Source organism: Sphingopyxis sp. 22461 (genome assembly GCF_052044915.1).
Lineage (GTDB): Bacteria > Pseudomonadota > Alphaproteobacteria > Sphingomonadales > Sphingomonadaceae > Sphingopyxis.
Genome location: NZ_JBQENY010000003.1, coordinates 395,326 through 451,189, shown reverse-complemented (window position 1 = coordinate 451,189; position 55,864 = coordinate 395,326). Strand labels below are relative to the sequence as shown.

General features: G+C 66.0%; 55 protein-coding genes and 1 tRNA gene (1 of these 56 cut by a window edge). 22 read left to right on the top strand and 34 right to left on the bottom strand.

Going from position 1 to position 55,864, the window contains the following annotated elements:
- The 3 genes in view from ACTJI5_RS07145 to ACTJI5_RS07135 are tightly spaced (each overlapping or abutting the next) and all read right to left on the bottom strand, a layout consistent with a single transcriptional unit that may run on beyond the window.
- Positions 1-147: the start of a hypothetical protein gene (locus ACTJI5_RS07145; RefSeq protein WP_440859809.1), read on the bottom strand. It extends 321 nt beyond the left edge of the window; 147 of the gene's 468 nt are visible here — the first part of the coding sequence; its start codon is at positions 145-147; the stop codon falls past the left edge of the window.
- A complete protein-coding gene (locus ACTJI5_RS07140; protein ID WP_440859808.1) occupies positions 144-1,751 on the bottom strand; it encodes a cytochrome C in 1,608 nt (535 codons plus the stop codon). The genes ACTJI5_RS07145 and ACTJI5_RS07140 overlap by 4 nt, the downstream gene beginning before the upstream one ends.
- Entirely contained in the window at positions 1,751-2,494 is a 744-nt protein-coding gene (locus ACTJI5_RS07135) for a hypothetical protein (RefSeq protein ID WP_310255970.1), read from the bottom strand. The genes ACTJI5_RS07140 and ACTJI5_RS07135 overlap by 1 nt, the downstream gene beginning before the upstream one ends.
- Positions 2,495-3,126: 632 nt before the next feature.
- On the opposite strand from ACTJI5_RS07135, the gene ACTJI5_RS07130 reads away from it, so the two are divergent.
- Positions 3,127-4,389, top strand: a complete 1,263-nt coding sequence (locus tag ACTJI5_RS07130) for an NAD(P)-binding domain-containing protein (protein WP_231732756.1) — start codon at positions 3,127-3,129, stop codon at positions 4,387-4,389.
- Positions 4,390-4,627: 238 nt separating this feature from the next.
- Here ACTJI5_RS07130 and ACTJI5_RS07125 read toward each other — a convergent pair.
- A tRNA-Arg gene (locus ACTJI5_RS07125) sits at positions 4,628-4,704 on the bottom strand.
- A 130-nt stretch (positions 4,705-4,834) separates the two neighbouring features.
- On the opposite strand from ACTJI5_RS07125, the gene ACTJI5_RS07120 reads away from it, so the two are divergent.
- A complete protein-coding gene (locus ACTJI5_RS07120) occupies positions 4,835-5,869 on the top strand; it encodes a YeiH family protein (RefSeq protein WP_405053438.1) in 1,035 nt (344 codons plus the stop codon).
- A gap of 31 nt (positions 5,870-5,900) precedes the next feature.
- On the opposite strand, the gene ACTJI5_RS07115 is transcribed toward ACTJI5_RS07120, so the two are convergent.
- Entirely contained in the window at positions 5,901-6,668 is a 768-nt protein-coding gene (locus ACTJI5_RS07115; RefSeq protein ID WP_058539319.1) for a zinc-ribbon domain-containing protein, read from the bottom strand.
- A gap of 159 nt (positions 6,669-6,827) precedes the next feature.
- Here ACTJI5_RS07115 and ftsE point away from each other — a divergent pair, with 159 nt between their 5' ends.
- Genes ftsE through ACTJI5_RS07095 form a run of 4 tightly spaced genes read left to right on the top strand, consistent with a single transcriptional unit; the run spans position 6,828 to position 9,718 of the window.
- Positions 6,828-7,559 (top strand): cell division ATP-binding protein FtsE, encoded by a 732-nt coding sequence (gene ftsE, locus ACTJI5_RS07110; RefSeq protein ID WP_058539318.1) that lies wholly within the window; start codon positions 6,828-6,830, stop codon positions 7,557-7,559.
- A gap of 10 nt (positions 7,560-7,569) precedes the next feature.
- The gene (locus ACTJI5_RS07105; protein ID WP_058539317.1) at positions 7,570-8,475 is read left to right on the top strand and encodes a cell division protein FtsX; all 906 of its coding nucleotides are present in this window, start codon (positions 7,570-7,572) and stop codon (positions 8,473-8,475) included.
- Positions 8,472-9,002, top strand: a complete 531-nt coding sequence (locus ACTJI5_RS07100) for a YdcF family protein (RefSeq protein ID WP_058539316.1) — start codon at positions 8,472-8,474, stop codon at positions 9,000-9,002. Before ACTJI5_RS07105 ends, ACTJI5_RS07100 begins: the two co-directional genes overlap by 4 nt.
- Positions 8,999-9,718: a lysophospholipid acyltransferase family protein gene (locus tag ACTJI5_RS07095; protein ID WP_058539315.1), complete on the top strand. Its 720-nt coding sequence runs from the start codon at positions 8,999-9,001 to the stop codon at positions 9,716-9,718. Before ACTJI5_RS07100 ends, ACTJI5_RS07095 begins: the two co-directional genes overlap by 4 nt.
- 87 nt (positions 9,719-9,805) lie before the next feature.
- On the opposite strand, the gene ACTJI5_RS07090 is transcribed toward ACTJI5_RS07095, so the two are convergent.
- Together ACTJI5_RS07090 and hisC are read right to left on the bottom strand one after the other, a co-directional pair.
- Complete coding sequence (locus ACTJI5_RS07090) at positions 9,806-10,711, bottom strand: prephenate/arogenate dehydrogenase family protein (RefSeq protein ID WP_440859839.1); 906 nt, start codon at positions 10,709-10,711, stop codon at positions 9,806-9,808.
- On the bottom strand, positions 10,708-11,823 hold the full coding sequence (gene hisC, locus ACTJI5_RS07085; protein ID WP_440859807.1) for a histidinol-phosphate transaminase: 1,116 nt from the start codon (positions 11,821-11,823) through the stop codon (positions 10,708-10,710). The genes ACTJI5_RS07090 and hisC overlap by 4 nt, the downstream gene beginning before the upstream one ends.
- Before the next feature lie 79 nt (positions 11,824-11,902).
- Between hisC and metX the strand changes: the two genes are divergently transcribed.
- The 3 genes from metX to metW are packed head-to-tail and all read left to right on the top strand — an operon-like array spanning position 11,903 to position 14,042.
- Positions 11,903-13,027, top strand: a complete 1,125-nt coding sequence (metX, locus tag ACTJI5_RS07080) for a homoserine O-acetyltransferase MetX (protein WP_440859806.1) — start codon at positions 11,903-11,905, stop codon at positions 13,025-13,027.
- The gene (locus ACTJI5_RS07075) at positions 13,024-13,461 is read left to right on the top strand and encodes a GNAT family N-acetyltransferase (protein ID WP_440859805.1); all 438 of its coding nucleotides are present in this window, start codon (positions 13,024-13,026) and stop codon (positions 13,459-13,461) included. Before metX ends, ACTJI5_RS07075 begins: the two co-directional genes overlap by 4 nt.
- A complete protein-coding gene (gene metW, locus ACTJI5_RS07070) occupies positions 13,458-14,042 on the top strand; it encodes a methionine biosynthesis protein MetW (protein ID WP_058539310.1) in 585 nt (194 codons plus the stop codon). The genes ACTJI5_RS07075 and metW overlap by 4 nt, the downstream gene beginning before the upstream one ends.
- A 1-nt stretch (position 14,043) precedes the next feature.
- On the opposite strand, the gene ACTJI5_RS07065 is transcribed toward metW, so the two are convergent.
- On the bottom strand, positions 14,044-14,709 hold the full coding sequence (locus tag ACTJI5_RS07065; RefSeq protein ID WP_137891631.1) for a TetR/AcrR family transcriptional regulator: 666 nt from the start codon (positions 14,707-14,709) through the stop codon (positions 14,044-14,046).
- A gap of 259 nt (positions 14,710-14,968) precedes the next feature.
- Between ACTJI5_RS07065 and ACTJI5_RS07060 the strand changes: the two genes are divergently transcribed.
- A complete protein-coding gene (locus ACTJI5_RS07060) occupies positions 14,969-17,266 on the top strand; it encodes a TonB-dependent receptor (protein ID WP_440859838.1) in 2,298 nt (765 codons plus the stop codon).
- A gap of 48 nt (positions 17,267-17,314) precedes the next feature.
- Here the strand turns inward: ACTJI5_RS07060 and ACTJI5_RS07055 are convergent, their stop codons facing one another.
- The 5 genes from ACTJI5_RS07055 to hemC are packed head-to-tail and all read right to left on the bottom strand — an operon-like array spanning position 17,315 to position 22,241.
- On the bottom strand, positions 17,315-18,448 hold the full coding sequence (locus tag ACTJI5_RS07055) for a CaiB/BaiF CoA transferase family protein (protein ID WP_440859804.1): 1,134 nt from the start codon (positions 18,446-18,448) through the stop codon (positions 17,315-17,317).
- Complete coding sequence (locus ACTJI5_RS07050) at positions 18,441-19,643, bottom strand: acyl-CoA dehydrogenase (RefSeq protein ID WP_058539307.1); 1,203 nt, start codon at positions 19,641-19,643, stop codon at positions 18,441-18,443. Before ACTJI5_RS07050 ends, ACTJI5_RS07055 begins: the two co-directional genes overlap by 8 nt.
- Positions 19,644-19,691: 48 nt before the next feature.
- Complete coding sequence (locus ACTJI5_RS07045; protein ID WP_058539306.1) at positions 19,692-20,588, bottom strand: hypothetical protein; 897 nt, start codon at positions 20,586-20,588, stop codon at positions 19,692-19,694.
- Between the two features lie 19 nt (positions 20,589-20,607).
- Complete coding sequence (locus ACTJI5_RS07040) at positions 20,608-21,297, bottom strand: uroporphyrinogen-III synthase (RefSeq protein ID WP_440859803.1); 690 nt, start codon at positions 21,295-21,297, stop codon at positions 20,608-20,610.
- Positions 21,294-22,241 (bottom strand): hydroxymethylbilane synthase, encoded by a 948-nt coding sequence (gene hemC, locus ACTJI5_RS07035; RefSeq protein ID WP_440859802.1) that lies wholly within the window; start codon positions 22,239-22,241, stop codon positions 21,294-21,296. Before hemC ends, ACTJI5_RS07040 begins: the two co-directional genes overlap by 4 nt.
- Positions 22,242-22,385: 144 nt before the next feature.
- On the opposite strand from hemC, the gene tsaD reads away from it, so the two are divergent.
- The 3 genes from tsaD (at position 22,386) to ACTJI5_RS07020 (ending at position 26,033) form a co-directional block, all read left to right on the top strand.
- Entirely contained in the window at positions 22,386-23,420 is a 1,035-nt protein-coding gene (tsaD, locus tag ACTJI5_RS07030; protein ID WP_440859801.1) for a tRNA (adenosine(37)-N6)-threonylcarbamoyltransferase complex transferase subunit TsaD, read from the top strand.
- 11 nt (positions 23,421-23,431) lie between these two features.
- Entirely contained in the window at positions 23,432-24,424 is a 993-nt protein-coding gene (locus ACTJI5_RS07025) for an NAD(P)H-dependent glycerol-3-phosphate dehydrogenase (protein WP_440859800.1), read from the top strand.
- Positions 24,425-24,500: 76 nt separating this feature from the next.
- On the top strand, positions 24,501-26,033 hold the full coding sequence (locus tag ACTJI5_RS07020) for a lipopolysaccharide biosynthesis protein (RefSeq protein WP_310249904.1): 1,533 nt from the start codon (positions 24,501-24,503) through the stop codon (positions 26,031-26,033).
- Between the two features lie 3 nt (positions 26,034-26,036).
- On the opposite strand, the gene ACTJI5_RS07015 is transcribed toward ACTJI5_RS07020, so the two are convergent.
- Complete coding sequence (locus ACTJI5_RS07015) at positions 26,037-26,294, bottom strand: hypothetical protein (RefSeq protein ID WP_440859799.1); 258 nt, start codon at positions 26,292-26,294, stop codon at positions 26,037-26,039.
- A gap of 56 nt (positions 26,295-26,350) precedes the next feature.
- On the bottom strand, positions 26,351-27,349 hold the full coding sequence (locus ACTJI5_RS07010) for an adenosine kinase (protein WP_058539299.1): 999 nt from the start codon (positions 27,347-27,349) through the stop codon (positions 26,351-26,353).
- A 109-nt stretch (positions 27,350-27,458) separates the two neighbouring features.
- Here ACTJI5_RS07010 and ACTJI5_RS07005 point away from each other — a divergent pair, with 109 nt between their 5' ends.
- Positions 27,459-28,142 carry an EI24 domain-containing protein gene (locus ACTJI5_RS07005; protein ID WP_440859798.1) on the top strand — a complete coding sequence of 228 codons (684 nt, stop codon included), beginning with the start codon at positions 27,459-27,461 and terminating at the stop codon, positions 28,140-28,142.
- On the top strand, positions 28,139-28,516 hold the full coding sequence (locus ACTJI5_RS07000) for a hypothetical protein (protein WP_058539297.1): 378 nt from the start codon (positions 28,139-28,141) through the stop codon (positions 28,514-28,516). Before ACTJI5_RS07005 ends, ACTJI5_RS07000 begins: the two co-directional genes overlap by 4 nt.
- Positions 28,517-28,536: 20 nt before the next feature.
- Here the strand turns inward: ACTJI5_RS07000 and queG are convergent, their stop codons facing one another.
- Positions 28,537-29,601, bottom strand: coding sequence for a tRNA epoxyqueuosine(34) reductase QueG (gene queG, locus ACTJI5_RS06995; protein WP_440859797.1), 1,065 nt, complete (start codon positions 29,599-29,601; stop codon positions 28,537-28,539).
- Positions 29,602-29,667: 66 nt separating this feature from the next.
- Here queG and ACTJI5_RS06990 point away from each other — a divergent pair, with 66 nt between their 5' ends.
- From ACTJI5_RS06990 to msrB, 4 genes are all read left to right on the top strand, one after another.
- Positions 29,668-30,624, top strand: a complete 957-nt coding sequence (locus tag ACTJI5_RS06990; RefSeq protein WP_440859796.1) for an ABC transporter ATP-binding protein — start codon at positions 29,668-29,670, stop codon at positions 30,622-30,624.
- Positions 30,621-31,913 carry an ABC transporter permease gene (locus ACTJI5_RS06985; RefSeq protein WP_440859795.1) on the top strand — a complete coding sequence of 431 codons (1,293 nt, stop codon included), beginning with the start codon at positions 30,621-30,623 and terminating at the stop codon, positions 31,911-31,913. The genes ACTJI5_RS06990 and ACTJI5_RS06985 overlap by 4 nt, the downstream gene beginning before the upstream one ends.
- A 90-nt stretch (positions 31,914-32,003) precedes the next feature.
- Positions 32,004-33,254, top strand: a complete 1,251-nt coding sequence (locus tag ACTJI5_RS06980) for a cytochrome P450 (RefSeq protein WP_440859794.1) — start codon at positions 32,004-32,006, stop codon at positions 33,252-33,254.
- Between the two features lie 43 nt (positions 33,255-33,297).
- Positions 33,298-33,783 carry a peptide-methionine (R)-S-oxide reductase MsrB gene (gene msrB, locus ACTJI5_RS06975; protein ID WP_058539292.1) on the top strand — a complete coding sequence of 162 codons (486 nt, stop codon included), beginning with the start codon at positions 33,298-33,300 and terminating at the stop codon, positions 33,781-33,783.
- A gap of 4 nt (positions 33,784-33,787) precedes the next feature.
- Here the strand turns inward: msrB and ACTJI5_RS06970 are convergent, their stop codons facing one another.
- The 4 genes from ACTJI5_RS06970 to ACTJI5_RS06955 form a co-directional block, all read right to left on the bottom strand.
- Positions 33,788-35,659 (bottom strand): hypothetical protein, encoded by a 1,872-nt coding sequence (locus tag ACTJI5_RS06970; protein WP_440859793.1) that lies wholly within the window; start codon positions 35,657-35,659, stop codon positions 33,788-33,790.
- Positions 35,656-36,087: a GtrA family protein gene (locus ACTJI5_RS06965; RefSeq protein WP_440859792.1), complete on the bottom strand. Its 432-nt coding sequence runs from the start codon at positions 36,085-36,087 to the stop codon at positions 35,656-35,658. The genes ACTJI5_RS06970 and ACTJI5_RS06965 overlap by 4 nt, the downstream gene beginning before the upstream one ends.
- 25 nt (positions 36,088-36,112) lie before the next feature.
- On the bottom strand, positions 36,113-37,648 hold the full coding sequence (locus tag ACTJI5_RS06960) for an NAD(P)/FAD-dependent oxidoreductase (RefSeq protein WP_197411518.1): 1,536 nt from the start codon (positions 37,646-37,648) through the stop codon (positions 36,113-36,115).
- 66 nt (positions 37,649-37,714) lie between these two features.
- Complete coding sequence (locus ACTJI5_RS06955; protein WP_440859791.1) at positions 37,715-39,559, bottom strand: hypothetical protein; 1,845 nt, start codon at positions 39,557-39,559, stop codon at positions 37,715-37,717.
- Positions 39,560-39,785: 226 nt separating this feature from the next.
- Between ACTJI5_RS06955 and ACTJI5_RS06950 the strand changes: the two genes are divergently transcribed.
- A complete protein-coding gene (locus ACTJI5_RS06950) occupies positions 39,786-40,748 on the top strand; it encodes a patatin-like phospholipase family protein (RefSeq protein WP_439512705.1) in 963 nt (320 codons plus the stop codon).
- Positions 40,749-40,766: 18 nt separating this feature from the next.
- Here ACTJI5_RS06950 and ACTJI5_RS06945 read toward each other — a convergent pair whose 3' ends face one another.
- From ACTJI5_RS06945 to ACTJI5_RS06900, 10 genes are all read right to left on the bottom strand, one after another.
- Positions 40,767-41,042, bottom strand: a complete 276-nt coding sequence (locus ACTJI5_RS06945) for a hypothetical protein (protein WP_439512706.1) — start codon at positions 41,040-41,042, stop codon at positions 40,767-40,769.
- Between the two features lie 114 nt (positions 41,043-41,156).
- The gene (locus tag ACTJI5_RS06940) at positions 41,157-41,531 is read right to left on the bottom strand and encodes a carboxypeptidase-like regulatory domain-containing protein (RefSeq protein WP_440859837.1); all 375 of its coding nucleotides are present in this window, start codon (positions 41,529-41,531) and stop codon (positions 41,157-41,159) included.
- A 2,419-nt stretch (positions 41,532-43,950) separates the two neighbouring features.
- On the bottom strand, positions 43,951-44,775 hold the full coding sequence (locus ACTJI5_RS06935) for a fimbrial biogenesis chaperone (protein WP_440859790.1): 825 nt from the start codon (positions 44,773-44,775) through the stop codon (positions 43,951-43,953).
- A gap of 189 nt (positions 44,776-44,964) precedes the next feature.
- Entirely contained in the window at positions 44,965-45,462 is a 498-nt protein-coding gene (locus tag ACTJI5_RS06930) for a DUF4402 domain-containing protein (protein WP_058539286.1), read from the bottom strand.
- Between the two features lie 274 nt (positions 45,463-45,736).
- Positions 45,737-46,702: a ParB/RepB/Spo0J family partition protein gene (locus ACTJI5_RS06925; RefSeq protein ID WP_440859789.1), complete on the bottom strand. Its 966-nt coding sequence runs from the start codon at positions 46,700-46,702 to the stop codon at positions 45,737-45,739.
- A complete protein-coding gene (locus ACTJI5_RS06920; protein ID WP_062186227.1) occupies positions 46,703-47,485 on the bottom strand; it encodes a ParA family protein in 783 nt (260 codons plus the stop codon). It abuts the gene before it with no gap.
- On the bottom strand, positions 47,482-48,168 hold the full coding sequence (gene rsmG, locus ACTJI5_RS06915) for a 16S rRNA (guanine(527)-N(7))-methyltransferase RsmG (RefSeq protein WP_440859788.1): 687 nt from the start codon (positions 48,166-48,168) through the stop codon (positions 47,482-47,484). Before rsmG ends, ACTJI5_RS06920 begins: the two co-directional genes overlap by 4 nt.
- Before the next feature lie 129 nt (positions 48,169-48,297).
- Positions 48,298-50,166 (bottom strand): tRNA uridine-5-carboxymethylaminomethyl(34) synthesis enzyme MnmG, encoded by a 1,869-nt coding sequence (gene mnmG, locus ACTJI5_RS06910; protein ID WP_440859787.1) that lies wholly within the window; start codon positions 50,164-50,166, stop codon positions 48,298-48,300.
- A gap of 76 nt (positions 50,167-50,242) precedes the next feature.
- Positions 50,243-51,562 (bottom strand): tRNA uridine-5-carboxymethylaminomethyl(34) synthesis GTPase MnmE, encoded by a 1,320-nt coding sequence (gene mnmE / locus ACTJI5_RS06905; protein WP_440859836.1) that lies wholly within the window; start codon positions 51,560-51,562, stop codon positions 50,243-50,245.
- 8 nt (positions 51,563-51,570) lie between these two features.
- Entirely contained in the window at positions 51,571-51,867 is a 297-nt protein-coding gene (locus ACTJI5_RS06900) for a DUF6489 family protein (RefSeq protein WP_440859786.1), read from the bottom strand.
- A 107-nt stretch (positions 51,868-51,974) separates the two neighbouring features.
- Between ACTJI5_RS06900 and ACTJI5_RS06895 the strand changes: the two genes are divergently transcribed.
- Together ACTJI5_RS06895 and ACTJI5_RS06890 are read left to right on the top strand one after the other, a co-directional pair.
- Positions 51,975-52,673, top strand: coding sequence for a dienelactone hydrolase family protein (locus ACTJI5_RS06895; RefSeq protein ID WP_058539280.1), 699 nt, complete (start codon positions 51,975-51,977; stop codon positions 52,671-52,673).
- Positions 52,670-53,074, top strand: coding sequence for a nuclear transport factor 2 family protein (locus ACTJI5_RS06890; protein WP_440859785.1), 405 nt, complete (start codon positions 52,670-52,672; stop codon positions 53,072-53,074). The genes ACTJI5_RS06895 and ACTJI5_RS06890 overlap by 4 nt, the downstream gene beginning before the upstream one ends.
- On the opposite strand, the gene ACTJI5_RS06885 is transcribed toward ACTJI5_RS06890, so the two are convergent.
- Genes ACTJI5_RS06885 through rho form a run of 4 tightly spaced genes read right to left on the bottom strand, consistent with a single transcriptional unit; the run spans position 53,071 to position 55,793 of the window.
- Positions 53,071-53,472 carry a DUF1489 family protein gene (locus tag ACTJI5_RS06885; protein WP_440859784.1) on the bottom strand — a complete coding sequence of 134 codons (402 nt, stop codon included), beginning with the start codon at positions 53,470-53,472 and terminating at the stop codon, positions 53,071-53,073. The two genes, ACTJI5_RS06890 and ACTJI5_RS06885, sit on opposite strands and share 4 nt — an antisense overlap.
- 39 nt (positions 53,473-53,511) lie before the next feature.
- Positions 53,512-54,174, bottom strand: coding sequence for a TerC family protein (locus ACTJI5_RS06880; RefSeq protein WP_156419827.1), 663 nt, complete (start codon positions 54,172-54,174; stop codon positions 53,512-53,514).
- Between the two features lie 59 nt (positions 54,175-54,233).
- Positions 54,234-54,527, bottom strand: a complete 294-nt coding sequence (locus ACTJI5_RS06875; RefSeq protein ID WP_440859783.1) for an antibiotic biosynthesis monooxygenase family protein — start codon at positions 54,525-54,527, stop codon at positions 54,234-54,236.
- A 9-nt stretch (positions 54,528-54,536) separates the two neighbouring features.
- Positions 54,537-55,793 (bottom strand): transcription termination factor Rho, encoded by a 1,257-nt coding sequence (rho, locus tag ACTJI5_RS06870; RefSeq protein ID WP_058539276.1) that lies wholly within the window; start codon positions 55,791-55,793, stop codon positions 54,537-54,539.
- Positions 55,794-55,864: the final 71 nt, after the last annotated feature.

The following is a 55,864-nucleotide window of genomic DNA, read 5'->3' as shown; positions in this document are numbered from 1 at the left end:
TTCGGCATGCCGCCCGTCGAGCACGAACCCCGTCGAGATATGATCATAGCGGTCGATGACCTTGATCGGCGGCGGATCGGACGTCGCCGCCGCGGCCAGCGCGGCGACAAGGAAGCAGCCCAGCAGGGCGATCCAGGCTTTGATCATCGCAGGTGCCTCCCGTCGAAATCCGGATGGCGGCGCGCGTTCGCGGGGACGCGCACCGTCTTGAAGCTGTCGCCCCCGACATGGCAGGTTTCGCATTTCGTGCCGAAGCGGCCTTCGTGATGATCGTCAGCCTTGTGGCAGCCGTAACAGCCCACCGGCAGCCGCGCGGTCGTCGCGGGCCTGGTGTGGCAGCTGTTGCAGGCGAGCCGGGCATGGCGGCCGGTCAGCGAAAAACCCGTGCGATCATGGTTGAACCGCGCGCCGGTCCAGCGCGCGGTCGTGTGGCATGTCTCGCACCTCGCTGGCGTGCCGAACCGGCCCTTGTGCGCAATGTCGGCGTGGCAACTGGCGCATGTGACACCTGCGGCGCGGAATTGCGTATTCCGGTGACAATCGGCGCACGCGACGCGGCTGTGGGCGCCGGTCAGCGGAAAGCGCGTTGCGGCATGATGAAAGCCCGGCGCCGGCCGCCAGCGGTCCTGCGTGTGGCACGCCGCGCAATTTCGGCCGAGCTTGCCCTGATGGGGATCCTGGCGGACATGGCACCCGGCGCATTCGCGCGATGGTTTGAAGCTGTGCACAGGTTTGACGTGGCAGGTGGCGCAGCGCACCCGCTTGTGCGCCCCGAGCAGCGGAAAACGCGTCGCCTTGTTGTGATCGAAAAACGCGCCTTTCCAGCTGGCGGGCGAATGGCAGGTCGCGCAGTTGCTGCCATTGACGCCCTTATGGACATCGTCCTTGCGGTGACAGGCGGCGCACTGCATCGGTGGACGCAGCCGATCGTTCTGGGCGCCGTGACAGGCGGTGCAGGTAACCGTGCGATGCTGGCCGACGAGCGGAAAACGCGTCCGTTCATGGTCGAACAGGGCGCCCTTCCAGCTCAGCTGCGAATGGCAGCTTGCACAGTCGGTTCCGTTGCGCCCCTTGTGGACATCGTCCGCCAGGTGGCAGGCGACGCACTGTTTCGGCGTCCCGGCGAAGCGATTGCCGACATGGCAATCGGCGCATGCGGCCGTCTGATGCGCGCCGACCAATTGAAAGCCGGTCGCCGCGTGATCGAACTTATGGATGATCTTCCAGCCGCTTTCGCTGTGGCAGCGGGCGCAATTCTTGCCGAAGCGGCCGCTATGAACATCCTCTTTGACATGGCAGGCAACGCAGGCAGCGGGCGCGGCGCGAAACTTCATTCCGGACTTGTGGCAGTTCGCGCAGGCGACGCCGCGATGCTTGCCGTGGATCGGAAAATCGGTTTTGCCATGGTCGAAGCCGGTGCCCTTGAGGTTCGCGGCGAATTGGACCGCGCCCTGATGCTCGAGATGGCAGGCACGGCATTGCTGTTTCGCGGCCGATGGCGTGCGACCGTGAAAGCCGGTGCGCAGGCGGACGTCGTTGGCGACGTCGGCATGGCATGCCTTGCACTTGCCATTCTCGGCCGACGGGGTGAAGGAATAATGGCAGGCTCCGCAGCGCGCCTCGATCTTCGCATGCGCGGGGCGCAGCGGGCCGGGGCTGACCAGTCGCTCCAGCGTCGGGCGCAACGCGAACAGTCCCCCGATCATCGCCAGCAGCACGAGCGCGCCGACAAGGACCGAGGTCCGCGACATCAGTACATATGGACGGCGAGGACGTGCAGCGCCACGGTCATCGCGAGGAACAGGAACAGCGGCACGTGCAGATAATGCCAGGCCCGGAACAGGCGGTCGTAGAAGGCGAACCCGCCGACGTCGCGGATCGACTGCAGATAGCGCGTCAGATGGTCGATCAACGCCTCGCTGTCGGTTGCCCGCCGGCCCGGAAGCGAAGCCTCCCGTGCCAGTTCGGCACGCACGACACCTCGGAGCCGCCAGGCGAACAGCCATGTCCGGGCCGTGATCGAAAAGACCGCGAACGCGCCATGAAACAGATTGGACCGCTTTTCGAGGGCGTGCCGCTCAAGCTCGCGAAGATAGCCGACGATGAGGTGACCGGCGTCGCCATCGGCGTCGAGCAGGAGCCGCGATTCGCCAAGTTCGTCGAGAAAATCCCGAACCTCCAGCTTTCGCTGCGAATATCCGCGATGGATATGGACATATAGAAAGCGCCCGAAAAGCCCGCTCGCGACGACCACCAGCAAGGCAAGCAGGGCGACACCGCTGTTCGTCGCCGCCCAGGTAAAGCGCGCATGGTAAAGAATGACCAGCGGCCCGAGCAGGCCAAGCAGCATGTGGATGCGAAACCAGGTGCCGACCGACCCCATCCATGTTGCTCCGGTCAGCCTTTTGCGGAGCGGATAGATCATGAGAATGGCCATCATCGTCACGCCGATGATCCCGAGCGCATAACCAAGGCCATCCTCGGGCGTTGGCAATTCCGCGCGATGCCACCAGCCCCACAGGATGGCGGCAGGTATGAACAATAAAATAAGGAAGGAAAAAACTGTTTCAAAAGAAACAATTGCTTTCCTTTGGGGTGCCGACGCCTCTCTGGCTACGAGAGTGAGCTGTTCCGACTCCATTTTGGTCCACCCTCTAGGGCATGTTTACTAGGCTAGACCTCCCTCTTCGGCATGACAAATTATTAGTCTATCTATATAATTTGGCCTACTCCTTTCAGATTTTGCACATTGATTTCAAGAGAACTGAACGCGGTTTTGACCAAAGATCCATGTCGCTCGCCGCCCAGAGCGCCGAACGAAGACGCGGTTCGAACCTCCCATCGACGCGAATGCCGCACCGCCGGGCGCAGGGGGTCTTTCCTCTTGTGACAAGGACGGCTCTTAGGGCCGCGGAGGGCTTCCAGAGGGGAAAATAGCGGAAAAATCCGCAGACATATGATGGAGTCGCAATGCCCTTTGACCCGGCGGTTTTCGCCGACGCCCTCGCGGCGTTACCAAAACTGCCGTTTGACACGGCGGCGCTCGCCTACGCGCTCCCGGCATTGCCCATCTGGCTGAGCTATTGGGCGCGGCACCGCGCGATCGAGCGCAAAAGTCACACCATATTGGAAGATGCGCGCGACGCGGGGCTGACCGAGCCCAATTCGCTCCACCCCGTCATCGACACCGCCAAATGCATCGGCTGCTCGGCATGTGTGCTGGCGTGCCCCGAAGGCGACGTGCTCGGCCTCTTGGAGGGGAAAGCCACGCTCATCGACCCCACCCGCTGCATCGGGCACGGCGCCTGCCAGCAGGCATGCCCAGCCGACGCGCTGTCGCTGGTCTTCGGCACGGCCACGCGCGGCATCGACATTCCGTTCGTCAGTCCCGATTTCGAAACCAATGTCCCCGGCATCTATCTCGCCGGTGAAATCGGCGGCATGGGGCTGATCCGCAACGCCGTGAAGCAGGGGACCGAGGCTGTCGACGCGATCGCCGCCGCGAACGAAGGCGATGATGCGCACGACATGCTCGACCTGATGGTCGTCGGCGCGGGTCCGGCGGGTATTGCCGCCAGCCTGCGGGCGATGGAACTCGGCCTGCGCTTCGAAACGGTCGAGCAAGATAGTCTGGGCGGAACCGTAGCGCATTTCCCGCGCAACAAGCTGATCATGACCGCACCGGTAAAACTGCCGCTCTTCGGCGAACTCCGCTTCCGTGAAATCCGCAAGGAAGCGTTGCTGGGAATATGGCAGGATGTCATCGAGCGGACCGGGCTGCATATCCGCTGCAACGAAAAAGTGGTGGATGTCACGCCCGGCAACCGGGGCTTTACAGTCAGAACAGCGAACGGCGTGTATCGCGCCCGGCGGGTGCTGCTGGCAATCGGCCGGCGCGGAACCCCGCGCAAGCTGGGCGTGCCGGGCGAGGAGCGGAGCAACGTCGTCTATCGCCTGACCGACCCGGCGCAATATGCCGGCCGGCGCGTGCTGGTCGTCGGCGGCGGCGACAGCGCGATCGAGGCCGCTGTCGCGCTGGCGGATCAGCCGGGCACCCAGGTCACCCTTTCCTATCGGCGAGATGCCTTTAACCGGACGCGAAGGCAGAATCGCGATGCGATCGCCGCGGCGGCGGCGGAGGGCCTGGTCACGCTATACCTCCAATCGTCTGTCGAGGAGGTGCGGCATGGCGCCATCTCCCTTCGGCACCACGCCGAATTGTTCGACCTGCCGAACGACGATGTCATAGTCTGCGCGGGCGGCGAGTTATCCACAGGCCTTCTGCAATCGATGGGCATTCGCGTGGAGCGCAGGTTCGGTACGGCTTCTCCCGCAATTGCGATCGATCCGGTAAACGCGACCAAGGAGGCAAATCTGCAGGCGGCCTGATGCACCGTCATATCTTGAGGACCTGTGGTGCCTAACGTCCGCTTTGAGGGCGAATCTTCAATAATCTGAACGGCCGACATCGGGCCCAAAGTGCCATGCCCGAACATGATTCGGACCGCGGCGGGACGAATATGACGCGTAATGGCATTGCCTCACGAAACGAGATGCTTATGCGGCAAGATCCACGCTCCCGCGCAAATCGCCGGAATCTAGTCAAATATTTGAAGTATAAAGGAAATGGCGCACCCGAAGGGATTCGAACCCCTGGCCTCTGCCTTCGGAGGGCAGCGCTCTATCCAGCTGAGCTACGGGTGCTGATAGAGCGCGGCCTCTAGCAAGCCCGCGCCTTGCCAGCAATGGCCTATCGACCGCGGCGCAGCGATGTGCAAAGCGGCGCCATGGACATCGGGGACATCGCGTGACGCCATCCGAACAAAGCTGGCCGATGGCCGCCGATCTTTATGGCGAGATGCAGCTCGAGGCGCATCCGCCCGCGCGGCGCCGCTGGCGCGACTATCTGCCCGGTATCCTCGTCACCGCCATCGCCGCGCTCGCCGCGGCGTGGCTCGCCGACCATTATGCCGCGCCGATCGTGCTGATGGGGCTGCTGATCGGCCTCGCCCTCTCCTTCCTGTCGCAGGACAAGCGCACTCACGCCGGGCTCGATCTGATGTCGCAGACCGCGCTGCGCGTCGGCATCGTGCTCGTCGGTGCGCGGATCACCGCCGAACAGCTCGCCGAGCTTGGGCCGTTGCCCTTCGCGCTGCTTGTCCTGATCATGCTCGCGGTCATCGTCGTCACCGTGGCGAGCGCGCGACTGTTCGCGCAGGACCGGCACGCCGCGCTGCTCGCGGGCGGCGCGACCGCGATCTGCGGCGCGTCGGCGGCGCTCGCGCTCTATTCGCTGATCGGCGACAAGCGCGTCGATCAGGCGCGTTTCACCCTGACCCTCGTCGGGATCACCGTTGCCAGCGCGCTCGCGATGACGCTTTATCCGGTGCTCGCGGCCGAGCTCGGCCTGACCGACGCGCAGGCGGGATTCCTGATCGGCGCGTCGATCCATGACGTCGCGCAGGCGATCGGCGGCGGCTTTTCCTTCTCGCAGCCGGCAGGCGAGGTCGCGACGATCGTCAAGCTGACGCGCGTCGCGCTGCTCGCGCCGATGCTGATGCTCGTCGCGCTCTGGCTCGGCCGCAGCGGCGAAGCGGGCGACAAGAAGCGCATTCCGCTACGCCTGCCGTGGTTCATTCTCGGTTTCCTTGGCGTAGCGGCGCTCAATTCACTGATCGCGATCCCGAAGCAAGCGCAGGATGCGGCCGCGACGGGCGCACAGGCGTTGCTGCTGCTCGCGATCGTCGCCACCGCGATGAAGGCGCGGCTGCACCTGTTGCTCGATCAGGGATGGCGCAGTTTCGCGCCGATCATCGTCGCCACGCTGACCAGCTTCCTGCTCTCGCTCGCCGCCGCGCTCAGCCTGTGACGCCGCGACGTCACCGTAACGATTTCAAATTTCAGCCTTTTGGCAGTGCCCAGCTCACCGTCAGCTGCGTCGCGCGGCGCGGAATATCGAGCTTCGCTTCGCTGAAATTGACCTTTTCATTCGGCGGCAGCATCCGCACCGGCGGCTTGATCGTCCAGCTATAAACGATCGTCCCCTGCGCATCGCGCAGTTCGGCGAGGATCGGCGGCACGCGCTGTTCGCGGTCGGTCGGGTTGATGATCACCCCCGATGCGGCGAAATAGATCGTCCCGTCGGCGAGCTCGCGATGATCCTGGTTCGGCGGCAGTTCGATGACGAGGTCTGGCTCGTCGACCCCGCCCGGCAGGCCGAGGCCCTGCGCCCAGCCCGGCAAACCGAAATACATGAGTCCCGCGGTTGCAGCGAGCATCAGCGCCGCCGCGCTCGCGGCGATGATCGTCCAGCGCTTCGCGGGGTTCCGCCGCGGACGGCGGAACGGCAGGGGCGCATCATCGATCACGGGTGCGGGACGCGGGGCCGGCTCGGCCGTAAAGCTCGGCGGAGCCCGCGCGGGTGCGGGATCGGGTTCGGGAAAATCGGAATAGGTCGCGGCCGGTCGCGGCGCCGTTTCGGGAGCCGCTGCCGGCGCGGGTTCGGGCGCGATCGGAGCGGGCGCCGCGATAGCCCCTACCGGCGTCGCGGCAGGTTCCTGGAACCAGCTATGGCGGCAATTGGCGCAGCGCACGGTACGACCCGTGGGTCCGATCGCCGTATCGGGAACGACATAGCGCGTATGACAGGACGGGCAGGCAAGGATCATCGCCTCCCTCTAAACACGCTGATTCGCGGCGTTGCAAGTGTCGCGTTCCACTCCCGTCTTGTCCTCTGTGGATAGCCGTGCGAGATGCTGGCTGATGAGCGGACCAGCGCCCCTGTTCCTTGACCCGACGCTGGCGCGCCGTCGCGCGCGGGCGATGCTATGACCGACGTCTCTCCGGCGCGGCCCGGCGGCGCGATGGTCGAATTCGACGGCGTCGGCCTGCGCTATGGCCCCGATGCCGAAGTTTTGAGCGACATCAGCTTTAACCTCCAGCCCGGCAGCTTCTATTTTCTCACCGGCGCATCGGGCGCGGGCAAGACCTCGCTGCTCAAGATGCTCTATCTTGCGCAGCGGCCGAGCCGCGGGATCGTCCGCCTGTTCGGCGAGGATCTGGTCGCGATGCCGCGCCACCGCCTGCCGGGCTTTCGCCGCCGGATCGGCGTCGTGTTCCAGGACTTCCGGCTGATCCCGCACCTTTCGGCGCGCGACAATATCGCGCTGCCGCTGCGTATCGCGGGGGTCAGCGAGGAGGATCTGTCGGGTCCGGTCGGCGAAATGCTGAGCTGGATCGGGCTCGGCGACCGCGCCGATGCCCGCCCCGCAACGCTGTCGGGCGGCGAGCAACAGCGCGTCGCGATCGCCCGCGCCGTCATCGCGCGGCCGCAGCTGCTCGTCGCCGACGAACCGACGGGTAACGTCGATCCCGAAATGGCGATGCGCTTGCTGGGATTGTTCGAGGCACTGAACCGCCTCGGCACCACGGTCGTCGTCGCGACGCACGACATCCATCTGATCAGCCGCATCGAGAATGCGCAGATGATGCGGCTCGAAAAAGGGCGCCTGTCCGACCCCACCGGCGCGCTGCGCTATCCGCCGGCAAACAGGGCATGATGGTGGGCCGATGATCATCCCGCGCGTTCCCGTCCAGCATCGCCGCCTGCTCCCCGACCGCCGCCTGTCGGGCCCGACGCCGTGGGTGATCGCGATCCTGATGATGCTGACTTTGCTCGCCGCCGCCGCCGGGGTCGGGCTTGCGCGTTCGGCGAACGCCATCGGCGCCGCGATCGCCGGGCGCGTGACGGTCCAGATCGTCACCGCGAACCCGGTGACGCGCGCCGAGCAGGCCGCCGCGCTCCGCCGGGCGGCCGCCGCGCAGCCCTTCGTCCTCTCGGCGCGCTCGGTCGAGCCCGAAGAATTGCAGGCGACGCTCGGCCAATGGTTCGGCGCCGCCGAGGGCGACGACCCGGTGCTGAAATCGCTCCCTCTTCCGGCGTTGGTCGACATCGACTTTGTCGGCGAGGACCGCACCGGTCCCATGCGCCAGCTGGAAGCATTGGTCGCACGCGAGGCGCCCGGCGCACGGATCATCCCGCACGCCGAATGGCTGGGGCCGGTCGCGCGGCTGATCCGCTCGCTCGCATGGATCGCCGGCGGCATGGTGGTGCTGATGACGCTCGCCAGTGCCGCGGTGGTGATCATGACCGCGCGCGCCGCACTCGCGACGCATTTCCCGACGATCGAGATGCTTCATATGATCGGCGCGACCGACCGCCAGATTACGCGGCTGTTCCAGCGCCGCATCGCGATCGACACCGCTTACGGCATCGCGCTCGGCACCGTCGTCGCCGCCGCGATCCTGCTCTTGATCGGCTTGCAATGGTCGGGGGTCACAGCGGGGCTTGCGGCGACCGCGTCGCTTGGCCCCGCCGGCTGGGCGCTCTTGCTGGCGCTGCCGCTATTGGCTATCGCGCTCGCAGCCCTGACCGCGCGCCAGACCCTGCTCGCGGCGCTCAAGAAGATTCTATGATCAAGCGCCTGATTTCCCTGTTGTTCCTTGCCTGGGTGCTCGGCTTCGCATGGTTCGCGCTGCTGCTGCCGCTGCCCGCCGACGCACAAAAGACCGACGCGATCGTCGTGCTCACGGGCGGCCCGGGACGCATCGACCGCGCGCTCGAACGGCTCGAGGCGGGCGATGCCAAGCGCCTGCTGATCAGCGGCGTCGCGCGCGAGGTGAAGCCGCGCGAACTCGCCGCCGAATATAAGCGCCCGGTCAGCCTGTTCGACTGCTGCATCGCGCTGGGGTTCGAGGCCGAGGATACCCGATCGAACGCGACCGAGGTCGCGACCTGGGTAGAGCGCCGCAAATATAAGAGCATCCGGCTGATCACCACCGACTGGCATATGCGCCGCGCCGAATATGAAATCGGCCGCGCGGTCGGCGACAAGGTGACGATCCTGCCCGATGCGGTACGCAGCCAGCCCAATTTCGCGACGCTGTTTCGCGAATATCACAAATATCTGGCCGGACTGGCGGGCGGGCTGCTCGGCCTGTGAGATACGCCATCGCCCTGTTCCGTTCGATCCTGTTCTGGATCGCCTTTTTCGTGATGAGCAGCATCAGCTCGATCGGCGGGGTGATCGCGCTGCCGATCTCGCACCGTGGCACGATCTTTTTCGTGCGCATCTGGGCGCAGTCGCACCGGCTCTTCTGCCGCTTCCTGCTCGGCCAGACGATCGTCGTCGAGGGCGAGATGCCCGACATCCCCGTCCTCTATGTCTTCAAGCATGAATCGGCGTTCGAAACGGTCGAGCAACCGATGCTGTTCAAGCATCCCGCGGTGTTCGCGAAAGAAGAATTATTCTCGATCCCCGTGTGGGGGCAGGCGGCACGCTTTTACGGCTTGATCCCGGTCGACCGCGACGGCGGCGGCAAGGCGATGCGCGCGATGCTCGGTGCGGCGAAGGCCGCGCTCGCAGCAGGGCGCCCGCTCGTGCTGTTCGCCGAGGGAACACGCGTCCCGCACGGCGCAGCGCCGCCGCTCCGCCCCGGTTTTGCCGGCATGTACCGCCTGCTCGGGGTTGATGTGATCCCCGTCGCGGTGAACAGCGGGCTGGCTTTCCCGCCGCGCCGCTGGGTCAAATGGCCGGGGACGATCACCTACAAGATCGGCGAAACGATCCCCGCCGGCCTGCCGCGCGAAGACGCCGAAGCCCGCGTGCGCGTGGCGATCAATGCGCTGAACCCGCCTGAGGCGTTACTGGAAACTTGACCGTCGCCCCCGCGAAGGCGGGGGCCGCTGGCAACCTTGCGCTACATCGATAGCGGCCCCCGCCTTCGCGGGGGCGACTTGTATTTCCTAGTGCTTCCGCCCGAAATCGGGCGCCGCATCGTCCTGCCCCTGTTCGATGATCGAGCGCCGGATCGCGCGCGTGCGCGTAAACCACTCCTCGAGCTTGTCGGCATCGCCGCGGCGGATCGCCTGCTGGAGCACCGTCAGATCCTCGTTGAAGCGCTGCAAGGTCGCGAGAACGGCATCCTTGTTGGCGAGGAAGACATCGCGCCACATCACCGGGTCGCTCGCCGCGATGCGCGTAAAATCACGAAAGCCGCCCGCCGAATATTTGATCACTTCGCTCTCGGTGACCTCTTCGAGTTCGCTCGCCGTGCCGACGATCGTATAAGCGATGAGGTGCGGCAGATGGCTGGTTACCGCGAGCACCATGTCGTGATGCGCGGCGTCCATGATATCGACCTTGGCGCCCAATGCCTGCCAGAAGGACGTCACTGCCGTCACGGCGTCTTCGGACGCACCCGCACCCGGCGTGACGATGCACCAGCGGCCATCGAACAAGGACGAAAAACCCGCTGCCGGACCGCTATTCTCGGTCCCCGCGACCGGATGCGCCGGGATGACGGCATGACCCGGCAGCGCCTTCGCCAGCGCCTCGGCAACCCCCGCCTTTGACGAGCCGACGTCGGAAATGATCGCATCGGCCTTCAGGCCCGGCGCGATCGCAACCGCCGCATCGGCCATCCGGCCCACCGGCACCGCCAGAATCACGAGGTCGGCGTCGGCCACCGCGGCGATCGGGTCATCGGCAATCGTATCGCAAAGGCCGAGTTCGCGCGCAATCTCGCGCACCTCGGCGCTGGCGTCATGGCCGGTCACCGCCACCTGCGGCAACCGCTCCTTGATCGCGCGCGCGATCGATGAGCCGATCAGGCCCAGCCCGACGATGGCGACGCGATCGATCGTCATCAGCCGTTCAGCGCGGCGCGGATCGCCGCCGCGAGCCCGCGCGTCTCGTCTTCGGTGCCGATCGTCATGCGCAGCGCATTCGGCAGCCCCTGCCCCGGCAGCCAGCGGACGATATAGCCCGCGTCCATCAGCCGGTTATAGACGGTCTCGGCGCTCACATCGCCTTCGAACAGCACGAGGAGGAAATTGCACGCCGACGGCACGACGCGAATGCCATGGTTGCCGAGGCTCTCGAGTTCGCCCGCCAGCCAGGCGCGCCATTCGGCATTATGTTCGCGGCTGTGCGCGACGAATTCCTCGTCGCCGAGCGCCGCGACCGCCGCCGCCTGCCCCGCGCGCGTGACGTTGAATGGCAGGCGGATGCGGTGCAGCGCCGAAATCACCTCGGCGGCCGCATAGCCCCAGCCGATGCGCTCGGCGGCGAGCCCGTGGATCTTCGAGAAGGTGCGCGTGACGAACACATTGGGCTGCGTCTTCGCAAGCTCGAGCCCGCCGTCATCCTCGGCGTCGGACAGATATTCCGAATAGGCCTGATCGATCACGAACAGCACATTCTTCGGCAGTCCGGCATAGAGCCGCGCGACCTCGTCGCGCGTCGCGAGCGTGCCCGTGGGATTGTTCGGATTGGCGAGATAGACGACGCGGGTCTTGTCGGTGACCGCGGCGAGCAGCGCGTCGACGTCGGTCGCATAATCCCTGTCGTCGGCCTCGACCGGCACCGCGCCAACGCGGCGCGCCGCGATTTCATAGACCGCGAAACCGTAGCGGACGTATAATATCTCGTCGCCGACGCCGGCATAAGTGCCCGCCGCGAGGTGGAGCAATTCGTCGGATCCGTTGCCGCAGATGATCCGCGCCGGATCGAGTCCGAACTTCGCCGCGATCGTCTCACGCAGCACGGCCGAGCCCGGATCGGGATAGCGCGACAGCGCATCGGGCGCCGCCTGCGCCGCTGCGAAGGCCGCGCGCGCCTTTTCCCCGGTGCCGAGCGGATTCTCGTTCGCAGAGAGCTTGATCAGCGGACGGCCGTCGGCGCCCGCCGACTTGCCGGGAACATAAGGGGCAATGCCGCTGATCCACGGCTTGGGCTGAAGGCTTTGGGGCGCGTCGGTCATGCCGCGCCGTTTAACGGCTATGCTGCGCGAGTCCAGTACGTTGACAGGGTGCGTGCGCCCGCTTAGCCCCGCGCGAACCATGGCGAGCCTGCTCCACGATATCCAGCATCATAGCGTGACGATCGCGGCGCCGCTGCCGCTCGACAGCGGACAGGTGCTGGGCTCGGTGACGATCGCCTATCAAAGCTATGGCGCGCTGAACGCCGACAAGTCGAATGCGGTGCTGATCTGCCACGCACTCACCGGCGACCAATATGTCGCGAGCGACCATCCGGCGACGGGCAAACCCGGCTGGTGGGCGCGCATGGTCGGGCCGGGCAAGCCGATCGACACCGACCGGTTCCACGTCATCTGCGCCAATGTGCTCGGCAGCTGCATGGGGACGAGCGGCCCCGCCTCGCCCGATGCGGCGACCGGCGCCCCGCTCGGCATGGCGTTCCCCGTCATCACGATCACCGACATGGTGCGTGCGCAGGCGATGCTGCTCGACCATCTCGGCATTTCGCGGCTTCATGCCGTCGTTGGCGGGTCGATGGGCGGCATGCAGACGCTCGCCTGGGCCGCAACTTATCCCGAACGCCTCGCCTCGGCGCTCGTCATCGCCAGCGCGGCGCGCCATTCGGCGCAGAATATCGCGTTCCACGAGGTCGGCCGGCAGGCGATCATGGCCGATCCCGACTGGCAGGACGGCCAATATTACGGCAGCGCGCGCGCGCCGACCAAGGGTCTCGCGGTCGCGCGCATGGCGGCGCATATCACCTATCTGTCCGAAGAGGGACTGACCGAGAAGTTCGGCCGCCGCCTGCAGGCGCGCGACATCAAGAGCTTCGGCTTCGATGCCGATTTCCAGGTCGAATCGTACCTCAGGCACCAGGGGCTGGCCTTCACCGACCGCTTCGATGCCAACGCCTATCTCTATATCACGCGCGCGATGGACTATTTCGATCTCGCCGACCCGCACGACGGGCGGCTTGCGGGTGCCTTCGCCGCCGCAAAAGACGTGCGCTTCACGCTCGTCAGCTTCGACACCGACTGGCTCTATCCGACCTCCGAATCGCGCCGCGTCGTGCAGGCGCTGCAAAGCGTCGGCGCCGCGGCGAGCTTCGTCGAGCTGTCGGCACCCTTCGGCCACGACAGCTTTCTCCTCGACGTCCCGGCGCTCGACCGTCTTGTCGCAGGATCCCTGCTGACAGGTCTGGCATGAGTGAAATCTATCGCCTGTCCTTCGACCCGTCCGACATGCAGGTGGGCGCGATCCACGCCTTTCTGACGCAGAGCTATTGGGCCGAGAATATTTCGCCCGCGACCGTCGAACGCGCCCTCGCGGGGTCGCTGTGCGTCGGTATCTTCGCGCCGGGCGGCGAGCAGGTCGGCTTTGCCCGCGTCGTCACCGATCGCGCGACCTTTGCCTATCTGGCCGACGTCTATGTCCTCGCGGCGCATCGCGGACACGGCCTCGCTGCGCGCATGGTGACGGCGCTGCACGATCATCCCGACCTGCAAGGGCTGCGGCGGTGGATGCTCGCGACCAGCGATGCCCACGGGCTCTATGCCGCACTCGGCTGGACTCCGATCGACGACGCCAAGCCGTTCATGCAAAGGCACTTCCCCAACGTCTACAGGCAGGCCGGACGATGAAACTGCGCCCCGATCTGGCGATCATTGCCGATGCCGTTCCCCGGGCGTCGCGCGTGCTCGACGTCGGCTGCGGCGACGGCGAATTGATGGCGGCGCTCCAGAGCAAGGGGGTCGATACGCGCGGGCTCGAAATCGATCCCGACAATGTCACCGCCGCGATCGCGCGCGGCCAGTCGGTCGTACAGGGCGACGCCAACCGCGACCTTGCCGACTATCCCGACGACGCTTTCGACTATGCGATCCTCTCGCAAACGCTGCAGACGACCGAGCGCCCCGACCGGGTGGTCGACGAACTGCTGCGCATCGCGCCGCGCGCCTTCGTCAGCTTCCCCAATTTCGCGCATTGGCGCGTCCGGCTTGCCTTGCTGTGGAACGGGCGGATGCCGGTGACGCGGCTTCTGCCCGTCGCCTGGTACGAAACGCCGAACATCCACCATGTCACGGTCAGCGATTTTCGCGACCTCGTCCGCGCGAAGGGCATCAAGGTCGAGCGCGTCTGGCACCTGTCGGGCGACAGGCCGGCAAGCGACGCCGCCGCCAGCTGGCGCGCCGAACATGCGATCTTCCTGATTTCGCGCTAAATCAATCCTGCTTCTTCAGCCCGTTCGCGAGCAGGTCGTTGGCGATCCGCGCGATCTCCGAAATGTCGCTCTCGGTGTCCCACAATCCGTAGCGCATGCCCAGAAACACGTTCATCCCGCCGATCGCCCACGCGTGGATCTCGCTGACGTCATCGCGGATTTCACCGCGCGCCGCACCGCCCTCAAGCCGCTGGCGGACGCGCGCGACGGTCGTTTCATAGTGGCGGCGATAACTCGCATAATCGACGAACTCGGCCTCGTCGATGATGCGGTAGATCTCCTTGTTCGCGCGCACGAAGCCGAGGTAGGATTCGAGCCCGATGCGCTCGGCGCTGATCTCGTCGGGCGCCGCCTGGACGATCGGCGTGACATGGTCGCGTAGCCGTTCGCTCATATAGCGGACGAGCGCCTGGAAGATTTCCTCTTTCGAATCGAAATAGGTGTAGAAACTGCCGAGCGCGGTTCCGGCGCGGCGCGTGATCGCGCTGATCGACGCTTCGTGGAACCCGCGTTCGCCGAATTCGATCGCCGCCGCGTCGAGCAGCTTGCGCAGCGTCCGCCGCCCGCGCTCGGTGCGCGGCGTCTTGTCGCGCGCGTCGCCCGCGCCCCGTTCGGTTTCGGCCTGCCCCGTTTCGGCCCGTCCCGTTTCGCTCTGCGGCTGATCCATGACTGCCTTTCCGTCTCCCCTCCGTCCGGCTCCCCTGCATCGTGGCATTTCCGCACCACTAGCAAGCAAAAAGCGACAGAGTCATATTCCAAGTTGAAACTTGGTTCATGTTTCACTATTGGATGCGGCGCGGCTTGGCAAGCACCAGCCCAAGAAAAGCAAACAGGGTGGCGAGGGGTCACCCGCCACATGGGAGAGTCATATGCGTCCTTTCGCCCGCCCGCTGCGTCGTGCCATCCTTGCCACCAGCGCGCTTTCCATGATCGTCTTTGCTCCCGCGGCTTTCGCGCAGGAAGCGGGCGCGACCGACGCCGGCGATAACGAGATTATCGTGACGGCACGCCGCCGCGACGAACGCCTGATCGACGTTCCTGTCGCGATCACCGCTTTTTCGGGCGAGGCACTGGCAAAGGCCGGGGCGCTCGACATCACCGACGTTGCCCAGACGACCCCGAACACCACGCTCGAAGTTTCGCGCGGCACCAATTCGACGCTCAGCGCATTCATCCGCGGCGTCGGCCAGCAGGATCCGGTGTCGGGTTTCGAACAGGGCGTCGGCATCTATCTCGACGACGTCTACCTCAACCGCCCGCAAGCCGCGGTGCTCGATATCTATGACGTCGAACGCATCGAAATCCTGCGCGGGCCGCAAGGCACGCTCTATGGCCGCAACACGATCGGCGGCGCGGTCAAATATGTGACCAAGCAGCTGCCGGAGGAATTCTCGCTCAAGATCAAGGGCACGCTCGGCACCTACGACCAGGCAGACCTCGTCGTGACCGCAAGCGCACCGATCGGCGACCTCTTGCGCGTCGGCGGCTCGGTCGCGCGCCTGTCGCGCGGCGGTTTCGGCGACAATCTCACCACCGGCCGCGAAAATTACAACAAGGACGTCTGGGCAGGCCGCGGCACGGTCGAGCTCGGCGGTTATGGCGCGCCGGTGCTGATCCGCATTTCGGGCGATTACAGCAAAGACAAGAGCGATCCGCGCGGCGGCCATCGCCTGATCCCGTCGCTGCTGACCAACGCCCCCGTGCTTGATGATGTGTTCGATAGCCGCGGCGGTCTCAACGATCCGAAACAGGAGATCGAGGCATATGGTCTGGCGATGAATGTCACTGCCGAACTCAGCGACACGGTCACGATCCGGTCGATCAGCGCCTGGCGCAAGGACACGTCGGCGACCCCGATCGACTTCGACGCGCTTCCCGGCGTCGACATCGACGTTCCCGGCTTCTATTTCAACGAGCAGATCAGCCAGGAATTCCAGCTGCTCTACGAAGGCGACAAGCTGAAGGGTCTGCTCGGCTTTTATTATCTCGATGCGACCGCCGACACGTTGTTCGACGTCCGCATCTTCAACAACCTCGCGGGCCTCACCGCCTTTACCGAGGCCGATGTCGACACCCAGACCTTCGCGGTGTTCGGCGACTTCACCTATGATTTCAACGACAAGCTCAGCCTGTCGGTCGGCGGCCGTTACACGTGGGACGAACGCGAAGCGTCGATCCTGCGGCAGAATTATCTTGGCGGCGGTTCGCCGGTGTTCGGCGGCGCGGGCGTCGCGTTCGGCGCGCCGGGCACCAATTTCAACGGCAAGCGCGACTTCAAGAAATTCACCCCGCGCGCGTCGCTCTCGTTCAAGCCAACCCCCGATCATAATTTCTACGCGAGCTATTCGCAGGGTTTCAAGGGCGGCGGGTTCGATCCGCGCGGCGTCGGCGTCAACGCGCCGGGCGCCATCCCGGGCCGGCCGACCGACGCGGAAATCGCTTCCTTCCTGAGCTTCCGCCCCGAAAAGGTCGAAAGCTACGAGGTCGGCTACAAGGGCAGCCTGATGGACGGCGCGGTCAATGTCGCGCTCGCCGCCTTCTATGCCGATTACACCGACGTCCAGATCCCGGGATCGGTCGCCTGCACCGTCAGCGGCCTGCCGAGCTTCTGCGGCGTCGTCTCGAACGCCGGTAAGGCGACCTTCAAGGGTGTCGAATTCGAGGGCCGCGCGCGGCTTGGCGAGGATCTGGCGACCGCAGGCGACCGGCTGACGCTGTCGACCGCGCTCGGCTTTATCCAGGCCGATTATAAGGAATATATCTCGAACATCCTCGTCGGCGGGGTCAACACGCCGACCGATGTTTCGGATTTCCGCGAGGTGCAGAACACCCCGAAATGGACCGCGAGCGGCACCCTCGCTTACTCGACCCCGATCGGCGACGGCGATTTGAGCTTCGGCACGACCTTGTCGTACCGCAGCAAAACCTATCAGTTCGAAATCCCGAACCCCTATATCGACCAGAAAGGGTTCGCTTTGTGGGATGCCAGCCTCGTCTACACCGCGCCCGACGACCGCTGGAGCCTCGGCGTGTTCGGCAAGAATCTGACGAACAAGGAATATAAGACCTCGGGCTATACGTTCGTGAACGTCAACCCGGTCACCGGCGCGATCATTCCGGGCGCGAACGGCTTGCCGACGTCGGCGCTCGGCCGCGAAGGCACGCTGACCGCCTTCTACGGCAATCCGCGCCAGGTCTTCGTGACCGGCACCGTCAAATTCTGATCATCGGATAAGGGGGAGAAAGGGGCGTCCGTTGCGGCGCCCCTTTTTCTATGGGCTGAGCGGAGGCGCCCCGGTGCGCGCAACCATGCGCTCGCCGTCGATGACGATCGGGCTGGCGAGCCCGTCGACGCTGGCGCCGTCGGGGCGGAAACGCATCCCGCGCGCCTGAACCTGCGGATCAGCAAAAACGCTCGCGATATCGTTGATCGGCCCCGCCGGCACCCCTTCGGCCTCGAGCGCCAGCGACAGCGGTAGCGCGTCCCATGTGGCGATCTTCGCCGCCAGCAGCGGGATCAATTCGGCGCGGTTCGCAAGCCGCGCCGCATTGGTCACGAAACGCTTATCGTCGGCCCAGCCGGGCTCGCCCAAGATCACACATAATTTACGAAACTGGCCGTCGTTGCCGACCGCAATCACCAGCTGCCCGTCGGCGGTCGCGAACGCCTGATAGGGCACGACATTGGCGTGCCCATTGCCCATCCGCCGCGGGGAAACGCCACTCGCGAGATAATTGGCCGCCTGATTGGCGAGCACCCCGACCTGGCAATCGAGCAGCGCCATGTCGATATGCGCACCCCCACCCTGGGCATCGCCTGTGGCGTCACGCCGCCGCAGCGCCGCGAGAATTGCGACCGTCGAATACATGCCGGTAAAGATGTCGGCATAGGCGATTCCCGCCTTTTGCGGCGCGCCGTCGGGTTCGCCGGTCAGCGACATCGCGCCGCCCATCGCCTGGATGATGAAATCATAGCCGGCACGGTGCGCATAAGGCCCGGTCTGCCCAAAGCCAGTGATCGAACAGACGATCAGGCGCGGAAAGTCGGCACACAAGCGCGCCGGATCGAGGCCATATTTGGCGAGCCCGCCGACCTTGTAATTTTCGATGACGACATCGGCGTCGGCGATCAGCGCGCGTACCGCGGCCTGCCCCTCAATGGTCGCAATGTCGATCGCCACGCCTGTCTTGCCGCGGTTGGTGCTGTGATAATAAGCGGCGCCGAGATTCTCGCCGCTCTCATCCACAATGAACGGCGGGCCCCAGCTGCGCGTATCGTCGCCGGCGCCCGGCCGCTCGACCTTGACCACCTCGGCACCCAGATCGGCGAGCAATTGCCCGCACCACGGCCCCGCGAGCACCCGCGCCAGTTCGACGACGCGGATGCCCTCTAATGGCTTAGGCAAAGGCCGAAATGCCGGTGATCGCGCGGCCAAGAATCAGCGCATGGACGTCGTGCGTGCCCTCATAGGTGTTCACCGTCTCGAGGTTCACCGCATGGCGGATCACATGATAATCGGCCGAGATGCCGTTTCCGCCGTGCATATCGCGCGCGACGCGGGCGATATCGAGCGCCTTGCCGCAATTGTTGCGCTTGAGCAGGCTGATCGCGTCGGGAATCAGGCGGCCTTCGTCGATCAGCCGGCCGACGCGCAATGCGGTCTGGAGTCCCAGCGCGATCTCGGTGAGCATGTTGGCCAGTTTCAGCTGGACGATCTGGTTCGCCGCGAGCGGCCGCCCGAACTGCTTGCGCTCGCCGGTATAATTGCGCGCCGCTTCGTAGCAGAATTCGGCGGCGCCCATCGCGCCCCAGCCGATGCCGTAACGCGCGCGGTTGAGGCAGCCGAACGGGCCCTTCAGCCCCGACACATGCGGCAACAGCGCATCTTCGCCGACCTCGACCGAATCCATGACGATCTCGCCGGTGACCGACGCGCGCAAGGACACCTTGCCCTCGATCTTCGGTGCCGAAAGCCCCTTCATCCCTTTTTCAAGCACGAAGCCGCGAATCGCGCCGTCATGCGCCTCCGACTTCGCCCACACGACGAAGACGTCGGCGATCGGCGAGTTGGTGATCCACATCTTCGCGCCCTTGAGGCGGTAGCCGCCCTCGATCTTCTCGGCGCGCGTGCGCATCCCGCCCGGGTCGCTGCCCGCATCGGGCTCGGTCAAGCCGAAACAGCCGACGAGTTCGCCCGAGGTCAACCCGGGCAGGAACTTCCGCTTCTGTTCCTCGCTGCCATAGGCGTTGATCGGATGGATCACGAGCGAGCTTTGCACCGAACAGGCCGAGCGATAGCCCGAATCGACGCGCTCGACTTCGCGTGCGATCAGCCCGTAGCTGACATAGTTGAGCCCCGCGCCGCCATATTCGGGGTCGATCGTCGCGCCGAGCAGGCCGAGCGCGCCCATTTCGGACATGATCTCGCGGTCGAAGCGCTCGTCGAGAAACGCCGAGGTGACGCGCGGCAACAGCGCATCGGTCGCATAGGACCGCGCCGTATCGCGAACCATCCGCTCCTCTTCGCTGAGCTCGGCGTCGAGCTGGAGAGGATCGAGCGGGTCGAGCGCTTCGATGCGCTGCGGATCGGCGAGGGCCATGGAACGGGCTTTCTCTCTAAACGGCGGGCAGCCCTACCGGATTGCGCGCTATGGGGTCGGATCGGCCGCGTTGCGGGCGATCGCGGCAGCGGGGCTGTCGCGCGGCTCCAATATCGCCGCCGTCTCGATCAGGTCAAGCGCACGCCGTGCCTCATGATAGCGCCGCGCATCGATCACCCACTCCCCCGCGACCTCCGACCCGGGCATCGCCTCGACCTCGGCGATCGCTAGGTCGGCTTGCCCGGCCGCGAGATAGCGCCGGGCGCGGTCGAGCCGTTCGGAGGCGCGCGGCGACTGCGTTCCGGCGGCACGCACCACGAACAATTCGCCGAGTTCGCGGCGCAGCCCGGTCCACAGGCTGCCGCTTCCGTCGCCGCCGCGCCCGACAAGCTGCGGCCCCATCGCATCGAGTTCGGCGCGCAGCTGTTCGAGCGTCACCGGATCGCGCGACGTATCGATGATCGTCTTGACGGCGTTGGGCTGGTCGTCGCCGAAGCGCAGCCGCAGCTGCGCGTCGAGATAGCCCAATGACAGCCCGCGATCGAGCGCGCGGCGCACGGCAAAGGCGACGAGCAGCCCCTCGGCGCGCGATGCGTTGCCCGACGCCGATTCGGCCTCGAGCGTGATCCGCGACAGGCGCTGTTCGAGTTCGGCGACGCGCGCCGCGAGCGCGTTGGCGCCGTCGATCGGCGCGACCATCAGCGGCGGCGCGTTAGCCCCGCTTTTTGCGGCAAGCGGATTGGCCGCCCCCGCGGGCGCCGCGACCATTTTCGCGGTGGGTGGTAAGTTGTTGCCCGTCAGCCAGCGATTCACAGCCCATCCGCCGCCGGCGATACCGATCAGAAGCAGCAGGAAGGCACCGATGGCGAGAGCGCGAAACGATAGTCCCCTTTCGGGTACTGCCTCGTCCGCCGACGAGGACGTGTCGATGCTGTCGATTGCCATGTTTCTCTTTCGAACGACCCTATTTTGCACCCTTGTGCCACAAAGCACGCGCTTGTGCCAATATTGCGACATCGTCGGGCTGTCCCGCGATGGCCAGATCGCGCCAGCCGTCGCCCGCCGCAGCCGCAGCCGCAGGGCTGATCGCGACAAGCGACAGGTGCGCGCGCGCACCGCCGACGAGCTGCGAAATTCGCTGGGCGGCGCGCGCCGAATGCGCGAGCAGGATCGCGGGGGCGGCGATCAGCGCGTCCCATTCCGCCGGCACCGGGACGGGATCGACGGCATAGCAGGGCAGCGCCGTAATCATCGCCCCCCGTGCGTCGAATTCCGACCGGTCGGAGCCGCAAAGCCAAAGAATATTGTGGATATTTTCTGACGTCATATCGTCAAGAAGCCGCTGTGCGCCCGATGATCCGGTCATCGCCACCGTCAGACCCGCCGCCTCGGCCGCGCGCGCGGTCGCTGCGCCGACGGCATAGACGGGCAGCGACACCAGCTCGGCCAGTCCCCGCCCCGCCAGTCTGGCGGCAAAGGCGCTGGTCAGCAGCAGCGCGTCGAAATCGCCGGGAGCCGGCGGTCGCCAATCGATCGCGCGCGCGGCAAAAAGCGGCATCGCGCGGGCGTCGAACCCCAGTTTTTTGGCCCGCTCGACCGTCGCTGCATTACCCGGCTCGGGTCGCGTGACGATCAGCGGCGGGCCATCGGTCATGCCGCGAACAGGCTCCGCACGCTCTCAGGCGCCTCGCCGAGCAGGCGATGCGCCAGCGCCGCGGGCGCATCGGAATCGGCAACAAGAATGTGCCCAGCGGCATGTTCGGCCCCATCGTCGGAGAAAATCTCGGCATCGAGCCGCAGCGTGCCGTCATCGCGCCAATGCGCATGGGCGGCGACGGGCGAGCGGCAGTCGCCGCCAAGCGCCGCCAAAAACGCGCGCTCGGCCGCAACGGCAAGATGCGTCGGCGCATGATCGATCGCCGACAGCAGCGCGCGCGTCGCCGCGTCGTCGTCGCGGCATTCGATCCCGATCGCGCCCTGCGACGCCGCGGGGAGCAGCAGGCTCGCTTCCTGTACCAAACCGACGTCGTGCATCCCCAGCCGCTCAAGCCCCGCCGCCGCGAGCAAGGTCGCATCGGCATCGCCCGCCGCAATCTTCGCGAGCCGCGTCGCGACATTGCCGCGCAGCAGCACTGGTTCGAGGTCGGGACGGATTCGCTTCACCTGCGCGGCGCGGCGCGGGCTGCTCGTCCCGAGCCGCGCGCCCTGCGGCAGGTCGGCGATCGTCGCCGCCTTTATTCCCTCGCGCACCACCAGCCGGTCGCGCGGGTCGGCGCGTTCGAGCATCGCGCCGAGGAAAAAGCGCGCGTCGCGGATCGTCTCGACATCCTTCAGCGAATGGACCGCGATATCGATCGTCCCGGCATCGAGCGCCGCATCGAGCTCACGCGTCCACAACGCCTTGCCGCCCACCTCGGCGAGCGCGCGGTCCTGGATCTTGTCGCCCGTCGCGGTCATCGGCACGATTTCGAGCGCCGCCATATCGATGCCATGGCTGGCAATCAGCGCCGCAGCCGCCATATGGGCCTGAGCCATCGCGAGCGGCGAGGCCCGGGTGCCGATACGCAGCGGGTTTTCGGGGGTCGGAAGTACATTCATCGTCTCCGCTGCTAGAGCATTTCCAGAAAAAGTGGGAACCGGTTTTTCGACTGGAAATGCTCCGACATCATCAGGAGCCTTTTTAAAGGCTCCGCCGCGGCTTGCCCTGCCGATAAAGGGGCGGGTAAAGGAACGCGCAATAATATGACCCTGATCCTCGGCCTTGAATCGAGCTGCGACGAAACCGCGGCAGCGCTCGTCGACAGCGATCGGCGCATTTTGGCGCACCGCGTCGCGGGGCAAGAGGCCGAACACAGCCCCTATGGCGGCGTCGTTCCCGAGATCGCGGCGCGCGCGCATGTCGACCGGCTGGCGCCGATCGTCGAGGGCGTGCTCGCCGACGCCGGCGTGTCGCTTGGCCAAGTCGATGCGATCGCCGCGACCGCCGGGCCGGGGCTGATCGGCGGGGTGATGGTCGGGCTCGTCACCGGCAAGGCGCTCGCCCACGCGGCGAACAAGCCGCTGATCGCGGTCAATCATCTCGAAGGCCATGCGCTCAGCCCGCGCCTCGTCGAACCCGGCCTCGCCTTTCCCTATCTGCTCCTGCTCGTCTCGGGCGGCCATTGCCAGCTGCTGCTGGTGAAGGGCGTCGGCGACTACCGCCGCCTCGCGACGACGATCGACGATGCCGCGGGCGAAGCCTTCGATAAGACCGCGAAGCTGCTCGGCCTCGGCTATCCCGGCGGCCCCGCGGTCGAGCGCATCGCGAAGGAAGGCAATCCGCATGCCGTCCCGCTGCCGCGCCCGCTCGTCGGCAGCGCCGAACCGCATTTCTCCTTTGCGGGGCTCAAGAGCGCCGTCGCGCGGGCCGCCGCATCGGGTGCGCACAGCATTCCCGACCTCGCCGCCTCGTTCCAACAGGCGGTCGTCGACTGCCTCGTCGACCGCAGCCGCATCGCGCTCGCCGCCTGCCCCGATGCGACCGCTTTCGTCGTCGCGGGCGGGGTCGCCGCCAATGGCGCGATTCGCGGCGCGCTGACCGATCTCGCGGCGCGATTCGACAAGGTTTTCGTCGCGCCGCCGCTCTGGCTCTGCACCGACAATGGCGCGATGATCGCCTGGGCGGGCGCCGAGCGTTTCGCGGTCGGCCTCACCGATCCGCTCGATACCGCCGCGCGCCCGCGCTGGCCGCTCGACCCCGAAGCCGAAGCCGTGCGCGGCGCCGGAGTAAAAGCATGACAGGTGAAAGCATGACGTCATATGCCAGATTCGGCGTGATCGGCGGCGGCGCGTGGGGCACCGCGCTCGCGCAGCTTCTCGCCGCCGATGGCGCGCCCGTTCGCCTCTGGGCGCGCGAAGAGGATATCGTCGCGGCAATCAACGCCGAGCATCGCAATCCGGTTTTCCTTCCCGGCGCCGCGCTCTCGCCCTCGCTGACCGCGACCGGCGCGCTTGCCGATATGGCCGATCTCGACGCGCTGCTCGTCGTCGTCCCCGTGCCTTTTCTGCGGGCGGTGCTCGCCGAACTTCCGCCGGGCGACGCGCCGCTGATCTTTTGCAGCAAGGGCATGGAGGCGGGCAGCTTCGCCTTTCCGATCGACATGGCGCGCGATCTCGCGCCGTCGCGGCCGCATGCCGTGCTCTCCGGCCCGACCTTCGCGCACGAAGTCGCCGCGGGTCTGCCGACCGCGATCACCCTCGCTGCCGCCGACGCCGATCTCGCGGCCGGGATAGCGCAGGCGCTCGCACGCCCGCATTTCCGCCCCTATGTGTCGACCGACGTCATCGGCGCCGAGATCGGCGGCGCGGTCAAGAATATCCTCGCGATCGCGTGCGGTATCGTCGACGGCGCCGGGCTCGGACTCAACGCGCGCGCCGCACTCATCAGCCGCGGCTTTGCCGAAATGACACGCTTCGGGCTCGCGCGCGGCGCGCAGGCCGAAACGCTGGCGGGCCTCGCGGGCCTCGGCGACCTCGTCCTCACCTGCACTTCATCGAACTCGCGCAACTTCGCGCTCGGCCAGGGGCTCGGGCGCGGTGAGGCAGCCGAGATACTGATGGCCGACCGCCGCACCGTCGCCGAAGGGGCGTTCAGCGCGCCCGTGGTCGCAGCCGCAGCGCGCGCCGACGGGATCGACATGCCGATCACCGACACCGTGGCGCGGCTGGTTGCCGGCGAAACGCGCGTCACCGACGCCATTCAGGCCTTGCTCAGCCGCCCGCTGCGACCCGAAGGGCGATGAATATCTTCGCACAATTGCCTGCACTCCCCGGCCACGCTAGACTGACGGTCAGGGCAAAGCAGAAGGGGCGGAAGGCTTGAGCCAGACGGACAGCGCAGCCGCGCCCTCTTCACCTCCCGGCACGCCCCCGGGCGATGCCGACACGGCCGCGCTCGCCAAGGGCGGACGCACCAATTTCTTTGGCTTCATCCTGCGCCTCGTCGCGCGCCTGCCCTTCCTCTATGTCGCGGGCCGCTGGTACGGGCCCGAGGCGGTCGGGCGTTTCGCTTTCGCCGTGCTCGTCATCGAGCTCGTCGCGCAGCTCGCGACGCTCGGGCTCAAGCGTGGCCTCGCCGAACAGCTCAGCGCCCCCGGCGCCGACCAGCGCACCGTCGTATGGGACGGCATGTTCGTCGCCTTTGTCGCGTCGGCGGCCGGGTCATTGCTGCTGGTGCTGCTGCCGCAACTGATGTTTCCGTCGGGCGGCATCGACAGCGCCGATCGCTGGATGGCGCTGCTGGTCTTCGCGATCGCGGGCACCGATATCGCGCTCGCCGCCTGCGCGTATAAATTCGACGTCGGCGCCACCGTTCGCGCGCGCGCGGTGGTCGAGCCGTGGGTGATCAGCATCGCCGCCGCCGGATTCTTCTTCGTGTCGAAGCGCGACGGGCTGATGCTCTCCTATGCCGCCGCAATGCTCGGCGCCTTCCTCACCGCGCTAGTCCCCATGCTGCGTCACTATGGCGGACCGCGGGGATGGCAACCGCATCCCGCGCACCTGATCGCAGTTGCGCGGCGCAACGCACCGCTCGCCGCCGCCGACGCGATCGAATGGGGCACGCGGCGCCTCGACCTCTTCATTCTCGGCCAGTTCACCTCGCCGACGATCTACGGCATCTATTATATGGCACAGCAGGTCGCCTCGCTGCCGCAGAAGCTGAAAACCAGCTTCGAGCCGATCCTCGGCCCCGTCATCACGCGCAACCTCGCCGAAAAGCGGCTTGCCGCCGTGGCGGCGCAAGTGAGTCAGGTCGGTTTCTGGATCATCGCCGCCCAGGCAGGCGTCGCGCTCGCGCTCGGCATTCCGGGCGAAGCGGTGATGGGGCTCGTCGGCCCCGAATTCGTCAGCGGCACCGCCGCGCTCGCCTTCCTGCTGGCCGCCGAGGTGGTCGCCGCAACCGCGGTCGTCAGCGAGGCAGCGCTCGTCTATGTCGCGCGCCACCGCAATTTGCTCATCAGCATCGCGACGCTCGCGCTGCAGGCAGGGCTCAGCGTCGCGCTGATCCTGATCGCGAAATCGATGGGCCTGCCGCCGATCTATTACGCCGGCGCCGTCGCGCTCGCGCTGATGCTCGCACTCGGATTTGCGTCGCTGGTGAAGGCGCGCCTGCTCGCACGCATTCTCGGCGCGCCGGTGAACAGCCTGCGCTGGGCGCTCGTCTGGGCGACCGCGGGCGCAACCATCCTCGGCTATGGCGCGACGCAGCTTCCCGAATGGGCCGAGCTCCTGATCGGCGTGCCCTTCATTCTCGGCGTCTATGGCTGGCTGATCTGGACGCGCGGCTTCGGCCCGGCGGACCGCGAACTGTTCAGGAAGCACCCCGAACCCGCCGCGGCGCCCGCGGGCTGATCCTTAATCGACCGCTTTCTGCGCCGCGTCGCCGACATTCTCGGCGGCATCGCCGACCTTTTGCGCCGCTTCGCTGACCGCGCCGCTCTGCGCCTTGTCGTTGGCGAGGAACTGGAAGGCGAAAAAGGCCGCGACCAGGATCGCGACGAGGAAAACCAGCCCCATCCCAAACCCGCCGCGACGGCGCGGTTCGCGGTCGATCACCGTGGTCGTGTGCGTCGTCCCGTCGGGATCGCGCGTCTCGTGAATTTCGTCGGCCATAAGAATCTCTCCCATGCTGTCTGGCGCATAGGACGCTCCATGGCCGACGAAGGTTCCTATCCCAGCCGTTCGGCGATCTTCGCCTTGAGGTCGGTCTGCGCGCGCGGACCAACCTGCGCGATGATTTCGCGCGCGCACACGGCGCCCATCGTCAGGCAATCGGCAATCGGACGGCCCTGCGCCTGTCCCGACAGGAAACCCGCGGCGAACAGGTCGCCCGCGCCGGTGGTGTCGACGACCGTGTCGATCGGCTCGGCGCCGACTTCGGTGCGCGTCCCGCCGGTCAGCGCGATCGCGCCGTGCGAGCCGCGCGTGACCACAAGCAGCGGCACCTGCGCCGCAACGGCGGCGACGGCTGCTTCGAAATCGTCGGTTTCGGCGAGCGCGCAAATCTCGACCTCGTTCGCGAACAGGATGTCGAACAGCCCCTCGGCGATCAGCTTGCGGAAATCGGCGCCGTGGCGGTCGATGATGAACGCATCCGACAGCGTGAAGGCGACCTTGCGTCCCGCCGCGCGCGACACGTCGATCGCGCGCCGCATCGCGGCGCGCGATAGCTCGGGATCCCACAAATAGCCTTCGAGATAGAGAATCTCCGAATCGGCGATCCACGCTTCGTCGATCATTGCCTGATCGAGCAGGTGGCTCGCGCCGAGGAAGGTGTTCATCGTGCGCTGGCCGTCGGGGGTGACGAGGATCAGGCAGCGCGCGGTCGGCGCGCCTTCGCTGAGCGGCGGGGTTTCATAAGCGACGCCAAGCGCGCGCAGGTCGTGCGTGAAAACATGGCCGAGCTGATCGTCGGCGACCTGGCCGATAAAGCTGCAACGCTGGCCGAGCGCGGCCATTCCCGCCAATGTATTGGCCGCCGAACCGCCCGACATTTCGATCGCGGGTCCCATCGCGGCATAAAGCCGTTCGGCCTCTTCGGCGTCGATCAGCCGCATCGACCCCTTGGTCAGACCTTCGGCGGTGATCAGCGCATCGTCGGCGCGGGCGATGACGTCGACAATGGCGTTGCCGATGGCGACAACGTCGAAACGGGCGGTGGAGGCCATGAAAAATCCTGTGATGCGTGGAAAAAGCTGCCGCGCGCCTTAGGCGGCGGGGCCCGCCAAGGCAAGCATAACGCTTGACCCGCGCCGCGACGGCCACCATCCCCGGACCATGGCCCGCGCCGTTCATGCTTTTCTGCTCGCGCTAAGGGACTTGCCGCAGCCCCGCGTGATGCGCGTGCTGGCGCAAAGCCTCGCGCTCACGCTCCTGCTCCTCGCCGTTTCGGGCGCCGCGATCTTTTTCGCGACCCGCTGGGCACTGGCGCACTGGAAGTGGCTCGACAAAGCGCAACTCGACATGGCGGGCATATTGATCGTTCTGGTCATCATTGCGGGAAGCTGGTTGCTCTTCCGCGCCGTTGCGATCGTCGTCGTCGGCCTGTTCGCCGACGGCATCGTCGCCGATGTCGAGGGCCGCCATTATCCCGCGGCCGCAAGCCAGGCCGTCGATGTCGGCTGGCGCCAGAATATCGGCCTCGCGCTCGCTTCGCTGGTGCGGCTCATCGGCGGCAATCTGCTCGCGCTGCCGATCTACATCCTGCTGCTCGTCACCGGTATCGGAACCCCGATCTTCGCCCTGCTCGTCAACGCATTGCTGCTCGGCCGCGATCTTGAGGCGATGGTGCTCGCGCGCCATCCGGACCGTCCACGGCTCGACCGGCCGGCGCGCTGGTCGCTCGGGCTGCTGTCTGCCGCAAGCTTCGTGGTACCCATCGCCAATCTATTGGCGCCGATTCTGAGCGCGGCTATGGCCGTGCACATGCTGCACCTGCGCAATGGGGACCAGAAAAGATGATCGAAAACCGCCGCCTGGCCGCCATCGCCGGTCTCGCTTTGACGCTCGGCGCGTGCGCCGGCCCCGCGATCCCGCGCCCGTCAACCCCATCCGCGGCGACCCCACCACCGACAACGGTGGTCCGGCCGGTGCAGAATAATGCGCTGATCGGCAACAGCGCCGATGCGATCGGCCGGATGTTCGGCAAGCCGCACCTCGACGTCACCGAAGGCGCCGGCCGCAAGTTGCAATTCGCCGGGTCGAACTGCATCCTCGATGTCTATTTCTACGCCCCGCGCGCGGGCGCGAATCCCGTCGCGACGCACGTCGATGCCCGCACCCCCGATGGCCGCAACGCCGAAGTGAACAGCTGCGCCCAGTCGTTCCGGCGCTGATCGCCAACCCTTGTCAGGCGTCATGACGCCAGTTCGGCGAGCGCCCAGAGCGCCGCATCGGCGACCATCGGCGATTCATCCTTCGCCAGTCGTTCGAGCACCGGCACAAAACGGACATCACCGCTGTTCCCCGCCGCGATCGCGGCATTGCGCACCATCCGCCCGCGCCCGATCCGCTTGATCGGCGACCCCGCGAACACCTGCCGGAAATCGGCATCGTCGAGCGCGAGCAGGTCGGAAAGCGACGGCGCGGCCAGCTCGGCACGCGGCAGGAAGGCGCGATGCGCGTGCGCGGTTTCGGCGAATTTGTTCCACGGGCACGCCGCAAGACAGTCGTCGCAGCCATAAATGCGGTTCCCGATCCCGCGCCGCAGCGCGACCGGGATCGGGCCGTTATGCTCGATCGTCAGATACGAGATGCAGCGCCGCGCATCGAGCCGGTACGGCGCCGGAAAAGCCTGCGTCGGGCACGCGTCCTGACACGCCGAACAGCTGCCGCACGTATCGCGGCCCGGCCTCGACGGCTCCAGCTCCAGCGTCGTGTAGATCGCGCCGAGGAACAGCCAGCTGCCATGATCGCGGCTGACGAGGTTGGTGTGCTTGCCCTGCCAGCCGAGCCCCGCCGCCGCCGACAGCGGCTTTTCCATCACCGGTGCGGTGTCGACGAACACCTTGACCTCGGCGTCCTTCACTTCGGCGACGAGCCACCGCGCGACCGCCTTCAGCGCCTTTTTGACGACGTCATGATAGTCGCCGCCCTGCGCATAGACCGAGATGCGCCCGCGACCGGGATGATCGGCGAGCGCCAGCGGATCGAGCGCCGGGGCATAGCTCATGCCGAGCGCGATCACCGATTTGACCTCCGGCCACAGTCCCCTGGGCGATCCGCGCTGTTCCGCGCGGCTTTCCATCCAGATCATGTCGCCGTGGCGCCCCTCGGCGAGCCATTGGTCGAGCCGCGCCGCGGTCTCAGGCGCGGCATCGGCATGCGCGATCCCGAACGCCGCGAAACCATGCGCGCGCGCGACGGCTTCGAGCCGTTCTTCGAGGGAAGGCGTTTCCAGAGGCAAGGCTTCGGCAACCATTGCCGCTCTATACGCGAGCGGCCTTGCCGTGCCATAGTTTGGTGAGCCAAGATTGGGGACCCGGGTTTGAGCGATTTCAGCGTCGAGGCGAATGGCCTCACCAAATATTTCGGCAATTACAAAGCGGTCGATCATGTGTCCCTCGCGGTGCCGACGGGCAGCATCTATGGCGTGCTCGGCCCCAATGGCGCGGGTAAGACGACGAGCCTGCGCATGACGCTCGGCATCATCGACCCCGATGAGGGCACAAGCCGCCTGTTTGGCGGGCAGCGGCCGCAGTCGGTGCGCCACCGCATCGGCTATCTTCCCGAGGAACGCGGGCTGTATCCGGGCATGAAAGCGCGCGAGGCGATCGCCTTCATGGGCGCGCTGCGCGGGCTCGACTGGAGCGAAGGCCGCCGCCGCGCCGCGGGCTTCATGACCGAACTCGGGCTCGAACGCGTGATCGACGAAAAGATCCGCAAAATGTCGAAGGGCATGGCGCAGATGATCCAGCTGATCGGATCGATCGTCCACGCCCCCGACCTCATCGTGCTCGACGAGCCTTTCTCGGGGCTCGACCCCGTCAATCAGGAGCGGCTCGAAATGCTCGTGCGGCGCGAGCGCGACCGCGGCGCGACGATTCTGTTTTCGACGCATGTCATGGCGCATGCCGAACGCCTCTGCGACCGCATCGCGATCATCGCGCGCTCGGCGCGCCGGTTCGAGGGCACCGTCGACGAAGCGCGCGCACTTCTCCCGATGCAGGTTCGCTACACGCCGCGAACCGCATGCGATTCCGCCGCAGTTGCAGCAAATCTCCCGGCGGGCGCTGAACTCCGCGGCGACGCTTGGCATTTCGCGATTCAAGACGCCGATGTTGAGCCTTTGCTCGCGCGAATCACCGCGAGCGGTCATGGCGTCACCGGCCTGTCGATCAGCCGCCCGGCGCTGCACGACGCGTTCGTCCATATCGTCCGGCAGGTCGACGCGGGATTCGACGCCGATGCCACCGAGGATGCCGTAGAGGAGGCCAGCGCATGACTCCCTTCATTCGCAGCATGTTCGTCGTTGCGCGGCGCGACTTTCTCGCGATCGTCGCGACGCCGACCTTTCTCCTCTTCCTGCTTGCCCCCTTGTTCATGGTCGCGATGGGGCTCGCCGGCGGCGTCGGGGCATCGCAGCTTGCCGACAGCGCGCGCGGCGCCGGCCGCATCGTCGTCGTTGCCGATCCGGCAGATATCGAGGCGCTTCGGGCCACCGATCAGCGTCTCCGGACTGGAATGACCCGCGAACCCGCACCGCTCGATATCCGGATCGCCAGCCCCGCCAACGGCGATCCCGTTGCGATCGCACGCGAAAAGGGCAGCGACACCTATGCCGTCATGAGCGGCCCCCTGACCACCCCCCGCATCGTCGAGCGCGAAAAGGGCAGCAGCGCGGGTCGCTATCTCGCGCTGCTTGCGGGCGATGTGCAGCGCGCGCGCGCCGCCGGGCCGATGCCATCCATCACCCCCGATTTCGAAGCGCTGTCGAGCGGCGGCACCAGCATCGCAGTGCAACAGTCGCTCGGTTTCGGCGCGGTCTTCATCATCTTCCTCCTGACCTTGCTGCTGGCGGGCCAGACGGTAAGCTCGCTCGCCGAGGAAAAGGGCAACAAGGTCATCGAAATCCTCGCCGCCGCGGTGCCGCTCGAAAGCGTCTTTCTCGGCAAGCTGCTCGGCATGCTCGGCGTCGCCGTGCTCTTTATCGCCTTCTGGATGATCGTCGCGATGGGGGGCGGGCTGATCGCCGCGACGCAGGTCGATCCCGCCGCGATCGCCGCCGCGGGCAAGGCCGGCAAGGCGACCGCCGCGCTCGTCTCGATGCCCGCGACGGGCTGGCCTTTCTTCCTCGGCATCGGTTTCGCCTATTTCATCCTGTCCTTCCTCCTGCTCGGCGCGGTCTTCCTCGGTGTCGGCGCGCAGGCGGGATCGGTGCGCGAAATCCAGATGCTCAGCCTGCCGATCACCATCTTCCAGGTCGGCATGTTCAGCCTGTCGGCCGGCGCCGCGAGCGCACCGGGCAGCGGCCTCGCCCATTTCGCCCAGATCTTCCCCTTCTCCTCGCCGCTCGCGATGGCTGCGCGCGCCGCGACCGACGATGCCAAGGCGGTCCATTTACTCGCGCTCGGCTGGCAGGCGATCTGGGTCGCGCTCGTCATCTTCCTGTCGGTCCGCCTGTTCCGGTCGGGCGTGCTCAGCGGCGGCAGCGGCTGGAAATTCTGGAGCCGTAACAAAGCGGTTGCGCCTGCCGCGGCGGCTGCGCAGGCCGCTTCGTCCCAGTCTCATTGACAAAGCTGTTAGCAGTGGCATTCTGCAACTGATTTCGCCGACGGCGGCAAGCGTCGCGGCGAGTCCTTTGCAAAGAGAGGAGGCCCCCCGATGGCGACTGCAGCGAAGCCCCAGCCTGTCACCCCCCAGCCTGTCACCCACGCCTATGACATGAGCCCCGCCGCGATCTATTCGGAAGATCGCTGGCAGGAGCCCTTCGCCGAACTCCGCAAAATGGGCGGCATCGTGAAGTGCGAGGACAGCGTCCACGGGCCTTACTGGAATATCGCGAGTCACCAGGCGATCCAGCATGTCGAGGCGCTGCCCGACATCTACAGCTCCTCTTGGGAATATGGCGGCATCACGATCCTCGAACGCGACGAGGACGAGGATTTCCGCCTGCCGATGTTTATCGCGATGGACCGGCCGCAGCACACCGACCAGCGCCGCACCGTCGCCCCCGCCTTCACCCCGGCTGAAATGACGCGCCTGTCCGAAGACATCAGGAACCGCACCGGCGAAGTGCTCGACGGCCTGCCGTGGGGCGAGACGTTCGACTGGGTCGACCGCGTGTCGATGGAACTGACGACGCAAATGCTCGCCATCCTGTTCGATTTCCCGTGGGAGGATCGCCGCAAATTGAGCGAATGGTCCGACTGGATGGGCGACGTCGAACTCGCGCAAAAGGCCGAGCTCAAGGAACAGCGCCGCGCGGTGCTCGAAGAAGCGTTCGTCTATTTCCAGCGCCTGTGGATGGAAAAGGCGAATCAGCCGCCAACCCCCGACCTCTTGTCGATGATGCTGCACAGCGAAGCGATGAGCCACATGGACAAATATGAGTTCATCGGGAATCTCGTGCTGCTGATCGTCGGCGGCAACGACACAACGCGCAACACCATGTCGGGACTCGCCTACGGCCTCGACCAGTTCCCCGAGCAGCGCGCGAAGCTCGAGGCCGATCCGGCGCTGATTCCGAATGCGGTCAGCGAGATCATCCGCTGGCAGACCCCGCTCGCGCATATGCGCCGCACCGCGCTCGCCGACACCGAGCTGTTCGGGCACAAGATCGCCAAGGGCGACAAGCTGATCCTCTGGTATCTGTCGGCGAACCGCGACGAAAGCGTGTTCAGCGACGCCGACGACATCGACCTGACGCGTGAAAACGCGCGGCGGCACCTGTCTTTCGGCTATGGCGTCCACCGCTGCGTCGGCGCACGCCTCGCCGAATTGCAGCTGCGCATCCTGCTCGAGGAAATGGCGGCGCGGCGCATGCGCGTGACCGTGACGGGCACCCCCGAGCGCGTCCACGCCTGCTTCGTCCACGGTTTCCGGTCGATCCCCGTCCAGATCGAGAAATATTGACGCGCGCTTGTAACCCTTCGGCCCCGGCGCACGTATCGAGGATATGATCGAACGTCGTCATCTCCTCGGCGGACTCGCGCTCGGCGGCGCCATCATCGGCGCACCGATGCTTTTCGCCAAATCGTCGCGTCCGAAGGCACAAGCCGGTTGGCAGCTTTCCGATGCCGAATGGAAAAAGCGCCTGTCACCGCTGCAATATCGCGTGCTCCGCGAAGCGGCGACCGAGCGCCCCTTCACCAGCCCGCTCGACAAGGAAAAGCGCGCCGGCACCTTCGACTGCGCCGGCTGCGCGCTGCCGCTCTATTCGAGCCGGACCAAATTCGACAGCGGCACCGGCTGGCCGAGTTTCTGGGCACCGCTGAAGGGCGGAATCGGCACATCGACCGACCATGAACTCGGCTATGCGCGCACCGAGGTGCATTGCAAACGCTGCGGCGGCCATCTCGGCCATGTCTTCAACGACGGGCCGAAACCGACGGGCAAGCGTTATTGCATGAATGGCGCGGCGCTGACCTTCCGCCCCGCCTGACCTTTTACTCGGGCTTCACCCGCCACACCGACAGCCCGGCGCGCGACGCGATCGGCACCGCTTCGAGCCACGCCGGCGGCGTTCCGGCGTAGAGCTGCGCCGCGAGCGCATCTTTACGCGCGCTGCGATATTTGGCGAAATCGTTGGCGGTCCGGCAAAATATGATCAGGGTCGCCGCCTGCTTGCGGACCAGCGCCTCGGCGTGTCCGGGGTCACCGGCAAAGACGCGGATCGAGTCCGCCATCGCCTCCTTGTTGCGATGATGCGGCGTCGCGACCAGGCTGTGGTGCGTCCAGAAAATCACCGGCGCGCCCAGATCGATCGGGGTCAGGATCGTCGTCGTCGGCAGGCGGTTCAGCTCGGCGATCGCCGCGGGATTGAGGCAGTCCTCCTGGTAGGGATTTACCGCGGCGACCTCTTCGATGGCCTTGTCCTCTTCGGCGTTCAGCGACGGGATCACCAGCCCGAGCACGGCTGCCACCGCCATGCTGCCGAACAGCGGCAGCGTCAGCGCGGCGGCAGCCGACGCAAGGATACGCAACAAGGTCGATGGAATCGTCCGCGCCCATGCCCAGGCGCGCAGGCCGAGCCACGCGCAGCCCGGCAACGCAAAGACATGGGCGGTCGAAACGCTGCGCAGGACGAGCAGCGACAGCGCCGCCGCCCCGAGCAGCGCAACGATGATCGTCGCCCAATTCCTGCGGTCGATGGCCGCCGAGCAGCTCCGCCACGCGAGCAATGACCCGGCGAGACCGATCAGCGATGGCACGAGCACGTGGATCGCACTGGACGGCGGCGACATCCACAGGGGCTGGCCCTCGAGGACATTAAGATACCAATATTGCACGACGATCGGATCGAGCGCGGCAAAGGGGCCGTTCGCGCATTGCGGTTCGGTCCACACCAGCGCCCCCGCCGCCGACAGGCCGGCCAGTCCCAGCAGCAGGAAGCGAACCCACGGCTGGTCCGGTTTGGCGCGCGCGGCCGCGAAAGTCACCGCGGCGGCGGCGATGAACGCCGCCATATAGGGCGCCGAAAGCGAATCGCACCAGTTGCCGAGCAGCCCCTCGGGGCCGCGCGTCGCAAACTGGAGCAGCAGCGCGCCGCCCGCGAGTGCGCCCATATAGCCGCAAAGCCGGGTGCGATCCTCGGCGCGTCCGTGGAGCGCCCAGCGCAGCGCGGCAAGGCCGGCAAACAGCGCGACGATCGGCAGCCCTTCGATCGACACCGCGAGCAGCGCCGCGGCGAACAATCCGCCGAGCAGGCCCGCCTGCCAGCTTGCCGGCCGAAGCGCCTGCGCCATGATCAGCATCGCGAGGAATATCTGCCAGCCGTGATGGTCGACCCGAAGCGGGCGGAACTGCACCAATATATAACCCGACATGATCAGGAAGAGCGGCACGGCATAGGCGATCCGCCGGTCGGACAGACCCCGATAACCGAGCGCGCAGGCGACGCTGAGCGCCGCGCCGAGCAGCGGCGGCCACAAGGTCATCACGATCCGTTCGGCCATCGCCTGCCCGAACAGCGGTTTCAGCAGCAAGATGCCCGCCGCCAGCGGCGCATCGACGATGCGCGACCAGTGCATCAGCACCCCGCCGCCCGCCGGATTGACGCGATATTGCGAGAGATCCCACCAGCCCTGCCCCGCAAGGAGATCGCGGACCTGCGCCATGCGCATCGCGTCGTCGGTATCCGACAGATCGAGCGCGCCGATTGCCTGCCATTTCGCGATGATCGCGACGAGGCTCATCGCCCCCCAGATAATCAGCGCGATGCGGACCGGGGTGAACCACGGGCTCAGCACGATGCCACCGGATCCCGGTGCGCGAACGGATGGCTCCGCGCCCGCGGGAAGCGCGGACGCGTCGCTCATGCCGTGACAGCCCGGAACACGATATGGCGGCGCAGCAAATAGGTCGTCTGAAAGCTGACGATGATCGCCGCGAGCTTTGCAAGCCGCGGATCGAGGCCGAGCGCGCTGCCGCCGCCGACGATCGCGGTCGTGACAGCCAGACCGACGAGCGCCGACCCGACAAATAGCAGTTTCTGGCGTTGGCGTTCACCGGTGCCGCGCGCCGCGGCGCCGTCGGCAAAGACGAGCCGGCTCGACACCAGCCAGTGCACGAGAATCCCGGCGCAATAGCCCGTCGCCGACGCCGTTACGGGCGACAGCCCGGCGTCGAGCAGCAGCAGGAAGAGCCCCGCATCGCTGCCGAGCGCGAGCCCGCTCGCGAGCAGATAGTTCAGCCAGCGAATCTCGCCGCGCCGCACCGACGCGATCAATCTGGTCACCGGTAGCATGGCGCCGATCCCCCCGGCCAAGCGCTTACGCGGCCTTCGCCACGCGCGTGGGAACCTCGCGGACCGACGCCAGCGCCGCCTGCTCGCCCTCGGTGCCGCTTTCATGATATTCGGCATCTTCGTTGACGCCCCAGATATCATAGAGTTTTTCGCCCGCGACGATGTTGCGCACCGTCAGCATCGCGGTCATCATCGCATGATCCTGGTTGTTATAGCGATGCATGCCGTTGCGCCCGACCATGTGCAGCGTCGGATAACGCGCCTCCAGCTCGCTGCGCATCGTCTCGACATGCTTGGCATAATCATCGTCATACACCGGATAGGCTTTTTCCTGCCGCACCACCGCGCCGCCGACGACATCTTCCGGATCGCAAAGACCCAGGATTTCCATTTCCTTCGTCGCCAGCGCGATCAGTTTTTCGTCGCTCGACGCCCAGAGCCCGTCGCCCTCGAAACAGAAATATTCTAGGCCGACGCACGCAAGTTCGGGGTCGGGCACCATTTCGGGCGACCAGCTACGGAAATTCTGCACCCGGCCGACCTGCACCTTGCTGTCGTGGATATAAATCCAATTGTCGGGAAACAGATCCTCGGAGCGAATCTTGAGCGCGACGGTCAGAAAGTCGCGATATTTGAGGTTTGGCGCGGCGCTGAGCGCCGACGCGGGCAGCGGATGGATGCGCGCCGCGAGTTCGCGCATCGGCGCCGAGCTGATGACATGCGCGGCATCGATCACGACATCGCCGTCGGGGCCGTTCGCGGTCATCCGCCAGCGGCCCGTCTTCTGATCCTGCGTGAGCTGCTTGAAGCTGTGGCCCATCAGCACATGGTTGCCGCCCGCGACGACCTTGTCGCGCGCCGCGTCCCACATCATGCCGGGGCCCAGCCGCGGATAACGAAAGGTTTCGAGCAGGGTCTTGGTCGCCATGCCGTCGTTCGGGCGCTTGTTAAGCCCGAGGCTGCGCTTCAGCCCGTCGATCACTGCACCGCCGAGGCTAAGCCCCTTGATGCGCTGCGCCGCCCAGTCGGCCGACATTTCATCGCACGGCATGCCCCACACCTTCTCGGTATAGGTCTTGAAAAAGATCGAATAGAGTTTCCGCCCGAACTGGTTGATCGTCCAGTCCTCGAAGCTGCGGACATTCTTGTTCGGCAGCAGCTTCGCCTGCGCATAGCTGACCATGCACAGCGTCGAGCGAAAGATGCCAAGGTTCCACAGCGCCTCGAAAGCGCGCAACGGATAGGAATAGAATTTGCCCTCATAATAGATGCGGCTCATCCGCGGGCGCTCGATGAAATCGTCGGGAAGAATCTCGTTCCAAAGGTCGACGACTTCGCGGCTCTTTGAAAAGAAGCGGTGGCCGCCGATGTCGAAGCGAAAGCCCTCATGCTCGACCGTGCGACTGATCCCGCCGACATAGACCGGGTCCTTTTCGATCACCGTCACGCTGTACCCCTGCTGGGTCAGCTGATAGGCGGCTGTCAGTCCCGCGGGACCGGCGCCAATGATGGCGACGTCGGCGCTCGTCGGACGGCTTTTCGACACTTGGGCGTTGGTCACTTCGATATTCCCCCACACAGGCAAATTGCTGTCCGTCGCAATGGAGGAAACATGGATAAGAAACGGTTAATGGAAGGAAGGATTTCGCTCTAACCGCGGGCTTTGCTTGGCGGACGCGACGATGCGATACACATGAAAAGAGCCCGAGGAGAGCCTCGGTTGTGGTTCCAGCCAATCGACCGGCTGACGGTGCAGCAAATGCGCAGCCAATCCATGCGGGCGGGCGGCCGCCAGAGGCGCGATGTCATTCTCGCAGAACACCAGATATTGCGCCCCTCCCTCGCTGACCAAAAGCCGCGCCGCGGCGGGCGGCGCGAGAAAGGCCGACACGACGCGATTGATCGTCGCATGGTTGCGGTGATGGCCCGTTGTCACCACGCTGTGCGGCGTGCTGACCAAGAGGGTCGGCGCAATATTGATCGATGCAAAGAGAAGCGCCGGAGGTTCGCCGGCAAGCGCCGGACGGCCTTGCGACAGGCAGACCGGGTTGCTGCCGCTCGCCGCCGCCGTCGCTGACCCGGCTTTCAGCAACGAAAGGTTGAAACCCAACGCCATGGCAATCGTCGGAATTGACAGCAAAAGGAACAGCGTTCCGGTCAGGCGGCGCCAAATGCTCGACCCCGCATCTCCCCAGCGCCAAAAGGCCAGCGCGAGCGCGGCAAACGCCGGGATCATATAGGCATGGGCCACGGCGAGCGAGCGGATCACCAGAACCGCCATGATCGCGCCGAACAGGATCATTAGGCCAAGGCGCCCCCAATTTTCGGCTTCGGGACGACCCCGCGCCCGGAGCCAGGCCCACAAGGCCGCTCCCAAGCCGATAACAGTGGTAAGGATATAGGCCGCCCTCCGCGCGGGCACCTGCTCCCACAAAGGCCGTCCTTCGAGAATCGGTTCATACCAATAGGTGCGGACAAGCGGTTCGAGTTCGCCAAACGGCCCCGCCAGGCAAGCCGTCCCCGTCAGGACAAAGCCCGCCGCAAAGACGATCCCCGCTGCCCCGACGATCGACACGCGCTGGCCAAGCGAAGCGGTCCAGCGGGGCGGCGCGGTCAAGGCAATCAGGAACACCGCCCCGGCCGCGGCGGTGGCAAGCAGATAGGGCAAGGAGAAGCTGTCGCAAAAAACGGTCGAGAGATAGGCCGCACCCCGGAACGGCAGCGACCAGAGCGCGGGGAGCAGGATCATCCCGGCCGAAAAACCGCGGAGCCGGCTCGCCTTGGCCGGATCGCGCAGCCAGTCAAAGACAAAGAGCGCCCAGAAAAGACCCAGGAAGGGAAATCCTTCCAGCGAAATCTCGACATAGATGCTCGCCGCGAGCGCCGACCATAATCCGTTCGCGAAGCTCGCCGGCCGCAGCGCGAGCCACAGAAGAATGACCGAGAGCAACACCTGCCAATTGTGATGATCGATATTGAGCGGGGCGAAATGATGGAGATAGCTGATCGTCGTCGCCGCGATCGCGAGGCCGATGAAGACGAACGGCCGGTCGCCCAAAATCTGCAATATCCGGGAAAAGACGAGCAGCAACGGCAGCGCCAGCAGCGGCGGATAGATCGCCAGCACCCAGCGCTCGGCGGTTTGCGGATCGACGAACAGGCTGAACAGATCGATCAGCACAACGATCGGCGCATCGATGAACCGCGACCAATGCGTCGGCCCGCCCCCACCGCCCGGGTTGGTGCGATACTGCGCCGTGTCGAACCAATTTTGTCCGCCAACCAGGTCGCGCACCTGCGCCAGCCGCATCGCATTGTCGGGATCGGAAAAGGCCAGGTTCGCGATCGCGTCGCGATGCAGAAACAGGCTGGCAACAACGAAGCCCAGCCACAGGATCAACGCCAGCCGATCGGGCGAAAGTGCGGCGGCAGAACCCGCATCATGGCGCGTTTTTGCCACCGTCGCGGCCATCCGTCTCTCCTATGGCCATATCCAGCCCCGCCGCTCTCCATAGCTATTGCGCGCTAAAGACTGGTTAATGTCGTGGTAGCGATGGACGTGCGCGGTGGCTCTTTCCCTGCCGATCATGGCTAAAAATCGGTTACCGGCATCCTGTGTTTCTGCGCGAAGCGCCGCTTCGCCACTTGGGGCGGCACCCGGCTTGCGGTAAACTGGCGCCGATCAAGGAGACGCAGGCATGGCAGGCGGTCTGGCAATCGTATTGAGCGGCGGCGGCGCGAAAGGCGCCTTTCAGGTCGGCGTCGTCCACGAACTCGTCGTCAATCGGGGCGTTCGCCTCGACATCGTCGCGGGCGTATCGACCGGCGCGATCCAGGCGCTCGGCGTCGCGCAGGACGATGTGCCGGGGCTGCTCGATGCCTGGCTCGGCATTCGCGGCAACAGCTCGATCTACAAATCGCGCCCGCTCGGCGTCGTCGGCGGGCTGCTCGGCGAGGATGCGCTCTACGACACCGCACCGCTCAAACGGCTGCTCAAGGGCTTCGCGAACGACGCCAAACTGCGCGCGAGCGGGCGCAAGCTGCTCCTCGGCGTCGTCAACCTCGGGACCGGCACCTATCGCAGCATCGACGAAAGCGTGCCCGGCATCCACAATTGGGTCTATGCGAGCTGCGCGATGCCGCTCTTTTTCGACCCGCTCAAGACGCGCGCGAGCGACGGGACCGAGGAACAATGGGTCGACGGCGGGGTGCGCGATGTGACGCCCTTGAGTTCCGCGCTCGAAATGAACCCGCGCGGGGTGATCGCGGTGCGCGCCTCGCCCGCGCCGCGGCCCGGCCCGGTTCGCGTCTTTCCCAATTTGATCAAGATCGGGCTGCGCGCGGTCGACATCCTCCAGTCGGAAGTGTCGGCGAACGACCTCGCCGGCGCGGCGCTGATCAACGACCTGATCGCCGCGCGCGAGGGCCAGCTTCGTGCGCTCCAGAACGAAGGCATCGGCGGCGCGCAGGCGGCGCGTATCCTCCGCCCACTCGACGTCCAGATCGCACGCTATCGCTTCGCACCGATCCGCATCATCGAACCCGAGGAGGAAGTCGCCGAAACGCTCGAATTCAACCCGGCGAAAATCCGCGCCGCGATCGACGCCGGCCGCCGCGCGGTCGACCGCGAATGGGACGCGCTCGAACCGCTGCTGAGCTGAAGCGACGCGGAAGCGCCGCTATCGGTTCACCGACAGGCGCGCTTTTCGGGCCTCTTCGCAAAATTCCCCGCGTTCGGCACACGCCGCTTCCAGCGCCCGGATCGATTTTTCCCATTGCGCGGCAACATAGGGATCCTTCGCAATGACCGGCGAATAGACCTGCCTCTGCTGCGCTTCCCCCATCGGGCCGCGATCGATCGAAGATCGCAGGGCGCCGTCATTCCGCGGCGAGGGTACCGCGGAAACCAGCACCGCAAGGAATCCCGCTGCCGCAAGCAGCAGGCCCAGCGTCACTGCGATCCACACCGTTTTTCTCACGTCATCGCCTTCCGGGGCCGACCTCGTTGCGGTGCTTCATCCCTTTCCCCGCGCGGCGCGGCAAGAAAATTGTCGATTCTTCCGAGGCCGCTACGGTCGGCGCTCCTCTTCCTCCGGCGGCCCGCGTGCGCTGTTTCCGCCCGGTGGGGTCTCATCACGCAGCGCGACGTCGCGACGCAGCGGCTTCAGTATCAGCGCGCCGAGCCGGACGCGCGGCGTCGCCTTACCCGGCGCCGCGCCCACAGCGAAATCGCCGTCGAGCCGCAGCGCCGCCGCCGACGCCTTGCCCAGCCGGACCGTGTAACGCCCGTAAGCGACGCCCTCGAACAGAAAATATCCGTCGAACTCGGTGATCGTCGTCGCGCGCACGCGTCCTTCGGCATCGACGAGTTCGACGCCGAGTCCCTCGATCGGGTTGCCGCCATCGCGGCGAACGGTCCCCTCCACCTCGCCCGCCGCGGTCATCGGCAGCGCGNCGACCCCCGGCCGCGGCGACACGACCACCCCCGGCAGCGCCGGCTGGACATAAGGATCGGGCAGGCTGCCCGCGTCGATCCCGATCATCACGGGGCGGAAGGGTTCGAGCCCGTCGATCGCCCCCCGCCCGTCGCGGTCGGTCGCCGCCTCGACAGCGGCATTGCCTGCGGTCAGCGGGACACCGGGCAGCGCCGCCTCACCAGGCTGGCGGATGCCGTCGCCATTGTCGTCCATCCACACGTCGGCGATGACCTGCCCGCGGCTTGCGAGCTTCTCGGCGGATACGCGCCAGCGACCGTTCGATTTGGGGCCGAAGCTGAAAGCGAGCGCAATCGACGCCGCGATCGACCCGTCGCTTGCGACCTCGCCGAACCCTGTCAGCTGCAACTTGTTGAAACGGCGTGTATATCCTAGCCCTGCGCGTGCGCGATCGAGCCCTCGGTCATATCCGAGCTCGGTCCGCCATTCGGCCTCGCCCTTCCCCGCCCATTCGCCGATCAGCGTCATGCGCGTATCGCTATTGTCCCCGGCCAGCGCGAACCGCGCCTCGCCCCGGACGCGAACGCGCCCGATGCGGGCATTGGCGAGCAGGGTGGCCGAGAGGTTGTCGGGCGGATCGGGGCCGACGGGCACCTTCGTCCGGCTCCAGTCGAGCTGGCCGGTGAAGGTCAGCGCGCGAAAGCTCGCCGACGCGCGCGCGCTGGCCTCGAGGCTTTCGATCCCCGAACGCCGCTCGACCTGCCGCACGTCGAAATGGAGCGGCAGTACCGTCCGCCCGAGCGTCACCGACTGATCGACCGAAATCGAATATTGGCCGTTGATATTGCCGAGGGAACGGTCCGACACGAACCCGCCCCAGCCGCGCATCGCATCGGCGCGCACATATGTTTCGCCGAACGCCGCCAGCCAGCTCGCGCGCGCCGCCACGCCGCCATTGTCGGCATAGGATCCGCCAACCTCGAGCAAGGTCGGCCCGATCGAGCGGCGCAGCGCGACCTCGCCATAATTATACCGGACATTCTCGATCAACAGGCTGTGGACATAGGCCGCGGCCGACGTGCGCGTGTCGAGCCCGCGCTCGATTCCCAGCGTTCCACGCCAGCCGCGCCGGAACGCCCCGCGCCGGCGGCTGCCGAATTCGATCAGGTCGGCATTTTCCTGCGCGAAGCCCGCCCAATACCAGGTCTGCTGCGGCGGGATCGAATCCATGCCGACCTGAACCTGCCTGATTTCGCGCCGGACCTGTCCCTGCGGCCCGTACAGCACGATCTCGAACCGGTTCGCGCCATATTGCAGCGGCACGTCGATGAATTCATAGCGCCCGTCGCCATTCGGGCTGGTGAAGGCGAGCAATTGCCCGTTGCGATACAGCTCGGCGTCCCAGCCGGCGGGCAAATCGCCGCGAAAGGTCGTTTTGTCGAACGCGTCGGGGCGCTCGATCGGGCGATTGGTGAGCACCGCGCCGCGCCCCGGCGCCGACGCCGCGACGATTCCCGTCGACAGCAGGCTGACGTCGCCCACCCCATAATGCGTCGCCTTCAGCGGCCCGAGCAATCGCCCTTGCTGATCGGTGCGATAGAGCCGCATCCGCAAACTGTCGGGCACGCCTTCATTGTCCGAAGACAACCGCGCGTCGAAGCTCTGCCTGAGCACCTCGCCCGCCGCAAAAATCTCGTAACGTCCCTGGACATAGGATCCGCCGCGCTTGTCCGACACGACGCCCGCCGACGCGACGACATCGACCGACGGCGTCGCCCATGCCTGATACGGCCGCGCCGCCTGCGGCAGGCTCGCGAGGTCGAACTGCGCCTGCGGGCGGATCGCCGCGGCGCGCGCGCGGCGTTCGGCGGCGAGCTGGAACGGCAGCTTGTCCTTCGAATCGATCCGCAGCACCGCGTTCGACAGGTCGGCAGCAAGCGGCACACCCAACCAACTATTAAGACTATCGAGATCGACGCACCAGCCCGCGGGCGTGTCGCGGATCGTCGTCACATTCAGCCGAAAACTCTCGCTCCCCGCGCGCACTTCGCCCGCGTCGCGGTCGATCGTCAGGCTGCGCCGCTCGTCGAACACCCAGCCGGTTGCGCGGCGCAACTTCTTGTCGACGCGCACCGCGAGGTCGAGCGCGAGCACGACGTCGCCGAGGTCGACGCAAATCCCCTGCGGGGTCTGATAGCCGCGCACCCCGTCGCCGAGGCGATATTGCCCCGAGCGCACGTCAAACAGCCAGCTGTCATCCTCGTTCGGCGCCCAGCTATCGCTCGACACGGAAACAGGCTTTTTCTCAATGGCTTCGGCGCCGGCAGGAACAAGCCCCACCAGCGCCAGCCCGGCCAGTATCGCCGGTTTCCATCGCGAGAGCGCCGCGCGGATCATCGCCCGCCCGCTTCGCTCCGTTCCTATCCGATCATTTCACCACCCGCTCGGCCTCGTCGATCGTGCCGCCGCCGATTTCGCGGTCTTCGCTGTAGCGAATATGCACCGGCCCCTTCAGCTTCGCCGCGAGATCGCCCGGAACGCGGAGCGACACCTTGCGCGCGCCGACCTCGGGATAGACCGCGATGCCGCGTGCGACGAGCAAGGGCTCGGCGACCCCCGGCCGCGTCACCTCGATATCGCCATAGACCGATCGGTTGCCCGTGCGCGAAAGGTCGAAATTGAACGCCGGTCCGTCCTGGGTCTCGCTCACCCACGCCGCGCCGATCGACGCGTCGGCACCGAGATCGCCCACGCGGACGATCACCGGGATCGTGATGCCATAAATCGGTGTGAGCGCGATCGACACGCCCTCGCCTGCCGGCTTTGGCTCGGCAGACGCTGGCGCCGCGTCGGGAACCGCACGAAACAGCATATGCGCGCGATATTCGCCCGGCGGCGTGCCTTCGGGCAAACGCACCCCGATGCGCACCACCTGCGGCTGGTTCGGCGGCAGGGTGACGCGGCGCGGGCTGAAGACGATCATGTCGAGCGCGGTCCGCTCGGCCGCCGTTACATTCTCCTCGGCGATCTCGTCGAGCCCGCCCTCGGCGGTCATCCTTTTGATCTCGAGGCTGATGCGATAGGTCGCGGGCTCGCTGCCGATATTGTTGAGCACCACTTCGGTCCCGCGCGATCCGTCGAGGATCACGCGCGTCGGCGCGACGAGCAAGTCGCCCGCCGCCAGCGCGGGCGATGCCGCGGCGCCGAGCGCAGCCGCGGTGAACAGGCCAAGGGCCTTCAAAAAGCGAAGCATTGGATACGATCCCCACAATCGTCCGGGAAACGGCCCCACACCGTCCCGATGGTCGCATCCTGCCTGCACCGACATGGTTGATATTTCGCTAACTATGCGGACCTCGGCCGCAAAAAAGGGGTCGCCGAACGATGTCCGGCGACCCCATTTTAACGGCTGGCGGATCTCGGCCCGCCAGGCCCCCCAACCTTATTGGTAGTTCGCGGTCACATTGAACGTGCCCGAATAGTCGCCCGACGCCTGGTTGGCGCCAACGCTCAGCGTGCCGCCGACCTGAAAGCTGCCCCCGGTCGTGCCCAGCGTGATGTTCGGCGACGAATAGGTCAGCGTTGACGACATCGTGCCGCCGAGCGAGCCGTTGAGCGTCACGCTCGAATCGCCGCCGACCAGCACGACGGCACCGTTGGTGCCCTGGACGTTATAGCTGCCCGCCGTCGTCGTCCCCGTGCAGGTCAGGCCCGCGCCGCAGGTCGCGGCTCCAGCGGTCGACACTGCGACGGTCGAGGCGGTCGCGCCGCTGATGATCGTCGCATATTGCAGGTCGCTGGTCTTGGTGAGCGTGATCTGGCGCAGGATCTTGGCCGTCGCCGTGCCGGTGGCCGACGCCGCATGCGCCGCCGAGGCGTTCATGGCGAGGGCAGCAATCGCGGCGCCCGCGAGGGCGCGCTTCATTCCATAGTTGCGCATATGATTTGGTCCCTTGAATTCGGTCTAAATTCGAATGGAAATCCCACCCCATTCGCCGACCTCTTTAAGGGAAGATCTGTTCAGCCTTTGCCAGCAAGATTGGTTAACGGCGTGTCAAGGATTGGTCCGCGCTAGCCAATATAAATGTTATAAATTAGACAGTTAGTATGGTATTCCGCGGGTCGCAGGGACCGTGCTTCGCTCGCTAACGACCCGGACTGGCACAATCAGGCACGCCGGGGCAAGACTCACGAGCGCCCCGGCACCGCGCAGATCAGATCGATTCGCCCGACAACCGCTGGCAGATCATATCGAGCTGATCGAGCGATGCGAATTTCAGCGTCAGCGCGCCCTTGCCCTCGCCGGCATAATGAATCGCGACACCGATTCCGAGCAGTTCGGACAGATGCCGCTCAACCGCGACGATGTCGGGATCGCGGCCGCCGTCGGCGCTCCTATATTCGACCGGTGCCTTGCGCGGCGCGTCGCCGCCCTTGCCCGCACGCACCAGCGCCTCGACCGCGCGGACCGACAGCCCCTCCTTCGCGACGCGGCGCGCGATCGCCTCGGCGTCGGTCGCCCCGATCAGCGCGCGCGCGTGGCCCATCGCGAGCGACCCGTCGCCGACCAGCGTTTGCACGCTCGCGGGCAGGTCGAGCAGGCGCATCAGATTCGCGACATGACTGCGCGACTTGCCGACCAGCTTCGCCAGCGCTTCCTGATTATGTCCGAAATCCTCGATCAGGCGGCGATAGGCGCTCGCCTCTTCGATCGCGTTGAGGTCCTGCCGCTGGATATTCTCGACGAGCGCGATCTCGTAAGTCGCGGCATCGTCGAGTTCGCGCACAAGCGCGGGAATCTGGTGCAGCCCCGCGCGCTGCGCCGCGCGCCAGCGCCGTTCGCCGGCGACGAGCTGAAACCCCTCGCCGTCGGGCGAACGTCGGACGATGATCGGCTGGAGCAATCCGCGCAGCCCGATCGAATCGGCAAGCTCGGCAATCGCATTTTCGTCGAAATGGCGACGCGGCTGGCCCGGCAACGGGCGAATCGCGCCGACGGGGACATGCTGCACCGAATCGCCCGTTACCGGCGTCGCCTTCGCTGCCGCCCCGGGAGTCGCGAGCACCGGTGCCTCGACCGCGACATCGCCGAACAGGGCATTGAGCCCGCGGCCAAGGCCCGAAGGTCGCTTGCGCGCGGGCGTCGATTCCGATCCTGTTTCGTCTTTATTATCAGACATTTATGCAGCCTTGCGGACGTTGGGAAGCCGGTCGATCAACTCGCGCGCGAGCGCGATATAGGCGGCCGATCCGGCGCAGCGATGATCGTAAATCAACGCCGGCAAGCCATGGCTCGGCGCTTCGGACAGGCGAACGTTGCGCGGGATTACCGTTTCGAACACGACCGGGCCGAGCACTTCGCGCACATCGTCGGAGACCTGATCGGTCAGCCGGTTGCGGCGGTCGAACATCGTCAGCGCAACACCAAGGATCGACAATTTCTGGTTGAAGCGCTCGCGCACGCGCTCGACCGTCGTGAGCAGCTGGCTCAGCCCCTCGAGCGCGAAAAACTCGCACTGCAGCGGCACGATCAGCGATTCGGCCGCGATCAGCGCGTTGAGGGTCAGCATGCCCAAGGATGGCGGGCAGTCGATCAGGCAGATATCCCACTGCCCCGCCTCGGCGCTCGACAGCGCCTGTTGCAGGCGGTGCAATCGGTCCTGAAATTCGATCAGCTCGATCTCTGCGCCCGAGAGGTCGACCGTCGCGGTGACGATATCGAGCCGCGGCACCGCAGTCGGAATCGCGCATTCGGCGAGCGTCGCGTCGCCGCGCAGCAACTCATAGCTCGAACATTCGCGTTGCGACTGCTTGATTCCGAGCCCCGTCGACGCATTGCCCTGCGGATCGAGGTCGATGATCAGCGTGCGCCAGCCGGTTGCCGCGAGCGCGGTCGCCAGATTGATCGCCGTCGTCGTCTTGCCGACCCCGCCCTTCTGGTTCGCCACGGCAATGCGGATCATCGCTTTCCTCGCTGTTTGGCCGCGATTTTTCCCGTGCCCACCAAAATCTGGCTGTCGGCGTCGGTGCGGCTCTGTTCCACGTGGAACATTCTCTGCCATGGCTGGGGCAGCAAAGCCAGTTCCTTAACCGCGTTTCGCCCCTTTGGCAGTAACCATCGCGTCGATTCGGTGGAAAAACGAGCGGATAAGTCGAGCAGCTTGTCGAGCGGGGCAAAAGCACGCGCGCTGATCGTCGCTCCGGGCCGGATCTCGATCCGTTCCAAAGGCGCCTCGACGACCTCGACATTTGCCAGACCCAGCTCCGCAGCGACAGTCCGCAGGAAATCACAGCGCCGCTTGCGCGATTCAACGAGCAGCATCGGGCGCGAACTCAATATGGCGATAACAAGCCCCGGCAACCCCGCGCCGCTCCCGAGATCGATCCAGAGACCGTCACCGTCGCGCGTATCGAAAGACAAGAGCTGGGCGCTGTCGGCAATATGCCGGACCCACATCGTCGGGATTGTCGACGCAGCGATCAGATTCTGCCGGTCGTTCTCGGCAACAAGCTTGGCAACAAAGCGGTCAAGCTTTTCCCACTGATCCGGTGTCGGCGCGAACGCTTCGCCAATCCAGGCGCGCGCGGCGTCTTCACTCTCCAATGGCTTTGAGACGTCGGACAAGCTGCCCCCTTTCTTCGTCATTCCCGCGAAGGCGGGAATCCCGCTCTTTCCATTCCCTGCAATCCGCCAAACCCGAGCTTGGGTCGGACTAAAAGCGGGATTCCCGCCTTCGCGGGAATGACGGGAAGAGAATCATATTCTGAATTTCCATTACGCCGCGCGCCGCCGGCTGTGCACCATGATCGCGGTCAGCGCCGCGGGTGTTACCCCATCGATCCGCGCCGCCTGCCCCAGCGTCTCGGGGCGCGCCTTCGTCAGCCGCTCGACCATCTCGCGCGACAGCCCGCCGATCGCGGCATAGTCGAGCACGGGATCGAGCATGATCGCCTCATTCGCCGCGAGCGCGCGCAGCTCGGCATCCTGCCGCGCGATATAGGGTGCATAATGCGCGTCCTCGGCGATCTCGGACAGAATCGTCGGATCGATTGAAGCGAGTTTGGGTGCGAGTATGACAAGCCGCGCCATCGTGATGTCGGGATAGCGCAGCAGGTCGATCCGCCGGCGGGCGATACCGTCGCCCGGAAGCGCCAGCCCGACCGCGGCATAATCGGCGGTCGCGACCGGCCGATCGAGCAAGGCTTCTGCGCGTGCCCGCTCGGCCTGCCGCGCTTCGAACAGCGCGGCGGTCGCGGGCCGCACCAACCCCAATGCGATCCCCTTCGGCGTCAACCGCGTTACGGCATTGTCGGCGCGGAGGCGCAGCCGATATTCGGCGCGCGCGGTGAGCATGCGATAGGGTTCGGTGACGCCCTGCAGCACCAGATCGTCGACCATCACACCGATATAGGATTCGGATCGGTCGAGGATCAACGGATCGCGGTCTTGCACAGCGAGCGCGGCATTCGCGCCGGCGACCAGCCCCTGCGCCGCCGCCTCCTCATATCCGGTCGTTCCGTTGATCTGCCCCGCGCACCAAAGCCCCGGCAGCGCGCGCACCTGCAATGTCCGGTCGAGCGCACGCGGATCGATATGATCATATTCGACCGCATAGCCCGGCACGACCATCTCGACCGTCTCGAGCCCCTCCATCGTGCGCAGCATCGCGAGTTGCACGTCGGCGGGAAGCGAGGTCGAAATCCCGTTCGGATAGACAAGAAAGCTGTCGAGCCCCTCGGGCTCCAGAAACACCTGATGCCCGTCGCGGTCGGCAAAGCGGTGGATCTTGTCCTCGATCGACGGACAATAACGCGGTCCCGCCGCGCCTATCGCTCCGGTGAACAGCGGCGAGCGATCGAGATTCGCCGCGATGATCGCATGGGCTTGGGCATTGGTGCGCGTGATCGCGCAAAAGATCTGCGGCACCGTCCGTTCGCTGTTCCACGTGGAACAGGTCCAGCGCGCGCCTTCCGCGCCATCCGACGGCTGCTCCTCGAGCCGCGCCCAGTCGATCGTCCGCCCGTCGAGCCGCGGCGGTGTCCCCGTCTTGAGCCGCGCCATCGGCAGGTCGGCCGCGCGCAATTGCTCGGCGAGTCGGTGCGCGCCGGCCTCGCCGATGCGGCCGCCCTCCATCCGCTCTTCGCCGCGGAAGAGCCGGCCGCCGAGGAATGTCCCCGTTGCAAGCACGACCGCGCGCGCACTCAAAACCGAACCGTCGGCCAGATCGAGTCCTGCGACGCACCCATCCTCCGACAGCCGCAGCGCCGCAGCCTCGCCCACCACGACGGTGATGCCGTCCTCTGCCGCGAGCAAGTTCTGGATCGCCGCGCGATAGAGTTTGCGATCGGCCTGGACGCGCGGTCCCTGCACCGCCGCGCCCTTCGACGCGTTGAGCATGCGGTAATGAATCGCCGCGCTGTCGGCGGCGCGCGCCATCCAGCCGTCGAGCGCATCGACCTCGCGCATCAGATGACCTTTGCCGAGCCCGCCGATCGCCGGGTTGCACGACATCGTCCCGATCAGCGCGGGGTCGAAACTGACGAGCGCGACGCGCGCACCGAGCCGCGCCGCGGCCGCTGCGGCTTCGGTTCCGGCGTGCCCACCGCCGACGACGATGACATCAAAAATTGCTTCATTCTGCATGATTGGTGCGGCCTTTACCGCAAAGCGCGCGTCGAATCCACCGCGCTGCTTGCCGCTCGATGTTTCACGTGGAACATCATTTCCCGATGCAGAAACGCCCAAACAGCGCATCAAGCATTTCCTCGACTCCGGCGCGCCCCGTGATCCGGTCGAGCGCGGTCGCGGCGAGCCTAAGTCGCTCGGCGAGCAAGATTAAATCACTCGCCTCGCGCGATCCTCGCTCGATCATCAGCCAGTCGCGCGCTTCGGCGAGCGCGGCGCGCTGGCGCTGGCGCAGCGCGGCTTCGCCCTCGCGCGGCAACAAGGTGCGTGCCATGTCGACGATATAGCGATGGAGCTTGTCCATCCCCTCGCCCGTCGCCGCTGACAGAATCAGGTCGCAATGCGCCGCCCCGGCCTCCGCCGCCGCATCGCCCGACCAGCGATCGGCCTGCGCGGCGATCGCGATGCAGCGCGGATGCTCCGGTGCTTCCTTCGGCGGACCGAGCCATAACAGGATGTCGGCGCCCTCGACCGCCGCCCGCGCGCGGTCGATTCCGATCGCCTCAATCTCATCGGCGCCCTCGCCGCGAATCCCCGCGGTATCCGAAAAGCGCATCGCGATCCCGTCGAGCGCGAGCGGCGTTTCGATCACATCGCGCGTGGTCCCCGCTACCGGTGACACGATCGCCAGCTCGCGCTGCGCCAAGGCATTGATCAAGGTCGATTTTCCGGCGTTCGGCGGCCCCGCGATCACCACCGACAGCCCTTCGGCGATCACCTCCGCCGCCGGCCGCGCCAGCCATTCGCCGAGCTCGCCCGAAAGGGCCCCCATCCCCGCAATCAAACGCCGCGCGACAGCGTCGCCCACTTCGACATCATCCTCGTCGGCAAAATTCAGCTCGGCTTCGGCCCCCGCCATCAGGTTGAGGAGCCGGTCCTGCCAATCTGCGACCGCGCGCGAGACATGCCCGCTCGCCATGCCGAGCGCCTGCACGCGCTGGCTTTCGGTTTCGGCGGCGAGCAGGTCGGCCAGCCCCTCGGCCTCAGCCAAGTCGATTCGTCCATTGTCGAACGCACGCCGCGTAAATTCCCCCGCGACCGCAGGGCGTACCCCCGGCATCGCGCCAAGCGCCGCCTCGACCGCCGCGACCACCGCGCGACCGCCGTGCAGATGCAATTCGGCGAGATCTTCTCCGGTCGCCGTGGCCGGGCCCGGGAACCAGAGGATCAACGCGTTATCGAGCGGCGCGCCATCGGTGCCTTTGAGCGCAGCGAGTGAGGCATGACGTGGCTCGGGCAGCCTCCCTGCGAGCGCCCGCAGCGCTGTCCCGGCAGCCGGTCCACTGACGCGCACAACGCCGATCGCCGCCGGCGGCATCCCGCTCGACAGCGCAAAAATCGTATCGCTTACAATGGTTTGGCTCAGCTCTTGCGCCCCTTGGCGGCCTTGTCGTCATCGTCCTTGCCGGCCGATTTCGACGCGCCACCCATCAATCCGCCGCCGAACTGGCCGAGCAGCGACTGGACGAGCTCGAGCCCGCTGCCGCCCATTGGCACCCAGGTCTTGACCATCGACTGGACCATGTCGGGGGTGATCCCCTTCGCCATCAATTCCTTGACGCGGTCGAGGTAGATATCGTGGAGCGGCTCGAGGTCGGGAAGGCCGAACAGGCGCCGCGCCTCTTCGGGGGTGCAATCGATCTCGATATTGAACTTCATCGCCTGTCTCCGCCCCGAAATGCCGGTTAGCCGCTTGAGCCACGCCCGCAGCCCCGCTAGCTTCGCGCTTTCACCGCAAAGAAGCAAGAGTCAGGAGAGCTCCCCACATGGCCGCAACGAACACCGACATCCCGACGCTCGACGGCGCCGGCACGATCCCCGCCTATGTCGCGCGCCCCGACGCCGACAGCACGCGCGCGATCATCGTCATCCCCGAAATTTTCGGCGTCAACGAAGGCATCCGGCAGAAGTGCGACGACTGGGCGGCCGAAGGCTATCTCGCGATCGCACCCGATATCTTCTGGCGCTTCGCCCCCGGGGTCGAGCTCAGCCCCGATATCGAGGCCGAATTCCAGCAGGCGCTCGGCTATTTCGGCCAATATGACGCCGACGACGGGGTCAAGGATATCGAGGCCGCGATCCACTGGCTGCGCAGCCAGGGCGCCGGCAGGATCGGCGCGGTCGGCTTCTGCCTCGGCGGCCGCCTCGCCTATATGGCGGCGACGCGCACCGATATCGACGCTTCGGTCGGCTATTATGGCGTCATGATAGACCAGATGCTGAACGAAAGCCACGCGATCGCCAACCCGCTGATGCTTCATATCCCGACCGAGGATCATTTCGTCGACCATGCGGCGCAGAAAAAGATCCACGACGCGCTCGATCCGCACCCGAAGGTCACGCTCCACGACTATCCGGGGCTCGACCATGGTTTCGCCGCGACAATGGGCAATCGCCGCAACGAAGAGGGCGCACAGCTCGCCGATGGCCGCACCCGCGCCTTCTTCGCCGAGCAGCTCGCATGAGCGCGCCGCATCCCGGCCTCGCCGCCTGGCACGCCTATATGGCGGGCGGCGGCGATCCGCAGGCGCTCCGTGACCTGCTCGCCGACGATGCGGTGTTCCATTCGCCCGTTGTCCACACGCCGCAGGAAGGCCGCGACAAGGTCTTCGCCTATCTCCACGCGGCGAGCCACGTTCTCGGCGGCGACGATTTCCGCTATCTGCGCGAGATCGTCGACGGCGACCAGGCGGTGCTCGAATTCCAGAGCAGCCTCGACGGCATCCAGATCAACGGCGTCGACATCATCACCTGGAACGACGAGGGAAAAATAAGCGATTTCAAGGTGATGATTCGCCCGCTCAAGGCGATCAACAAGGTCTGGGAAAAGATGGGCGAAATGCTGGCAGCGCAAGCCGCGAATTAAATCAGCATCAGTTCGGCGAGCTCGCGATAGAGTTCGGGCGGTAGCGCGCCGACCCCGCTCTGATCGCCGACGCCCTTCGGCGCATCGGCGTCGGCCAGATAGCGCCAGCCCTGATGCGCACGCTTCGGCTGCGGATGCACGCGCTCGAGATCGGCGACACACACGATGTCGACGCGGCCGTCGCTGCGATCTTCGAAGCGCAGGATTTCCACGCGCCCAACGAGCGTATGCTTCACGATGAAATGCAGCTTGCCACCGATCAGCTCGTCGGCGCGCTTGGGCCGGAACCGCGTCGCAAAGCGAATCTCGCCGCCCTCGGCATAGTTGGCGATCCGCGCCTCCAGCGCCGGATAGTCGGTGCAGCCGACGGCAACGCGGGTCATGTGGAGTGCGGACATGACCGAAAGCCAGCCCCGCGAAGGGCTGGCTTTTCCTTTTTAGCCAAACAAGGTGCCGACCCCGACACCCGGGTCGACCCAGCCTTCGTAGATCATCTTGACTGCGACATAGACGATCACGGCAAGGCCGACGTAGGCGATCCAGCGGTAGCGCTCGATATATTTGGCGATGATGTTCGCCGCGAGGCCCATCAGGGCGACGGCAAAGATCAGCCCGACGATGAGGATGCCCGGATGCTCGCGCGCCGCACCTGCGACCGCAAGCACATTGTCGAGGCTCATGCTGACGTCGGCGACGGCCACCGCCCAGGCGGCGCCGGCAAAGCTCTTGGCGGGCTTCAGGCCCGAATGCTCGTCGCCCGCAATCTCGGGCGAACCGTGCGACTGGCCGGCGTGACGCAGCTCGCGCCACATTTTCCACGCGACCCACACGAGCAGCAGCCCGCCGACGAAAATCAGCCCGACGATCTGCATCAGCTGGGTGACGACGAGCGCGAAGGCGATGCGCAGCACCAATGCCGCGATCACGCCGATCAGGATGACCTTCTTGCGTTGCTCAGCGGGAAGACCCGCGGCGAGCGCGCCGACGACAATCGCATTGTCGCCCGCGAGGACGAGGTCGATCATCAGCACCTGCAGGAAGGCGGCAAAGGCCGCGGGCTCGGTGATGTTCGAAAAATCGTTGACGATCGCGCCCCACATCTCGGCGGGTCCGCCAAATCCGGCGGCGTGCGCGCCGGCCTGGGTCAAAAATTCCAAAATCACAGCGGCTCTCCGAAATAGCTGACCTCTGGCATAGGGTCATAAAAATGATGCAGCAATGCCCGCCACTGCTGGTAGCGGTCCGATTGCCGGAAGCCATCCCGATGATCCTCGACCGACCTCCACTTCACTAAAAGCAGATAAGCCTGTCCGGTTGCTGTCGGGCGGCAAATTTCGAGCGAAATAAAGCCCGGCGATGCGGTGATCAGCGGACGCGCTTCGGCGACGGCCGCCTCGAAATCGGCTTCGCTGCCCGCCCGGACGTGCAACAAGGCGTGTTCGATCACGGCCATCGCGGCGGCTTACTGGTTCATGCTGTCGAAGAAATCCTCGTTGGTCTTCGAATCCTTGATCTTGTCGAGCAGGAATTCCATCGCGTCGATCGTGCCCATCTGCATGAGGATGCGGCGCAGCACCCACATCTTGCTGAGCTTGTCCTTCTCGACGAGCAATTCTTCCTTGCGCGTGCCCGACTTGCCGACGTCGAGCGACGGGAAGATGCGCTTGTCGGCGACCTTGCGGTCGAGCACGATTTCCGAGTTACCCGTGCCCTTGAATTCTTCGAAGATCACTTCGTCCATGCGGCTGCCGGTATCGATCAGCGCGGTCGCGATGATCGAGAGCGAACCGCCTTCCTCGATGTTACGCGCGGCGCCGAAGAAGCGCTTGGGGCGCTGGAGCGCGTTGGCGTCGACACCGCCGGTCAGCACCTTGCCCGAGCTCGGAACGACGGTGTTGTAGGCGCGGCCGAGGCGCGTGATCGAGTCGAGCAGGATGACGACATCCTTCTTGTGCTCGACGAGGCGCTTGGCCTTTTCGATCACCATTTCGGCAACCTGGACGTGGCGTGTCGCGGGTTCGTCGAAGGTCGACGAGACGACTTCGCCCTTCACGCTGCGCTGCATGTCGGTGACTTCCTCGGGACGCTCGTCGACGAGGAGGACGATCAGGTAAACCTCGGGATGGTTGTCGGTGATCGCCTTGGCGATATTCTGCAGCAGCACCGTCTTGCCGGTACGCGGCGGCGCGACGATCAGCGCGCGCTGGCCCTTGCCCTGCGGGCTGACGAGGTCGATCACGCGCGCCGACTTGTCCTTGACGGTCGGATCGACGGTGTCGAGCGACAGCTTCTGGTTCGGATAGAGCGGCGTCAAGTTATCGAAATTGACGCGGTGGCGCACGACATCGGGGTCGTCGAAATTGACGCTGATCAGCTTGGTGAGCGCGAAATAACGCTCGCCGTCGCGCGGGGCGCGGATTTCGCCTTCGACGGTGTCGCCGGTGCGCAGGCCATATTTGCGGACCTGGTTCGGCGAGACATAGATGTCGTCGGGACCGGCGAGATAATTGGCTTCGGACGAACGCAGGAAACCGAACGAGTCCGGGAGGACCTCGATCGTGCCCGACCCGATGATTTCCTCGCCCTCTTCGGCGAGTTCTTTCAGGATCGAGAACATCAGGTCCTGCTTGCGCAGCGTCGATGCGCCCTCGACCCCCAGCTCTTCAGCCATTTCGACGAGCTGGGCGGGGGCTTTGGTTTTAAGTTCTTTAAGATGCATGGATGGATTCCAGGTAGATTTTCAGGAGAGAATAACAGTCGATTTCGATGCACCCTGGGGTGCCTATCCGG

Coding starts and splice junctions, on each gene's coding strand:
- ACTJI5_RS07115 (WP_058539319.1), bottom strand. CDS start 6,668: ATGATCCTTGCCTGCCCGTCCTGTCATACGCGCTATGTCGTTCCCGAT.
- msrB (WP_058539292.1), top strand. CDS start 33,298: ATGATCGAACGTCGTCATCTCCTCGGCGGACTCGCGCTCGGCGGCGCC.
- queG (WP_440859797.1), bottom strand. CDS start 29,601: ATGGTTGCCGAAGCCTTGCCTCTGGAAACGCCTTCCCTCGAAGAACGG.
- hemC (WP_440859802.1), bottom strand. CDS start 22,241: ATGAATGTACTTCCGACCCCCGAAAACCCGCTGCGTATCGGCACCCGG.
- ACTJI5_RS06875 (WP_440859783.1), bottom strand. CDS start 54,527: ATGGCCGTGATCGAACACGCCTTGTTGCACGTCCGGGCGGGCAGCGAA.
- ACTJI5_RS06890 (WP_440859785.1), top strand. CDS start 52,670: ATGAGCGCGCCGCATCCCGGCCTCGCCGCCTGGCACGCCTATATGGCG.
- ACTJI5_RS07120 (WP_405053438.1), top strand. CDS start 4,835: ATGGCCGCCGATCTTTATGGCGAGATGCAGCTCGAGGCGCATCCGCCC.
- ACTJI5_RS06980 (WP_440859794.1), top strand. CDS start 32,004: ATGGCGACTGCAGCGAAGCCCCAGCCTGTCACCCCCCAGCCTGTCACC.
- ACTJI5_RS06885 (WP_440859784.1), bottom strand. CDS start 53,472: ATGTCCGCACTCCACATGACCCGCGTTGCCGTCGGCTGCACCGACTAT.
- ACTJI5_RS06930 (WP_058539286.1), bottom strand. CDS start 45,462: ATGCGCAACTATGGAATGAAGCGCGCCCTCGCGGGCGCCGCGATTGCT.
- ACTJI5_RS07010 (WP_058539299.1), bottom strand. CDS start 27,349: ATGGCCTCCACCGCCCGTTTCGACGTTGTCGCCATCGGCAACGCCATT.
- ACTJI5_RS06965 (WP_440859792.1), bottom strand. CDS start 36,087: ATGCTACCGGTGACCAGATTGATCGCGTCGGTGCGGCGCGGCGAGATT.
- ACTJI5_RS07005 (WP_440859798.1), top strand. CDS start 27,459: ATGGCCCGCGCCGTTCATGCTTTTCTGCTCGCGCTAAGGGACTTGCCG.
- mnmG (WP_440859787.1), bottom strand. CDS start 50,166: ATGCAGAATGAAGCAATTTTTGATGTCATCGTCGTCGGCGGTGGGCAC.
- ftsE (WP_058539318.1), top strand. CDS start 6,828: ATGACCGACGTCTCTCCGGCGCGGCCCGGCGGCGCGATGGTCGAATTC.
- ACTJI5_RS07025 (WP_440859800.1), top strand. CDS start 23,432: ATGACGTCATATGCCAGATTCGGCGTGATCGGCGGCGGCGCGTGGGGC.
- ACTJI5_RS07140 (WP_440859808.1), bottom strand. CDS start 1,751: ATGTCGCGGACCTCGGTCCTTGTCGGCGCGCTCGTGCTGCTGGCGATG.
- ACTJI5_RS07065 (WP_137891631.1), bottom strand. CDS start 14,709: ATGGATCAGCCGCAGAGCGAAACGGGACGGGCCGAAACGGGGCAGGCC.
- ACTJI5_RS06895 (WP_058539280.1), top strand. CDS start 51,975: ATGGCCGCAACGAACACCGACATCCCGACGCTCGACGGCGCCGGCACG.
- ACTJI5_RS06920 (WP_062186227.1), bottom strand. CDS start 47,485: ATGATCCGCATTGCCGTGGCGAACCAGAAGGGCGGGGTCGGCAAGACG.
- rho (WP_058539276.1), bottom strand. CDS start 55,793: ATGCATCTTAAAGAACTTAAAACCAAAGCCCCCGCCCAGCTCGTCGAA.
- metW (WP_058539310.1), top strand. CDS start 13,458: ATGAAACTGCGCCCCGATCTGGCGATCATTGCCGATGCCGTTCCCCGG.
- ACTJI5_RS07060 (WP_440859838.1), top strand. CDS start 14,969: ATGATCGTCTTTGCTCCCGCGGCTTTCGCGCAGGAAGCGGGCGCGACC.
- ACTJI5_RS06950 (WP_439512705.1), top strand. CDS start 39,786: ATGGCAGGCGGTCTGGCAATCGTATTGAGCGGCGGCGGCGCGAAAGGC.
- metX (WP_440859806.1), top strand. CDS start 11,903: ATGGCGAGCCTGCTCCACGATATCCAGCATCATAGCGTGACGATCGCG.
- ACTJI5_RS07000 (WP_058539297.1), top strand. CDS start 28,139: ATGATCGAAAACCGCCGCCTGGCCGCCATCGCCGGTCTCGCTTTGACG.
- ACTJI5_RS07105 (WP_058539317.1), top strand. CDS start 7,570: ATGATCATCCCGCGCGTTCCCGTCCAGCATCGCCGCCTGCTCCCCGAC.
- ACTJI5_RS06935 (WP_440859790.1), bottom strand. CDS start 44,775: ATGCTTCGCTTTTTGAAGGCCCTTGGCCTGTTCACCGCGGCTGCGCTC.
- ACTJI5_RS06925 (WP_440859789.1), bottom strand. CDS start 46,702: ATGTCTGATAATAAAGACGAAACAGGATCGGAATCGACGCCCGCGCGC.
- ACTJI5_RS06955 (WP_440859791.1), bottom strand. CDS start 39,559: ATGGCCGCGACGGTGGCAAAAACGCGCCATGATGCGGGTTCTGCCGCC.
- ACTJI5_RS07100 (WP_058539316.1), top strand. CDS start 8,472: ATGATCAAGCGCCTGATTTCCCTGTTGTTCCTTGCCTGGGTGCTCGGC.
- ACTJI5_RS07050 (WP_058539307.1), bottom strand. CDS start 19,643: ATGGCCCTCGCCGATCCGCAGCGCATCGAAGCGCTCGACCCGCTCGAT.
- ACTJI5_RS06880 (WP_156419827.1), bottom strand. CDS start 54,174: ATGTGGGGCGCGATCGTCAACGATTTTTCGAACATCACCGAGCCCGCG.
- ACTJI5_RS06970 (WP_440859793.1), bottom strand. CDS start 35,659: ATGAGCGACGCGTCCGCGCTTCCCGCGGGCGCGGAGCCATCCGTTCGC.
- rsmG (WP_440859788.1), bottom strand. CDS start 48,168: ATGACGAAGAAAGGGGGCAGCTTGTCCGACGTCTCAAAGCCATTGGAG.
- ACTJI5_RS06985 (WP_440859795.1), top strand. CDS start 30,621: ATGACTCCCTTCATTCGCAGCATGTTCGTCGTTGCGCGGCGCGACTTT.
- tsaD (WP_440859801.1), top strand. CDS start 22,386: ATGACCCTGATCCTCGGCCTTGAATCGAGCTGCGACGAAACCGCGGCA.
- ACTJI5_RS07040 (WP_440859803.1), bottom strand. CDS start 21,297: ATGACCGATGGCCCGCCGCTGATCGTCACGCGACCCGAGCCGGGTAAT.
- ACTJI5_RS07015 (WP_440859799.1), bottom strand. CDS start 26,294: ATGGCCGACGAAATTCACGAGACGCGCGATCCCGACGGGACGACGCAC.
- ACTJI5_RS06940 (WP_440859837.1), bottom strand. CDS start 41,531: ATGACCGCGGCGGGCGAGGTGGAGGGGACCGTTCGCCGCGATGGCGGC.
- ACTJI5_RS07045 (WP_058539306.1), bottom strand. CDS start 20,588: ATGGCAATCGACAGCATCGACACGTCCTCGTCGGCGGACGAGGCAGTA.
- ACTJI5_RS07075 (WP_440859805.1), top strand. CDS start 13,024: ATGAGTGAAATCTATCGCCTGTCCTTCGACCCGTCCGACATGCAGGTG.
- ACTJI5_RS06900 (WP_440859786.1), bottom strand. CDS start 51,867: ATGAAGTTCAATATCGAGATCGATTGCACCCCCGAAGAGGCGCGGCGC.
- hisC (WP_440859807.1), bottom strand. CDS start 11,823: ATGACCGACGCGCCCCAAAGCCTTCAGCCCAAGCCGTGGATCAGCGGC.